This is a genomic window from Lelliottia sp. RD5, from assembly GCF_056032945.1.
Map to the genome: position 1 here is coordinate 681,003 of NZ_JBVYHQ010000001.1, position 57,671 is coordinate 738,673.

Annotated in this window: 48 protein-coding genes and 4 pseudogenes (1 of these 52 only partly in view); 21 read left to right on the forward strand and 31 right to left on the reverse strand. The window is 50.1% G+C overall.

Going from position 1 to position 57,671, the window contains the following annotated elements:
- Window positions 1-163: 163 nt before the first annotated feature.
- From AC0LWE_RS03425 to AC0LWE_RS03460, 8 genes are all read right to left on the reverse strand, one after another.
- Window positions 164-1,525, reverse strand: a complete 1,362-nt coding sequence (locus AC0LWE_RS03425; RefSeq protein WP_202666837.1) for a YncE family protein — start codon at window positions 1,523-1,525, stop codon at window positions 164-166.
- Window positions 1,526-2,085: 560 nt separating this feature from the next.
- Complete coding sequence (locus AC0LWE_RS03430; protein ID WP_219346630.1) at window positions 2,086-2,553, reverse strand: GNAT family N-acetyltransferase; 468 nt, start codon at window positions 2,551-2,553, stop codon at window positions 2,086-2,088.
- Between the two features lie 247 nt (window positions 2,554-2,800).
- The gene (locus tag AC0LWE_RS03435; RefSeq protein ID WP_234593200.1) at window positions 2,801-4,357 is read right to left on the reverse strand and encodes an EAL domain-containing protein; all 1,557 of its coding nucleotides are present in this window, start codon (window positions 4,355-4,357) and stop codon (window positions 2,801-2,803) included.
- A 368-nt stretch (window positions 4,358-4,725) separates the two neighbouring features.
- Window positions 4,726-5,280 (reverse strand): hypothetical protein, encoded by a 555-nt coding sequence (locus tag AC0LWE_RS03440; protein ID WP_202666840.1) that lies wholly within the window; start codon window positions 5,278-5,280, stop codon window positions 4,726-4,728.
- Window positions 5,281-5,404: 124 nt separating this feature from the next.
- A complete protein-coding gene (locus AC0LWE_RS03445) occupies window positions 5,405-6,007 on the reverse strand; it encodes a LysE family translocator (RefSeq protein ID WP_219346632.1) in 603 nt (200 codons plus the stop codon).
- Between the two features lie 298 nt (window positions 6,008-6,305).
- Entirely contained in the window at window positions 6,306-9,395 is a 3,090-nt protein-coding gene (locus AC0LWE_RS03450; protein WP_219346633.1) for an efflux RND transporter permease subunit, read from the reverse strand.
- On the reverse strand, window positions 9,392-10,501 hold the full coding sequence (locus AC0LWE_RS03455; protein WP_202666843.1) for an efflux RND transporter periplasmic adaptor subunit: 1,110 nt from the start codon (window positions 10,499-10,501) through the stop codon (window positions 9,392-9,394). Before AC0LWE_RS03455 ends, AC0LWE_RS03450 begins: the two co-directional genes overlap by 4 nt.
- 73 nt (window positions 10,502-10,574) lie before the next feature.
- Window positions 10,575-11,189, reverse strand: a complete 615-nt coding sequence (locus tag AC0LWE_RS03460; protein WP_202666844.1) for a TetR/AcrR family transcriptional regulator — start codon at window positions 11,187-11,189, stop codon at window positions 10,575-10,577.
- Window positions 11,190-11,648: 459 nt separating this feature from the next.
- Here AC0LWE_RS03460 and AC0LWE_RS03465 point away from each other — a divergent pair, with 459 nt between their 5' ends.
- Window positions 11,649-11,936, forward strand: coding sequence for a putative quinol monooxygenase (locus tag AC0LWE_RS03465; protein WP_202666845.1), 288 nt, complete (start codon window positions 11,649-11,651; stop codon window positions 11,934-11,936).
- Between the two features lie 87 nt (window positions 11,937-12,023).
- Here AC0LWE_RS03465 and AC0LWE_RS03470 read toward each other — a convergent pair whose 3' ends face one another.
- On the reverse strand, window positions 12,024-12,881 hold the full coding sequence (locus AC0LWE_RS03470) for a hypothetical protein (RefSeq protein WP_131487482.1): 858 nt from the start codon (window positions 12,879-12,881) through the stop codon (window positions 12,024-12,026).
- Window positions 12,882-13,859: 978 nt separating this feature from the next.
- On the opposite strand from AC0LWE_RS03470, the gene AC0LWE_RS03475 reads away from it, so the two are divergent.
- From AC0LWE_RS03475 to AC0LWE_RS03485, 3 genes are all read left to right on the forward strand, one after another.
- Window positions 13,860-14,069, forward strand: a complete 210-nt coding sequence (locus AC0LWE_RS03475) for a hypothetical protein (RefSeq protein WP_219346634.1) — start codon at window positions 13,860-13,862, stop codon at window positions 14,067-14,069.
- Between the two features lie 70 nt (window positions 14,070-14,139).
- The gene (locus tag AC0LWE_RS03480; protein WP_219346635.1) at window positions 14,140-15,402 is read left to right on the forward strand and encodes a YadA-like family protein; all 1,263 of its coding nucleotides are present in this window, start codon (window positions 14,140-14,142) and stop codon (window positions 15,400-15,402) included.
- Window positions 15,403-15,525: 123 nt separating this feature from the next.
- Window positions 15,526-15,960 (forward strand): hypothetical protein, encoded by a 435-nt coding sequence (locus tag AC0LWE_RS03485; protein WP_219346636.1) that lies wholly within the window; start codon window positions 15,526-15,528, stop codon window positions 15,958-15,960.
- 161 nt (window positions 15,961-16,121) lie between these two features.
- On the opposite strand, the gene AC0LWE_RS03490 is transcribed toward AC0LWE_RS03485, so the two are convergent.
- From AC0LWE_RS03490 to AC0LWE_RS03505, 4 genes and pseudogenes are all read right to left on the reverse strand, one after another.
- A complete protein-coding gene (locus AC0LWE_RS03490; RefSeq protein WP_219346637.1) occupies window positions 16,122-16,409 on the reverse strand; it encodes a hypothetical protein in 288 nt (95 codons plus the stop codon).
- The gene (locus AC0LWE_RS03495) at window positions 16,406-17,524 is read right to left on the reverse strand and encodes a hypothetical protein (RefSeq protein ID WP_219346638.1); all 1,119 of its coding nucleotides are present in this window, start codon (window positions 17,522-17,524) and stop codon (window positions 16,406-16,408) included. Before AC0LWE_RS03495 ends, AC0LWE_RS03490 begins: the two co-directional genes overlap by 4 nt.
- A gap of 303 nt (window positions 17,525-17,827) precedes the next feature.
- Window positions 17,828-18,049 (reverse strand): DNA-binding transcriptional regulator, encoded by a 222-nt coding sequence (locus tag AC0LWE_RS03500; RefSeq protein WP_219346639.1) that lies wholly within the window; start codon window positions 18,047-18,049, stop codon window positions 17,828-17,830.
- Window positions 18,050-18,101: 52 nt separating this feature from the next.
- Window positions 18,102-18,452: pseudogene (locus tag AC0LWE_RS03505) on the reverse strand (phage late control D family protein); the annotation flags it as partial.
- Here AC0LWE_RS03505 and AC0LWE_RS03510 point away from each other — a divergent pair.
- Window positions 18,449-19,231, forward strand: a pseudogene (locus AC0LWE_RS03510) (phage portal protein); the annotation flags it as partial. The pseudogenes AC0LWE_RS03505 and AC0LWE_RS03510 sit on opposite strands and share 4 nt — an antisense overlap.
- 456 nt (window positions 19,232-19,687) lie before the next feature.
- Here the strand turns inward: AC0LWE_RS03510 and AC0LWE_RS03515 are convergent.
- The 6 genes and pseudogenes from AC0LWE_RS03515 to AC0LWE_RS03540 form a co-directional block, all read right to left on the reverse strand.
- Window positions 19,688-20,926: a type II restriction endonuclease gene (locus AC0LWE_RS03515; protein ID WP_219346640.1), complete on the reverse strand. Its 1,239-nt coding sequence runs from the start codon at window positions 20,924-20,926 to the stop codon at window positions 19,688-19,690.
- 96 nt (window positions 20,927-21,022) lie between these two features.
- Complete coding sequence (locus AC0LWE_RS03520; RefSeq protein ID WP_219346641.1) at window positions 21,023-22,462, reverse strand: DNA cytosine methyltransferase; 1,440 nt, start codon at window positions 22,460-22,462, stop codon at window positions 21,023-21,025.
- 272 nt (window positions 22,463-22,734) lie between these two features.
- Window positions 22,735-24,034: pseudogene (locus AC0LWE_RS03525) on the reverse strand (replication endonuclease); the annotation flags it as partial.
- A gap of 59 nt (window positions 24,035-24,093) precedes the next feature.
- Complete coding sequence (locus AC0LWE_RS03530) at window positions 24,094-24,531, reverse strand: hypothetical protein (RefSeq protein ID WP_219346642.1); 438 nt, start codon at window positions 24,529-24,531, stop codon at window positions 24,094-24,096.
- 48 nt (window positions 24,532-24,579) lie between these two features.
- Window positions 24,580-25,968 carry a sensor histidine kinase gene (locus AC0LWE_RS03535; RefSeq protein ID WP_219346643.1) on the reverse strand — a complete coding sequence of 463 codons (1,389 nt, stop codon included), beginning with the start codon at window positions 25,966-25,968 and terminating at the stop codon, window positions 24,580-24,582.
- Window positions 25,968-26,645, reverse strand: coding sequence for a response regulator (locus AC0LWE_RS03540; protein WP_202693520.1), 678 nt, complete (start codon window positions 26,643-26,645; stop codon window positions 25,968-25,970). The genes AC0LWE_RS03535 and AC0LWE_RS03540 overlap by 1 nt, the downstream gene beginning before the upstream one ends.
- 205 nt (window positions 26,646-26,850) lie before the next feature.
- Between AC0LWE_RS03540 and AC0LWE_RS03545 the strand changes: the two genes are divergently transcribed.
- Entirely contained in the window at window positions 26,851-27,687 is an 837-nt protein-coding gene (locus AC0LWE_RS03545) for a MipA/OmpV family protein (RefSeq protein WP_202666856.1), read from the forward strand.
- Between the two features lie 421 nt (window positions 27,688-28,108).
- Here AC0LWE_RS03545 and AC0LWE_RS03550 read toward each other — a convergent pair whose 3' ends face one another.
- Window positions 28,109-29,002 (reverse strand): aldo/keto reductase family oxidoreductase, encoded by an 894-nt coding sequence (locus AC0LWE_RS03550; RefSeq protein ID WP_216981451.1) that lies wholly within the window; start codon window positions 29,000-29,002, stop codon window positions 28,109-28,111.
- Window positions 29,003-29,174: 172 nt separating this feature from the next.
- Between AC0LWE_RS03550 and tcp the strand changes: the two genes are divergently transcribed.
- Window positions 29,175-30,833 (forward strand): methyl-accepting chemotaxis citrate transducer, encoded by a 1,659-nt coding sequence (gene tcp / locus AC0LWE_RS03555; RefSeq protein ID WP_474264821.1) that lies wholly within the window; start codon window positions 29,175-29,177, stop codon window positions 30,831-30,833.
- Window positions 30,834-30,901: 68 nt separating this feature from the next.
- Here tcp and smrA read toward each other — a convergent pair whose 3' ends face one another.
- Together smrA and AC0LWE_RS03565 are read right to left on the reverse strand one after the other, a co-directional pair.
- On the reverse strand, window positions 30,902-31,465 hold the full coding sequence (gene smrA, locus AC0LWE_RS03560) for a DNA endonuclease SmrA (RefSeq protein WP_202693524.1): 564 nt from the start codon (window positions 31,463-31,465) through the stop codon (window positions 30,902-30,904).
- 356 nt (window positions 31,466-31,821) lie between these two features.
- Window positions 31,822-32,742: a LysR family transcriptional regulator gene (locus AC0LWE_RS03565; protein ID WP_131487477.1), complete on the reverse strand. Its 921-nt coding sequence runs from the start codon at window positions 32,740-32,742 to the stop codon at window positions 31,822-31,824.
- Window positions 32,743-32,917: 175 nt separating this feature from the next.
- Here AC0LWE_RS03565 and AC0LWE_RS03570 point away from each other — a divergent pair, with 175 nt between their 5' ends.
- From AC0LWE_RS03570 to fnr, 5 genes are all read left to right on the forward strand, one after another.
- Entirely contained in the window at window positions 32,918-34,228 is a 1,311-nt protein-coding gene (locus AC0LWE_RS03570) for a M20 family metallo-hydrolase (RefSeq protein WP_219346644.1), read from the forward strand.
- Entirely contained in the window at window positions 34,228-35,673 is a 1,446-nt protein-coding gene (locus AC0LWE_RS03575) for a M20 family metallopeptidase (RefSeq protein WP_219346645.1), read from the forward strand. Before AC0LWE_RS03570 ends, AC0LWE_RS03575 begins: the two co-directional genes overlap by 1 nt.
- 44 nt (window positions 35,674-35,717) lie before the next feature.
- Window positions 35,718-37,244: a p-aminobenzoyl-glutamate transporter gene (gene abgT, locus AC0LWE_RS03580; RefSeq protein WP_202693527.1), complete on the forward strand. Its 1,527-nt coding sequence runs from the start codon at window positions 35,718-35,720 to the stop codon at window positions 37,242-37,244.
- Window positions 37,245-37,254: 10 nt separating this feature from the next.
- Window positions 37,255-37,767: a methylated-DNA--[protein]-cysteine S-methyltransferase gene (gene ogt / locus AC0LWE_RS03585; RefSeq protein ID WP_059178061.1), complete on the forward strand. Its 513-nt coding sequence runs from the start codon at window positions 37,255-37,257 to the stop codon at window positions 37,765-37,767.
- Between the two features lie 183 nt (window positions 37,768-37,950).
- Complete coding sequence (gene fnr, locus AC0LWE_RS03590; RefSeq protein ID WP_012017246.1) at window positions 37,951-38,703, forward strand: fumarate/nitrate reduction transcriptional regulator Fnr; 753 nt, start codon at window positions 37,951-37,953, stop codon at window positions 38,701-38,703.
- Between the two features lie 135 nt (window positions 38,704-38,838).
- On the opposite strand, the gene AC0LWE_RS03595 is transcribed toward fnr, so the two are convergent.
- Together AC0LWE_RS03595 and AC0LWE_RS03600 are read right to left on the reverse strand one after the other, a co-directional pair.
- Window positions 38,839-39,141, reverse strand: coding sequence for a hypothetical protein (locus AC0LWE_RS03595; protein ID WP_202693529.1), 303 nt, complete (start codon window positions 39,139-39,141; stop codon window positions 38,839-38,841).
- A gap of 213 nt (window positions 39,142-39,354) precedes the next feature.
- Window positions 39,355-39,552 carry a hypothetical protein gene (locus AC0LWE_RS03600; RefSeq protein WP_059178063.1) on the reverse strand — a complete coding sequence of 66 codons (198 nt, stop codon included), beginning with the start codon at window positions 39,550-39,552 and terminating at the stop codon, window positions 39,355-39,357.
- A gap of 312 nt (window positions 39,553-39,864) precedes the next feature.
- Here AC0LWE_RS03600 and uspE point away from each other — a divergent pair, with 312 nt between their 5' ends.
- Window positions 39,865-40,815, forward strand: a complete 951-nt coding sequence (gene uspE / locus AC0LWE_RS03605) for a universal stress protein UspE (RefSeq protein ID WP_059178064.1) — start codon at window positions 39,865-39,867, stop codon at window positions 40,813-40,815.
- 62 nt (window positions 40,816-40,877) lie between these two features.
- On the opposite strand, the gene pntB is transcribed toward uspE, so the two are convergent.
- Both pntB and pntA read right to left on the reverse strand, forming a co-directional pair.
- A complete protein-coding gene (gene pntB / locus AC0LWE_RS03610) occupies window positions 40,878-42,266 on the reverse strand; it encodes a Re/Si-specific NAD(P)(+) transhydrogenase subunit beta (protein WP_059178065.1) in 1,389 nt (462 codons plus the stop codon).
- 10 nt (window positions 42,267-42,276) lie between these two features.
- The gene (gene pntA, locus AC0LWE_RS03615) at window positions 42,277-43,806 is read right to left on the reverse strand and encodes a Re/Si-specific NAD(P)(+) transhydrogenase subunit alpha (RefSeq protein ID WP_219346646.1); all 1,530 of its coding nucleotides are present in this window, start codon (window positions 43,804-43,806) and stop codon (window positions 42,277-42,279) included.
- 534 nt (window positions 43,807-44,340) lie between these two features.
- On the opposite strand from pntA, the gene ydgH reads away from it, so the two are divergent.
- From ydgH to folM, 3 genes are all read left to right on the forward strand, one after another.
- Window positions 44,341-45,285, forward strand: coding sequence for a DUF1471 family protein YdgH (gene ydgH, locus AC0LWE_RS03620; RefSeq protein WP_219346647.1), 945 nt, complete (start codon window positions 44,341-44,343; stop codon window positions 45,283-45,285).
- Between the two features lie 187 nt (window positions 45,286-45,472).
- On the forward strand, window positions 45,473-46,855 hold the full coding sequence (locus tag AC0LWE_RS03625) for an amino acid permease (RefSeq protein ID WP_012017240.1): 1,383 nt from the start codon (window positions 45,473-45,475) through the stop codon (window positions 46,853-46,855).
- 40 nt (window positions 46,856-46,895) lie between these two features.
- Entirely contained in the window at window positions 46,896-47,618 is a 723-nt protein-coding gene (gene folM, locus AC0LWE_RS03630) for a dihydromonapterin reductase (RefSeq protein WP_059178069.1), read from the forward strand.
- On the opposite strand, the gene AC0LWE_RS03635 is transcribed toward folM, so the two are convergent.
- Complete coding sequence (locus AC0LWE_RS03635) at window positions 47,615-47,950, reverse strand: GlpM family protein (protein WP_202666867.1); 336 nt, start codon at window positions 47,948-47,950, stop codon at window positions 47,615-47,617. The genes folM and AC0LWE_RS03635 overlap by 4 nt on opposite strands.
- 126 nt (window positions 47,951-48,076) lie before the next feature.
- Here AC0LWE_RS03635 and rstA point away from each other — a divergent pair, with 126 nt between their 5' ends.
- Complete coding sequence (rstA, locus tag AC0LWE_RS03640; RefSeq protein WP_131487469.1) at window positions 48,077-48,793, forward strand: two-component system response regulator RstA; 717 nt, start codon at window positions 48,077-48,079, stop codon at window positions 48,791-48,793.
- Window positions 48,794-48,980: 187 nt separating this feature from the next.
- Here rstA and chrA read toward each other — a convergent pair whose 3' ends face one another.
- The 3 genes from chrA to AC0LWE_RS03655 form a co-directional block, all read right to left on the reverse strand.
- On the reverse strand, window positions 48,981-50,186 hold the full coding sequence (gene chrA / locus AC0LWE_RS03645) for a chromate efflux transporter (RefSeq protein ID WP_219346648.1): 1,206 nt from the start codon (window positions 50,184-50,186) through the stop codon (window positions 48,981-48,983).
- A 448-nt stretch (window positions 50,187-50,634) separates the two neighbouring features.
- Window positions 50,635-52,155, reverse strand: a complete 1,521-nt coding sequence (locus AC0LWE_RS03650) for a carboxylesterase/lipase family protein (protein WP_219346649.1) — start codon at window positions 52,153-52,155, stop codon at window positions 50,635-50,637.
- Window positions 52,156-52,404: 249 nt separating this feature from the next.
- Complete coding sequence (locus AC0LWE_RS03655) at window positions 52,405-53,064, reverse strand: DsbA family protein (protein WP_202666870.1); 660 nt, start codon at window positions 53,062-53,064, stop codon at window positions 52,405-52,407.
- Between the two features lie 97 nt (window positions 53,065-53,161).
- On the opposite strand from AC0LWE_RS03655, the gene AC0LWE_RS03660 reads away from it, so the two are divergent.
- Entirely contained in the window at window positions 53,162-54,046 is an 885-nt protein-coding gene (locus AC0LWE_RS03660; protein WP_059178075.1) for a LysR family transcriptional regulator, read from the forward strand.
- Between the two features lie 649 nt (window positions 54,047-54,695).
- Window positions 54,696-55,130, forward strand: a complete 435-nt coding sequence (uspF, locus tag AC0LWE_RS03665) for a universal stress protein UspF (protein ID WP_059178076.1) — start codon at window positions 54,696-54,698, stop codon at window positions 55,128-55,130.
- Between the two features lie 300 nt (window positions 55,131-55,430).
- Here uspF and AC0LWE_RS03670 read toward each other — a convergent pair.
- Window positions 55,431-55,973 (reverse strand): annotated as a pseudogene (locus AC0LWE_RS03670) (cytochrome b).
- Between the two features lie 170 nt (window positions 55,974-56,143).
- Between AC0LWE_RS03670 and AC0LWE_RS03675 the strand changes: the two are divergent.
- Complete coding sequence (locus AC0LWE_RS03675; RefSeq protein ID WP_245004253.1) at window positions 56,144-56,791, forward strand: thermostable hemolysin; 648 nt, start codon at window positions 56,144-56,146, stop codon at window positions 56,789-56,791.
- A gap of 166 nt (window positions 56,792-56,957) precedes the next feature.
- Window positions 56,958-57,671: the 5' portion of an AMP-binding protein gene (locus AC0LWE_RS03680; protein WP_474265158.1), read on the forward strand. Its footprint extends 543 nt past the window's final position; 714 of the gene's 1,257 nt are visible here — the first part of the coding sequence; the start codon lies at window positions 56,958-56,960; its stop codon lies beyond the right edge, outside the window.

Here is a 57,671-nt window from a genome sequence, read left to right on the forward strand (position 1 = left end):
TGAAAATGGGTGCTGATTGATCGCTATGGACGTCAGGCTGTTTCGAGTAGGAGGATGTGAATACCGGTCAGATATGCCGAGAATATACCCCCATCCCATAGGCGGCTGGGGGTTAAGAATGCCGGGCAGACCTGCCCGCGAATAACGTAGCGGACTCAATCCGTTATTTTTTCGGGGTGATTTTCGTCACTGAACCTGTTTGCGTTTTATCCCCGGTAGTTCCATACATAGACACGAGATAAACGGCACCATCAGGCGCAGCGGTCAGGTGGTTTGGCGTATCATCCATCGGGATATTCGCGACCAGTTTACCGTCCTTGTTCAGAACAGCAACAGTTCCGCCTGCACGCGTGGCGGCGAAAACCTGCGACGTCACAGGATCCCAAACGACAGATACCCCCCCGGCACCAATGTAAGTATCCGCGAGAACCTTGCCGTCCGCATCAAGAACCACAACATTGTTTGTCTCCTGGGAAACGACGTAAAGACGGCCGGTCTTCGGATCGCGTGCGATGTCGGTTGCGCCTTGCGCCTGAGGTATTTTCACCGTTGTACTCTTGCCCGTTTTGAGATCAATCCAGCCCACCCAAGGCGTATCGCGGCTGACGCCGTAGAGTTTCCCACCGGCGCTATCCAGGGCAAGATCTGTGCTGTAAAACGGGTCGCGGCCACGGTTCGTCACGAATTCCATCTGACCGATATGTTCCAGCGTTTTGGTATCATATACCTCGATAAAACCGGTCAGCGCTGCGCTGACATAAGCCCGATTGTGGGCTTCATCAATAATCACATCGCGCGGATGTACGACCGACCCCTCCGGGAAAACTTTTACAACGGAAAGGTTTTTTGCATCATAAACAGTCACTGTTTCAGCAAGCGTGTTGGTCGTCCAGACTTGATGATGGACATTATCAACACCGATGCCGAAGACGCCAATCTGCTCACCCTTTTTGTCTTTAGGCAGCATAGCCTCCGCTTCGACAGCCAGCGTTCCGGCGTTGAGTCTCATCAGACGGCTACCATCCTTCGGGCCGCGTGCAGAGGTCACGAACAGCTTCCCGTCCGCCGAAACTGCCGACTGGTAAGCCCGCTCACCGACGGGAAGGGTTTGCAGCCTGAAAGCCTCAGTGTTTTTCGGGGGAATAATTTGGGACAATTTCAACATGACCTGCGAAACGCTCGCGGGATTTTGCGTAATAACGGTGAGGGGATGAAGGCCTGTAGCGGCATCGGCCGGAACGGTTAGCGGAATAGTGAGGTTTCCCTTCTCGTCGGCGGTCAGTGGTTTCGGTGTCAGGACTTCAGCACCATTCAGCATAGTGACGGTTGCGCCCGTCTGCAGGCTCTTAATGGTTATAACCGTTTTATCGCCAGGCTTAACAGGAATGTCCCGTGACCCGGCACGGATACTGCCAGGGAACGTCGTGGTAGCAGCTTCCCATTGGCTATCGGCGTATGCCGTTGTAGCGGTTGACATCACAATGGTGGAGGCCAACAGCACTGAACGGACTGAAATTCTTCTCATCTTATCTCCATAAATTGTATTGATTCTGCATCTCAACGCAGCCACAGGATATTTCCACGCGCTAACTCTTATCTTCCGCCCTGAGAAATATCTCCTGCGATAAGCGCATTCAACATACCACATCAATGTAAATAATTATCATTACTGTTTTGAGTGGTATCTTAAAATGCTGCGCTTTCGATGTATAGCGGGTGAGCGAGCTGGCGATTTTCCGGTAAGGAGGGAGCATTGTGCCTGGAGCGGAGGTTGGTGATAGGTGGTTGTATTCATCAAATCGGGGGTTAAGGCGATAGGCAAAAACTGTGGCGATGTAGACGTCAGTCCCAAACAACCAAGAGATTCAAAATGGCATGACAACTTACACAACGCGTAAAAGCGATCGCGGATATTGTCCTCGCACTTGAATTTACCAACGAGATGTTTATCAATCCTGATGTCGCTGTAGAAATGCAAGAGAGCATAGCTACCCGAGTTCTATCCAACGGGCGGATTGGTGGCAGGAACGGACACTGTAAACTCAGGAGTAAACTGGCCCGCCTGGAGATGAATATGAGCGTAGGTCAGCGGGAATTTTTTCCATTGGTATAAATATCAGGCCGCGTGATACTCCATGCATAGTTTTCCCGATTAACGGGTTCGTACCCAAATTTTTGATAGAGCCAGGGCGCAGTTGTTGTAAACAACATGATTCTGCGAAGCTGCTCAAAGACGGGATGATGATGTATGCATTGCATCACCCATCTCCCCAGTCCCTCCCCCTGATATTCCTCAAGAATATAAACATCACAAAGATAAGCGAATGTAGCGTAATCTGTTATCAAACGCGCGAAACCTATCTGGGTTTCATCATGGTAAACGCCGAAATTAAGACTGTTTTCTATTGATGCACCTACAGTGGACAGATCAATCCCTTTAGCCCAAGTCGACCTCGTCAGATAGCGATGGATAGCCTGTACATCCAGTTTTTCCCTGTCTGTACTCACCAGGTAGTTATCCTTATACCACTCATGCTTCTCTGAAATGCTCACAGACTTACCTGCTCATCAGGTTATGGGAAACCTGACCTTATCACTTGATGTAAAATCGTGCTATCAGTGCTGCTTCGCAACAGCTAAAGTTTGCTGCTGGTATCAATGAGGCATTACGTCCGCTTGTCACTGTGAGTTCAACTCAGTTTCCCATCCTGTTCACGGAGCAGACGTCTAATGGTTCTAAAATATTCTCATTGTAGAGAGAGATTGTATCGACCACTTCACCATGATAATCACTCCCTTTTTACGACATGAGCAGAGAGCTAATCTCTTCAGATTTCAAGGGTTTTGAAAAATACCAGCCTTGCGCATAGCAGTCAGGGATATTGTCCAGAAGAAAACGATACTGTGTTTCCGTTTCAACTCCTTCAAAAACAACTAATTTCGGCATTTTATTTAACATTCCGATTAGGCCTGACAGGACGGGGTTAACTGAAGGTTCAGTACCAATACAATCAATCAAGGATTTATCAATTTTAATTTCTTCCACATCAAGTAATGAAAGCCAGTTAAGATTTGAGTAGCCGGTTCCGAAGTCGTCTAGGGCGAACCGGATACCAGAGTCTTTGTAAGAGAGCATTGCCTTTTTTATCTCCTCGATACTGGCATTTTGTCTTTCAGTAATCTCAAGCATAATTAGGTTGCCCGGGATCTTTTCCCGCTCAAGGGTGGTGAAAAGTTTGGCCCGAAAGGTGTCATCACAGATATCCGAACAGTTAACATTGATACTCAGAATAATATTGTATCGATGCAATATGGGTGCAAACTCAGCGAGAGCATGTTCTACAACATAAAGACTTATTTTATTGATCAACCCATTTTTTTCGGCGAGCGGAATAAAAATATCAGGCCCTATACTTCCCATGTGACTATCATTCCAGCGTATCAGAGCTTCTACCCCTGTAACACGATGTGTTTCAATATTATAAATAGGTTGATAAACGAAATTGAAATCCTTGTTGAGAATGGCACTTTCAAATCGAGAAAGTAAAGACTGATTTTTCCCTGTGATACTTATATAGAGTGCAGAATTTAAAAAACCTATAATAATCGATATGGAAATAAGAAAGGCTAAGATATAAGGGTTGTTATTGAAGAGAATGGGGAACTCTGTGCCAGTAATAACGCAAACATCTTCAAACATGCTACAAGAGCGAGTGGTCATGTAATTAAATAGATATGTTTTGTGATGTTCAATCGCCTCCAATAAATCTGTCTTGTTCCCGATTTTAAAAAAATGATTTTTATGATTAAAATCACCTACAATAGCGCTAAAATTCATTTGTTCTGCTTCTTGCCAGAATCGCTGAAAAGCAAAAGGGGAAACGGTAATGGCAAAGTTATTTGTATAAAGTACATCTGCGATAATATTTTCTTCAATCTGCGCATCAAAAACCCAGACATAACTTCCGCGGTTCACTTTATTTCTGTATAAATTCAAGGAAAGTGGAGTGCTAAGCGTCCCCCAGAGCGCAGAGCAGACAACGTGCTGATCGCTGACATAGGCAATATCTTTGATGAGGGGATATGGCCAGAGACGTTTTCTTAGTTGATGGAGATACTGTTCACTGCAAGGGGGATAGACTGAGAATTCATCACGTAAACCATCAATCAGCTGAACCTGCTTAATCAAACTGTCACTTCTTGAAAGGATTGAATCAGCATAATTTTCAATTTTTTCATGAAGATAATAGTAATATATGCCCGAGCCTAGTCCGTAACACAGGACAATAGTTAACATCACCGATACAAGATACACCCCGGGGCGGTTAATTGCTAAATGCAGAATTCTTAATTTCATTCTGACAGTATCACCTTGTTATTATCTTTGTCTGAATGCCGCCGATACTACATGTTTAATATACATTTATCCCATCCGTAGAATGCTCATCGTGCGCCACTTTTAGCAAGTATCGGCTAAAAGCATAAATACTTTAGTACATAAGAGCAGATACTTTAATAAACTATTTAGTTTTTATTAAAAATGTGTCCCCTCTCAAAAATAGGTAGGTTTTTTTTGAATCGACGAAGAATTTTATCCATTATCACCTTCGAATCAGGTATATCACGTAATGTGACAGGACAACCTTGAAAAGTGATGGAGAGAAAATAATACGTATACGTTTTAAGCTATCGCTTTGACATTCCTGCCCGAACTCCCGGTAGTTATCATGGTTTCAACCCAAAAATGAGAATGGGAATCAATGGTATAAGAGCTATTTCCTCAATAGTGGATAGATAAAGAGTTTCATTGATTGATACATTAACTGGTCTGTCCAATGGTTCACTATCTTCCAGATAATCGTTATGAGACAGAGACCATTTTCCTTTAGCGTGGAACCTGACTCCCATATGATCACTATCAACTTGATTCGCACGATACTCATTAACCAACTCAGAATACTGTTGTGAACTTAGTCTATGCTTATCAAAAATGACTAAATACGTTGCTTTCACATTATCTCTTTCAATATCGAAGTTAATCTTCATGCCAGTCACAACCGGTTTAAACTGTTCATAAAACGCGAGATACTCTTTATTTTCCTCAGGAGTTCTGGAAAATTTATAGCTATATCTAGCAGAGTTAACGATAAATCCATTCTCAATAAATTTAACAGATACGATGGTGTCGGTTGTCGGCAGTTCAGGTGAGTTGACGCATCCGGTCAACATAATAACCGCAAGTAACCATAAAGACTTAACGCATCCTAATAAGTGACTCATTTCCCACTCCATTTACCATAACATTCGTTCGGAGCACCGCTTAAAGGGGGTGGAAGCATTGCGACTCTTGTACAAGAACGTCCGCAGCGCGCCAAGAGCAGACGTTGTCGCTATAGGTGATGAATTACGGGATCAGGCTGTGCAGAGAAAAAGCCATTAGCAACATCCCGCCCGCAATGTTGACGTATTTTTTGAGCATTAATGGGTTGTTTTTTTTTACTGAAAAGATCAATGTTTGGCTAACAGCGTAAAGCCAAACGCTCATAACGACTACATGTACTGATGCCAGTGTCAGATAGTTCCAAACACCTCCCTGCCCCCCTGCGAACTGCGAAACGACTGTCAGATAGAAAATGATGGCTTTAGGATTCAATACATTCGCTATCCAGGCCTCTCTTAAAGTCACCGAATGCTTCGTATCAGCAAACCCTTCTGGGTTTGCCCTTATGCCGTTGCGTATAAGCATCGCTCCTAACCAGAGCAGATAGGCAGTTCCGAAAAATTTCAACACAGCAAAAGTTGCTGGAGACGATATGAGCACAGCGGTAATACCAAACCCTATGAGAACTGCGTGGGTATAAATGCCCAAAGCTGTTCCGGCAAGAGTCCTGAACAGTCCTTTGTGACCGCCTGCCAGAGCACCGCTCATAACAAGAGTGAAGCTTGCTCCGGGGGACAGTGCAACAGGGAGTAGTACTGGCATAAACCCAAGAAGGTTTAGATCCATAGATTTTTGATAGTCATTGATGCTCTAATGTATTGCCAGTCAAGGCGCTTCGAGAATGTTGTATTGAACACAATGAAAACATATAGCCACCATGAATGAAAGGTCGGCTCTTCGCTCAAAGCTGCCAGCCAGATACGACTGTATCGGTGAACTCAGCAGGCAAAGTAACAGGTATCCAGACGGGTGCCTCTGCGAACGTCCTGTTCAGCGAAATAATCCAATCTGGAATGACTTAACAAACCGATCTTAAAGGGCGTGAATTCCCTCCTGGGTCATCACGCCCGCACTGACGTTACTGCTATGCCGTGGATTTCACGTCTTCAGGCGTTGGTTGCTCGGGGCGAATGTTGAACCAGATGGCGTACATCGCAGGCAGGAACACCAGCGTAATGATAGTGCCGCCTAACGTCCCGCCAATCAGGGTGTAAGCCAGCGTTCCCCAAAACACCGAGTGCGTCAGCGGGATAAACGCCAGAATAGCCGCCATCGCCGTGAGTAATACCGGTCGTGCGCGCTGCACCGTCGCCTCCACGACCGCGTGGGATGGCGCCATCCCTTCTCGCTCGTTATGATGAATCTGTCCGGTTAAAATCAGAGTGTTACGCATCAGGATCCCCGACAGCGCAATCAGTCCCACCAGCGCATTGATACCAAACGGCTGGTTGAAGAGCAGCAGCGTGGGCACCACCCCAATCAGCCCCAGTGGCGCTGTGAGGAATACCATCACCATCGCCGACATCGACCGCACCTGCAGGATAATGATCAACAGCGTCATGGCAATCATAATCGGGAACAGCGGTGCCATCGCCTGGGTAGCTTTCCCGGATTCCTCAATAGACCCCGCCTGCTCGATGCGGTATCCGGCAGGAAGCGTATCAATGATGGGCTGCAACGCCTTCATGATGGCTGTAGAGACATCCGGCGGCTGCAGATTTTCGGCAATGTCTCCCCGCACGGTCATCGTCGGGGTACGATCGCGACGACGCAGAACAGGATCTTCCATACGCACTTCAACCTCCCCTATCTGCGACAGCGGAATGCGCTGGCCGGAAGAACCGACAAGAGTAAAACCGGCGATTTTTTCTGGGTCGAGTCGAATATTCCCGGCCGCGCGCCCCATCACCTGCACCGAACGGATATCTTCACGCACTGAGGTGATCGGAACGCCTGACAGCAGGAACTGGAGCTGCTGCGCCACCGCATTCGATGTCAACCCCACCGCCTGAAGACGGTCCTGATTCAGCGTGAAATGCAGCGCCGGTACTCGCGTCCCCCAGTCAGTATTGACGGTTCTCATCATCGGGCTGGACTGCATCACTTTTTCTACCTGGTCTGCAATTCCGCGCAGTTGAGCCGCATCCGGCCCCGCGACACGGTAGGCCACCGGGTAAGGCGAATACGGACCAAACACCAGCTGAGTCACACGCACGCGCGCCTCAGACGCCAGGCCCGCGGCAACGGCTTCACGGAGACGGAACTTCAGCGCCTCACGTGCTTCCGGGTTATCCGTCAGCACCACGATTTTCGCAAAAGAAGGGTCGGGCAGTTCCGGCGCCATAGCCAGAAAGAAACGGGGTGAACCTTGCCCAATATAAGACGTCACGATTTTTGTCTCTTTCTGCTTTTTCAGCCAGGCTTCAACCTTCGCGGTTGCCGCACTGGTTTGCTCAATGGACGTTCCATAGGGCATCTGCACTTCGACAAGCACTTCAGGACGATCGGAAGTCGGGAAAAATTGTTTTTTCACCAGCCCCATGCCGAGTATCGCGACCGTAAAAACGGCAATCACCGTACCCGCCACCAGCCACTTACGGGCGATAACGCGCGTGAGCACCTGGCGAAAACGATTGTAGTGACGGGTGTTGTAGATAGCCGCGTGTCCGCCCTCAACCTTTTTGATATCGGGCAGCATTTTCACGCCAAGATAAGGTGTAAATACCACCGCCACGACCCAGGAGGCAATTAGGGCGATCCCCACAATCCAGAACATGTTGCTGGTGTATTCACCAGCGGTGGATTGGGCAAACCCGTTGGGCATAAAACCGACGGCTGTGACCAGCGTGCCGGCCAGCATCGGCGCCGCCGTGTGGCTCCAGGCATAGGCCGAGGCTTTGATCCGGTCATAGCCCTCTTCCATCTTCACCACCATCATTTCGATAGCGATGATAGCGTCATCAACCAGCAAACCCAGCGCCAGAATCAAAGAGCCCAGGGTTATACGGTCAAAGTTTTTACCGGAGGCCTCCATCACCACGAAGACAATTGCCAGCGTTAGCGGCACGGCGGCCGCAACCACGATACCCACTCGCCATCCCATACTGACGAAGCAGACAACCATCACCACCAGCAGCGCGACAAAGAATTTGATCATGAACTCATCAACGGAGCCGCTAATGTTGACGGACTGATCGGTGACCTTCGTAAACGTCATACCCAGCGGCATGCTCTCATTGATGTTGGCCGTTTCCGCATCCAGTGCCTTACCCAAATCGAGACCGTTCCAGCCGTCCCGCATAACAATGCCCAGCAGCAGCGCCGGTTCACCCTGATTGCGGATCAGGAAGGTCGCCGGATCTTCGTAGCCTCGTTCAACGGTCGCCACGTCAGAAAGCTGCAGGGTTCTGCCCTGTACGACGAGGGGCGTTTCACGGATTTTCTCCAGTTTGTCGAAGGCACCATCAAGGCGGATAAAGACCTGCGGCCCTGAAGTGTCAATCGACCCAGCGGGCGTGAGTACGTTCTGGCTGTTAAGAGCGGAGAAAATATCCTGAGGCGAAATACCGAGCGTGGCCAGACGGTCATGTGAGAACGAGACAAAAATGCGTTCAGCCTGTTCACCGATGATATTGACCTTCTTAACCCCCGGCACATGCAAAATTCGCTGGCGTAATGATTCCGCATCGCGTACCAGCAGCCGCTGCGGCTCCCCTTTCGCCTTCAGCGCAAAGAGCGCAAACGTCACGTCGGAGAATTCATCATTGACCATCGGCCCGATAACCCCAGCAGGAAGGTTTTTGGTTTCATCACCGAGCTTCTTGCGCGCCTGATAGAACTCTTCCCGCACCTGCGAAGGCGGTGTGCTGTCCTTCAGTGACAGCATGGTGAAAGCCAGGCCGGGGCGCGTGTAGGTCTCGCTGCGATCGTACCACTTGAGTTCCTGCATACGCTTTTCAAGCGGTTCGGCCACCTGATCCTGCATTTCCTGGGCGGTGGCGCCAGGCCACGCAGAAATAATCGTCATCTGCTTGACGGTAAAAGGAGGATCTTCAGCCCGCCCCAATTCGAAAAACGAGAGAATACCGGCCACGGTGATCAGGATAATAAGAAACAGTGTGATTGAGCGCTCACGAACGGCCAGCGCGGAAAGATTGAATCGCCCCCCGCTCATGGCTGACTCCCGGCAGTGCTGGTACCGCTCAGTGCAGCCATGCGTACGGCCTCTCCGTCATGCAGCAGATGCGCCCCGAGAGCGACCACCTGCTCACCAGGTTTAAGGCTACCGGTTATCCTGGCCGCATCATCCCCTAATCCCAGCACCTGCACGGGCCGCCATGACACTTTGGCGGGCGTGCCTGAAATACGCCAGACACCCGGGCCTTTTCCAGGATCATAGAGTGCGGCTAAAGGAACTTGCATCACCTGGTTGGCGGCTTGATGGTCTGCAATATGGAGCGTAACGGTCGATCCCAGCGGCGCACTTGCCAGCGTCCCTTCAAGCACATATCTCGCTTCAAAGGTGCGCGTCACAGGGTCAGCGGCTTCGGAAAGCAGGCGCAGTTTTGCAGTAGATGATTGTTTTCCGGTACCGTACAGGGTTGCCTCGGCCGCGCTTCCGGGGGCCGGACGTAACGTCTCGGGTAGCTGTACGATGGCCTCGCGCTGCCCTGCTCTGGCCAGACGAACCACGGGCTGACCCGCGCTGACAACCTGCCCCGGTTCCGCCAGCGTCTCCACAACCACGCCATCGGCATCGGCCAGCAGCACGGCGTAGCCCGTCGCATTTTGCGCCACATTCGCCTGTGCCTGAGCCGCACTCAGCTCAGCTTTGGCCGTATTGGCCGCAGCCTTAATCTGATCGTAAGCCGATGCCGACACAGCACCAGTTGAGATCAGTCCACGGTAACGCCCCTCGTCAGCAATCGCTTGTTTTGCACGCGCCCGTGCGGCAGCCACAGCCTGCTGCTGCGCCTGCGCCTGCAGGCCGAGATCGGCGGAATCCAGACGCATCAATGGTTGACCGCGTTTAACGCTCTGGCCGGTATCAACCATACGTTCAATGATTTTGCCCTGCACCCTAAAACCGAGATCGCTTTGGATCCGGGCGACCACAACGCCGGTGAAGGCGCGGGAGGAATCGACAGCGCTCACAACGGTTGCAGACCTCACCAGTGGAGGCTGCGTACGGGGATCGTCGGTGCTGGAGGCGTCGCCGCAGGCCGCGAGGGCAAGCGGCAACAGCCAGACAGCAAAAGTGGCGGGTTTGAGCCGGAGCATGGGGTTCCTTAATCATTTAACAGGACAATACCCGCATACTCTTTCAAGTGACCAATTAAGTCAATAGTCACAACTACGGTGATAAACTTCTCAGTATCAGTGACGACAGCAGGACGGCGGCTGCAGGTGCAGAATCAAGATTGTATTGCAGCTGTAACGGGCAAATGTAGGGACGCATGACCAGATAAATGGCCTCAGCAGCCTCATCAAGCGGGGTTTTGCGTTCAAACTCCCCGGCCTGTCGGCCCTCCTGGATGATGTCCTGTATCAGCTGGCGAAGACGTGCCTGATGCGCCACGGCAGAAGGCCAGTTATCCCGGGAAGCGACGGCGGCAATGTCATACAGCATGCGGTCGTGAAAAAACAGATCCGTTCCGGCTTCTGTCAGCGTCCTCAACAAACGCCGCAGCTTTTCAGATGCGGTCGGCGCATCGGTGAGCGCGTTGTTAACGATTTCAGCAATTTGTGACAACCTGTTGGCGCAGATCACTTCGCCAATAGCCTGCTTGGAATCGAAAAATTTATAAATATACGCTTTGGAAAAGCCTATCGCTTTTGCCAAATCTGAAACGGTCGTTTTTTCGTAGCCAAAATGCCCGAAATGAGCGGTGGCAGCCTCCACGACCTGGTCACGGACACTGTGGTCAGAAGGTCCCCGCGTAAGAAGATCATTTGTCTGTTTAGTCATTTTTTCAGCTTAGCTCAATGAGCCACGATTGACAACGAGTGACCATTTTGTAATTAAGTCACATTTTAAAAGTTAACTTAAAGGATATCAATGTTACTCCTACCCACTCTCACAGTTAACTGCCGGGTTGTGGCGTCGGACCGGATTATAGTCGTTACGGCAATCACGATGAAACCGATCTGAACGCAACCTGGGAAATGGGTGTTTTCGCCGGGTTGTGGCACACTCCCTGCAGGCTTAGAGAGCCGCACGACAAGTCTCTTCTTAATGGTGTTGAGGGCGCGCCAAAAAGATGACTCATCATTGCTTACCCGCCAATAACTGTATATAAATACAGTTATGTGATTTTACCGAACAGATCGTGCCGATGGCGATTCGATAGAATCAATTCGTTGAAGTCACAATGATTTTAAATGAGCAACGTCCCGCCCAATCTGCCGGGGCTGTTAAGGAAATAACATGCTAAAAGTGATTGCCGAAGATTTTATGCAGCCGGAGGCCGTTGAGATCGTCCTTCCGCTTTATCGCGAACTGGTCGAGGCGACAAGGCGAGAACCGCTGTGCATCGCGTATGACTTGTATGTGGATGAGAACGATGCCGGGCATTTCATTTTCATTGAAGAGTGGCCTGACCGCGCGGCGCTGGATGCACATTGTGCGAGTGAACACTTCCAACGCCTTGTCCCTCAGATAAATCAGTACGAGCGCAAGAAAGCGACTTTTATTTTCATGAACAGCGTTGAGTAAACCGTTGAACGTCGTCTGGCGCGAGCATAATCAATCCTGATATTACAGCAACGGCACGCAGCATTTTGGCTGCGTGCCTTTGCTGAATCAGGCGGGGAATTTCACGTTAAAATCAGTGATGAATTGTTCACCGGCCTCAGCGATCGCTTTCGACAGAAACTGGTAATAGCGCTCAACACCGTAGGACTCAATTTGCTGGACCCGCTGGCGAACAGGCGCACAGAAAAGTGCCGAATTCCCTGCCCCGACTCTTTTACTGTTTGGCGGCAGTTCAGACGAGATAGCTTTAAACCAGGTGCGTGCAGCGTTCTTAAGCGTGGCAGGCACTTTAGCAACATCATCAATGCCGGTTAAAACCTGCACGGTCGGGAAGATATCGGCTTCAACGGCATTTTTAAGACGTGCAAAAAACTGGCTGAACAGCTCATACGATCCCAAATCCACGATCTTCGGTTTAGTGCTATTGCGGGTTTTATTGCCCTGTTTGCCGGTCGTTAAAAGCGTTTTACTCCGCGAATTAACGTCAGTCAGCTGCAGGTTAAACAGGATATTACAATGCTCGCGACGCTTCTTCACATCCGGGAACATCTCGATAAAGGTGGAGATAAATTGCGGTGTGGCCAGGTCGTGGAGTTCATGATTAACCAACCACTGCGATCGTGCGAACGCTCCCGGCGTGATAAACCAGTCTGGCTGTTCTGTGTAGGTCTTAGACTTTCCTTTACTGTCAAACTCAACAAACTCAGCGCCGCCATCAAAGGCGAAACGACAGTTTTTGAGGCTGGTAATCGTCTGGTTCATGATAAGCGCATCTTTGATAAAGCGCGCGACAACAGCGCTCATGACGAAGGCCGTCTGTTTTTCATCACGGATAACATACTTCAGGTCTTCTACTGACTTCACGCCAGGTTCAAGATCGGTAAATTCTAAGAAAATGTGATGCATGTAATTCACTTCCCGCAAGCTGCAACCGGGTAATGATAACACAAGAAACTACATGGATAATGACCGCATACACTTTAGCATCACTACTCGAAAACGAACTTATTCACTTCTGAAATAAATAACGCACATCTGTCATAGTGGCTTTTACTCCAAAAAGAAAAACTATTAACATATTCTGGATTTTTATAAGAACTGCCATTTTCCACTCACTCTTTCCACGTAGCAGAACACTTCATAAGTGTGATTAGCGCCCTCATCTCCACCAGTCCTTCTGCTGCCCCGGCAAGACCCGCACTAAGGTTTACTCACCACGCCATCTACAACAGACAACCTGCTTGAACTCTGGCTTGTTTCATGGCTACAGATGACAGAAAACCAATCACTAAATAAACACTAACTAGTTACTTATAAATCATTTTTAAAAACATAAACGCATACATTAAAAACACTGCAAACCTATTTAACGGTCACTTAAAAACTGACAAAAATCAAACTAAATGAACATTTCATGATTATTTTGACGTTAGTTTTATCACTCTATTTTGCATAAATGTTACGGATAAAACAGAAAATGAACAGGACGGTCGCGACTCAATTACGCGTTAAATTTGCAATAAAGTGCATAAACAATCAATTATTTGCATAATTTATTTTGTTTCACACTTATTTCCGCACTGTTTTAAAAATCGTAATTCATTGTAGAGACGAAAGATTCGTAGAGGAGAGTGAAACGTCGGTTCAAAACAGCTGTGAAATCGGTTACACGCTATGCAAAACAAAATGATTATTGCTGTTCATTTTTGTACTTTTCCGTATTCAAGCCCTTCTCCTTTCACACGAAGTATCGCCCCAGAAAAGTGCGCTTTTTTAACTAATTAGATACAAATTCACCACGTTTTAGCCAACGTTGACTTGTTTTCTTTGCACTCGCATATTTCACAGCACGAATTAACAAGACATCTTTTGGAGAATGTTTTTATGCCATCTCGTGATTATCCAGACAAAAGATTCCCGCGGGGAACTGCAAAAGATGCAGACCTGAAAATGTTAAGCGCAAGGATTGAATCCAGCCTCGTCGAATACGTGAGAGAGACCGCTTTTGAGACGCGGCAAAGCAAGCAGGAAATTATTGCAGAAGCCTTAACGCTTCATAAAAAAAGCCGCCAGACAGAGCCAGCGGCTGAATAAAAACGTTAACCCATCCGCGACCAAACGAACCGGGTTAGCACCTTTACACGTTAATGATACAGGTTTTCATATGAAAAAAACGATACTTTCTGGGGTCATTCTTGCAACCTTCGCCGGAACCTCCGCCCTCGCAACGCCCTTTATGCCGATGATGAATCCAGAGCCAGCGGGAAGTTTTGTGCCATCAATCCAAAGCCCTCAGGGTGTGACGGGCACGTTCAATTTTTATGATGGAACGGATGATTCCCATTTCCGCATGGGCTTTACGCAAAATTATCTCTACGATCTCAACGCTATTGTCTCTAACGTGGAGACAAATCAGGCTGACATGGCAACCAAAGTGGATCAGACCGCTTACCAGCAGGGTCAAGCTCGTCAGGACAAAGCACTTACCCGCAAGGTCGATATTCTCGACTACACCCGCGATCGTGCAGCAGTTGATCAACACATTTCTGACGTCGGCACTGTCGTGAGTATTAACCACCAGGATATTCAGACCAATCATACTGCGATCGTCGCACAGACCACTGCGCTGAATACCAAAGTGGATAGGACCGACTACGACCAGAATAAACAGAACACAGAGGCCAAACTGGCCAATCTGACACAGACCAACGATCTGCAAAATGCATCAATGACATCCAACAAAACCGCGATCGTCCAGAACTCGACAGATATCAAAACCAACACGGCCGCGCTGGCGACCAAAGTGGATCAGACCTTTTATTCTGCTGACCAGACGCGCCAGGATAATGAAATGGCAGGTAAAGCCAACGCGATTGATTTGCACGCAGATGAGCAACAAATCACGAGCAACAGAACCGCTATCCAGAAAAACGCCGCCCAGGAACGAAAGGACTTTCAGGGGCTTCAGGCCGGGATCGCGCACGCTGAAGACACTGGCACATATGCTCAATCACGCGCTGATGCAGCTTATGCGAATACTGAAAAAAACCGTAAAGCACTGGACGCAACAAACACGCGTGTTGCGGCTAACACCACAAAACTGCAAAACCATGAAAGCCGAATTCAGGATCTGGAAGCTGACCGCGGTTACGGTAGCAAATTCAACGAGCTGAAAAATACTGTCGATAACAACCGTAAACATGCTTCCGCAGGCATAGCAGGTGTCGCCGCAATGGCGAATATTCCGCAGGTCTCTCAGGGCGCAACGTTCTCAATGGGCGCGGGCGCCGGGACGTATGACAGCGAACAAGGTCTGGCCGTCGGCGCATCAGCCCGTATTGGGCAGCAGGTCGTCACCAAATTGACCGTCTCTGCGACCACGGAAAATGATTTCGTGGCCGGCATGGGTGCCGCTTACGAGTGGTAATACTGGCTTACCTTTCCGCTGTATCCTTCATTAAAGAAGGTTTAGGCCATGCAAAATCATGTGCGTAAACCCGCAAAACAATGCTCGTCGCGATCGCAACGAGCAAAATAAAAGAGGCTACACATGAAAAAAAGACTCATCGCACTCATGAGCCTGGCAGCCATTATCGCCGCTCCAGCACATGCCATTGACGCCAAATACCGCGCAAAACTGGAACGCTCAGGTTGTACCCAGTTAACCGAAGCCGATGGCACCTGTGACATCCATAAAACCAAAGCCCAGAACCAGGCCGCACACCCGCAGAGCCAGATGGATGTGACGCCCTACATTGGGACGTGGCAAATGTTCGACGCTAACGGGCAGCGCTTACTGAAACTGGTGGTACGCGAAAAGGGTTACTTGTTTGATGGTAAACCGATTGAAACCGCTAACGTGCCGTTCATCACCGATAAGGGCGAATTATACCTCGTATTCAGAACGCGCAGCATCGCTCTCAAACCAGATGGCAAAGGCGAATGGCACAGCCCCAAGGGTCAAGGATATTTGACGCGTCAGTAACAAAGGCTCCCGCAGGAGCTTTTGAAAAAGTTTCAACACAATGAAATAAAAGGATTTATTTCAGGTCATGTCCACATGTTGACCACATCGATACAAGAAGCCCTGCGAATGCAGGGCTTTTTTAAATTGATGTACAGATAATGGGATTGGATGTTACTAAGTTAGGTATTGAAGAACTCAATGGCCTTTGTTAATGAGTATATTGTCTTTAAATCACCTGCAGTTACTGCTTTGTGTAGCAACCCAGATAGAATTGCACTGCGTGTTGATGCAGGTATGACGCAAGGACTCAAAATCCCTCTCGATTGAGGATATGTACCCCAATGAACACCAAGCTCTTTGTCTCCACCATTATATTGATTTTTGTGATCATAATATCCAATAATTAAAACAAAACCATCATCATCATATATATCTACAGTATTTTTCCAGTAGGAAATCATTTTCATCTTGCCATACCGAATTCAGATATAATTGATTCCCTCTGCGCATCCTCACATTTGTAACAGGCGAAGTATTTAATTTCTTCCATGTCTCCTGTCACATACTCATCACAATGCGGGCAATTTATTGCAGACCATCCTCGGTCAAAACATGAAACACAACTCCATTGACCATCAATATAAAAAACTGAATTTGGAGTGTGTTTGCATTCGTGGCAACCTGCAATGTAATCACCTCCTTTTTCCCACCACTCATCTCCACTTTTGTATTTTTTCTTGCAAAGTTTAATTAAAATGTTGGTGTTTATTTCATGATTACATGAGGGGCATGATTTCAATTCTGAATTAAAGAATTCAAATGGTTTATCACAAAAAGGACAATCTAGCATATCATTAACTTTCCTTAATGCAACATCATGAGACTCACATACAAGGCACTCATACTCATCACCCCATTTTTTCGTCTCTTTTACTTCACCAGCGTCAAAACCACACTGATTACAAGCAACAACTGTAACACCTCTTTTTTTCAAAATCTCAATTCGTTCGGACAATTCAGCAAAGCGTGCATCAAGAAAATTCTTTTGAGCAAGCATTTTTTTATGAATACGCTCAAAGTCTTTCTGGTATTTTACAAAATCACTCTTCCATTCTACTGATAACAAATTGTTCAGATGGTGCCATGAGGACCACTGCTGAGCTACTACGCCAGCTTTGTTTGCCTGTAAACTTGAATATTCCGTATGTGCAAAATGTACAATCTGGTTCCTGTGTTCACCCAATGCCTTAAAATTTGATATGACCTTATCACCTAGTTTAATATCGAGAATAGTTCTAAGCCTTTTAACAGCACCATCAAGATATACAGACTTAAAATCTCCAACACTAAAATTTTGTATATGTGCATTGCCAGGTTCTTCAAGTATAAGAGACCAATGCTCCAACATAAGACGAGCTTTTAAAAAAAGCTCTATGGCAGTATAAAAATCAACGATGGAATTTTTAGGTCGCTTATCTAAATTATCAATGGAAGCATCTAAAAAATCGACGGCATTCAGCACTAAAGAATCAAAGAGCTGTTCATTAGTTTGAGGTTTCTGCTGAACATATGTACGAGCCATTTTATCTCCTGAAGTATTATAATTATCTATACAATGAAACTGTTTTCGACCAAATATTGACTACTTTAAAACCTTATCCATTTCCACATTGTATATCTTTGGCATTTGAAAGTTTTGCTATTTTAAAGTACACATTGTTAATGTGTAGCAATGAATACGTTTGAAAGCCATTTTTACCTGTATAGATATGATTAAAGGTTTTTTTGTGTATACATTTATAGTGCCATGTTAGGATCATTGTGACTTTACAAATTATCAGATAAAAAAAAGCCCCGCAATATATTGCGGGACCTTATCGCTCTATTACATCCAGTGAATCTGCTGCTGGCCTGACGTTGTCGGATGCGGCGGCGCGGGCACTACCTCACCCGGCGAAACGATAAAACGTGAAAGGGTCTCGGTCGTGACAAAGGTGCAACTGCAGTTGATATTTGTACACTGATGATAACGCTCCTTCGTGGTATCAGAGAAATATCGACTTGCGCGCGCGTGGGCAGCGTGATGGCATTTTGGACAGTGAAACATGGTGAGCACCTATTAACGATTCCGATGCGTTAATTTTACCCACTTTATACATTTAAAACAAATAGATACACTCAACTCTCCATTCAGTTTCTTCACTCTCATACTCCACATCTGACACCTTCACCTCAAGCTCTACGCCTGTCGTGTAGCCGTTCCCATTGAGGGAATGCACCACCCGGCTGATTATCCACGCCTGTTCGTCTATAACGCGCTTAAAGCCTTTCACCGTAACCGGCGTTTCAGGAAATAAATCTGCACGGCCAATGGCAAGAGAAATTGAAAACTCCGCCACGCCGCGCTGTATTTTGTCCCACTTCGCCTGAGCGGCGCGCATCGCCTGCGTTTTTGTCGCGTAGATGGTTGTAAGCTCCAGCACGTTGTCAGCCTCACCGGCCATATATTCTGGCGAGCACCTACATCCCACACCCGTTATTGTCGCGTCAGGATTTCAGCCGCCTTGTGCTTGATTATCTGGTCTTTGCCAACGGCTACCTTGAAAAGCGCATGAGCGTCACCGGCCAGCTAATGAAGCTGGAAACCTCCCCGGCCAAATACACCCGCCGTGGCGTCGAGGAGGGTGTTTACTGGTACGTATCGAGCTTTACGCACCCGCACGAATTTGCGCCCGGCTCGGTGTTCCACCTGCTAGAGCCCGATATTAATCAGGAGCTTTACGGGATGCCGGAATACCTGAGCGCACTCAATTCCGCCTGGCTGAATGAGTCGGCTACGCTGTTTCGTCGCAAGTATTACCAGAACGGCGCGCACGCGGGTTACATCATGTACGTGACCGACGCAGCGCAAAGCAGTACCGACGTTGAGTCGCTGCGCTCCGCAATGCGCGATTCGAAAGGGCTCGGGAATTTTAAAAACCTGTTTTTCTATGCACCCAACGGAAAACCGGACGGCATTAAGATAGTGCCACTGAGTGAAGTCGCCACGAAGGATGATTTTTTCAATATCAAAAAGGTGAGTGCAGCTGACCTGCTCGATGCGCACCGCGTTCCGTTCCAGCTGATGGGCGGCAAGCCCGAGAATATCGGTTCAATGGGGGATGTTGAAAAGGTGGCAAAGGTGTTTGTGCGTAACGAGCTGTCGCCACTGCAGGAGCGTTTTAAAGAGATTAACGACTGGCTCGGAATGGAGGTGATCCGCTTTAAAGATTACAGCCTCGCAGAATAACCCCCGCCAAAAATGCCGCCTCCGGGCGGCATCATCACAGACCGCCTCAGACGCGCCACACGCAACGCATTTATCAGTCAACCCCGTCCGCAGGCCAGCGACGCGGCAGCGCCGTCAGGAGGCTCGCAGGCGTACACAATTAAATGCTGACACATCATCTGGCGCGCAATGCTTTCCCCGCCACGCCTGCCCGCTTGATGGGTCGCTTTTAATGCAGGTGCATCTGCAGTCCCGAGGCATGCTTGCAGTGGCACGGTCGCAAGAAAAGGCGTTTAGGATTAGATGCAAGCTCACGCACTGAATGCATGCATTACCAAAAAAGGGAAAATAGCACCAATTTTTTACCTTTTCGCCATAATCACAGTTCTGGAGCCTTCATTTAAAATTCGACTTACCCGCTCAGAATATGTGGCACACTGATAAAGAGCTTTGAGTGAAAAGCGGGTAAAGTCAGTTTTAAACTTGTGTGCGCCTCACATAATTAATAAATGATTGAAGAGTTATCAAATCTCCCCGCACTTCCGGGGGATAAACATTGATTAGCGGCTCGGGTACAACTAATTGTAGATTGTGGTACTTCATTTCTTGTATCTGATTAACACTGACACCCGGCTGGAGCGTGACAAGGTATTTTTCTTTCAGACGTTCAGCTTCTGCCAAAACCTGCCTCCAGCGATCCTTACAGGTGGTTTTTGCTGCAAGCATAAACAGCGAATTTACAGGGTATGATGTGTCATGGTAGGCCCGAAAGTGGGGAAATAAAAAATCGGGTTTGGAATTATTTTCGGTTACGTTAAACTTTCCACCTTTCTCATAACGAAGTCCATTTTCAACAAATACAACCTCAAGATGATTTTCAAAAGCATGTCCGACCCGACTCTTGCGTCGATTATGAACACTGAGCGAGTAACTGATAAATTCATCAACATCATCGAAATTCAGCCCAAACCCCTCCTTGAGCCGCTTCTTTACAATATGACGCTCAAGCACGCGGAAGAGCATTTCCTCTTGTGCTAACCATTCCATCAATACTTGGTCAGAATTATCTAATGAAGATCTTGCAACTCTCTCCCTCGCCAAATTAGAAAATACACGGGAAGCAGGGAATCCATTTGGTGATATTTCGAGGAGTTGCTCAAGTATCAACTGATCCTCATCACCTTCCTGCGCAAAAATGATGCCCATTTCCTCAAGACACATCTGTACAGTTACCAACAGCGTGCGAGAATTAAGCTCCGACGAGTGAAATTTTGAATCTCCGGTTTTATTCAGGCCAAACAAATCACGTAGTTGCCATTCAACCGGGCTTCCCTGGGGGCAAAAACATATCACTAAATCTTTATTTGGTCTGAGCGCAACAAGCATGAAGTCACCTTCATTTAAGCATTCAGTAACTGCATTATCGCGATAGTAAAGACGATACTCAGGTCCCCGTTTCTCATTTCCGGCACGGGTATTGTACCAAGTAACTTGGGTATCAACACAGGTAGGGGGTTCCTCACTATCTGTGAGTCGAAACATTTTGCATTGTAGTTCTGTCTTTTTCTCTTCAGCTATGGGACCTAAAGCCCTACCCAAACCTGCTTCAACTAATCCGCCTATCTCGTGCTGGTTAGACCGTGCAGGCAGAGCATCTACCGCCCGTAAGGTCTTGGCTGCAGCAAATTCAAAATGTTCTTTGAGCCTGATATCCATATCTTAGTCCTGTTGAAGTGTGACAACAGTAATTTACATAGATAGGTCGTAATGTGGAATAAAAAAAAGCGCCATCCGGCGCTTCATTGTTAGTTTTCACACCGCTTGATTGAATGAGTCAGCTTCACGTTGCAATACAGCTTTTTCTATTCTGGATTTAAGTAGTCTGGCCACAGCAGCAAAAACTGGTACTACAACTGAATTCCCGAACTGGCGATAAGCTTGGGTGTCTGAGACGGGTATACGAAAAGTGACTTTACCGGGCTGTTCAAATCCCATGATACGAGCACATTCTCTTGGCGTTAGGCGACGCGGTCGCCGGACCATGTTCTCAGCATCAAAAAAATCACCTTCGCCTTTATTATGATCCCAACCACGGTCAATCAAAATTTCAGAACCATCCTTGTGGTATCTAGCACTTAGAGTGCGGCAAACCACCGATTTATTGTCAGGATTTACAAGGCCATACCCAAAACCGTTACCTTTTTCCTTGTGTTTTTTTGCATACTTATAGAGATAATCCCAAAGTTTTGGAGTAAGTATATATTTTTCATCCACATTCTTATCCAGCAAGTCTTTAATTGCTGGCAAACGTGGCGGATACTCCTTAACTATATCTCTTAAAGTAAATCCTTCTGCAAGGTTCAAGTCTCGTCTGAATCCGACTAATACAATACGTTCACGGTGTTGAGGAAGGAAATTCTTGCCATCTATTATCTTAGGGTCATCAGAACCCGTTGTATCAGCATCAGCTACGTCATAACCCAATTCGTCTAGCGTCTGCATGATGATGCGAAAAGTCTTTCCTTTATCGTGGCTTTTTAGATTCTTCACATTTTCCAGAACGAAAATGGATGGTTTTTTTGCCATGATAATACGTGCAACGTCGAAGAATAGGGTTCCTTGAGTGTCACACTCAAAACCATGCTTACGCCCAAGTGAGTTTTTTTTGCTCACACCCGCGAGGCTAAAAGGCTGGCAGGGAAAACCAGCAAGCAGAACATCATGGTCCGGGATATGTTTATCAATGCTGGAGTAGGCTTCTTCCTCAGTAATATCATCATGATTACTTAATGTAATATCACGTATATCTGAATTGAAAACATGCTCATTCTCGTCGCAATACCAGTTGGCTTTGTATGTTTTAACTGCAAAGTCATTCCACTCGCTGGTTAATACACATTTCCCACCAATGGCTTCGAAGCCACTGCGGATCCCCCCAATACCGGCAAAGAGATCAATAAAACGAAATTTACTTTGCTCATAATGGGCGGGTGCATTAGGCAGCATGCTTCGTAACATCTGCAGTTCAACTTCAACTAATCTTTTGCCGATTAGCTTACCATTTACCCAACGATTAATAGCCTCTCTTGACCAGTCGCTACCACTAACTGCCCGCAGCACTTCAGCCACAACTTTCTGATCATAAATCTCCAAAACTTTCTTCAAAAGATGAAGATCTTCTTCCTGCCTAAGCTTTTCTATGTCCTTGGACTTCTCTAAAAGCTCTTTGATGACCGGCTGTAACTCTTCCATTGCCACTCCATCTGGGTTGAATGTGTGATGCGATTTCACTGATACAACCCTAACACAGCCACATGGTTATGTATACAGTGATTCAGGAAAACTCATAAACACAATAAATGATTATGAATCGCCGATAACATATTGCACATATCAGTGATCTAAGTTTTTGAACGCAAAGTTTAGGCGATCTACCAAGTGAGTAAGTGAGCTATTTACTCGGGACAAATCATGTTGGGATAGACAGTGCGTGAGTCGCAGCAATCTAATTAGTTTTTAATTGGTTACTGACCATAGATTGCAAATCCCGGCCACTCATCATCACCCGCATATTTAAATTTTTTATCGCCATAAATCACCGTCGCTCCACGCGCCAGCGCATCGAGCTCCCACCGCTCAGGCGTAATACCTTCCTGTACTAAATCGAAACGAATTTTTGCAACGCGATCCTTTTCGGCTCGGGTCATCCTGGCTGGTGGCGCTTGCTCGCTCGTTTTGAGCGGAGCCGCATTTCTTTGCTGCCGATTTTTTCGAGGCGCACCCGCTTTTGACGCAGCTCTGAGCACCCTCATCACTTCGGGGTCATCCCAACCAACCACGCCTTTATCAATCAGATTTAACACCGCTACAGCATGCCCAGACGGTGTAGGTGCCATAACTGGATCGCCACCGGTGGTGAGCTTTCCATAGTTATTGACAGGACTCCGAGGCGCGGCAATGCCGCTTTTTAAAGTCAAAGGCTCAACGGCTAAAAGCTTTGGAACGATGCGCCATTCGGCTGTGCGGGTAACATGTACCAGCTCAGAGCCCAGGTGCGGGGCGTAGATGCCTACGACTCTCTCAATATCCTCTTCGTAGGCGTTGACCTCGTCAGTCACGTTACGAGCCACCCGGACGGTCTGACTATCACGTGGAACATTCGCCCTGCGCTGCGATATAAAGGTCAAATTCACCCTCATCAGCTGCAGCTCTGGCCGCTTCGACGCGCTCATCAAATTCATCAGCAATGCTCACCCCACGTGGTAATTTGCGCAGCTCGCGATATGCGCCCATCGTTGGCAGACCAATAGATTTGAATTGCGGAATGCGCCACGTCGACGCCCATGCGGTTACAGCTGCGGCAGTATCAGTGAGAGGCTTTCCGGTGTCGTGATCGACCTGACCATCAAGCGCGTAACCATCGATATTCTTCGCAACGCATTTTGCGATATAACCGGCTGCGCCACCTTGATTAAGGTGCTTCGCTTCAAAGCGCTGTGCTGCAGCTCCCCTTTCATCACCATCTTCCTTTAAGGCATAACGGCGCATGATTTCAGTGATCTGTTTGCGCTGCTCTGGTTTGCAAAAAAGCATCATGTGCCAGTGCGGCGTTCCGTCATGATGCGGCTCAACAACACGCACCCCGAAGAGCTGAAGATCGTTATCTTTAAAAGCTGTACGCATCAGGCTCCAGATACGGCACAAATACCGCTGTCCGTCCTTCGGCGTAAAGGCGGTTTCATTCCAACTGTGATTAAGTTGCACCGTCTTTTTATCGCCCTTTCCTACCTGACGCGTCGGGTGATACTTCGATGGCGTGGTTATTCAACAGGGAGAAATTCATTTATCCTTAGATGCTTTCCACGGTCGACAAGCGTGCCGTGCTAGCACGTTCTTTCACCGTCAACCCAGCGCTTAATATCACTAATATTTGGCGACCTGATACCCGTACTCAAGATGTTCTTGGTTGTGTATAGGCTGACCTTCGCTTTGTCATCATCATGGCTTTCAATTTCAATTAGCGTGTTGTTAATCAACAGCCCCTCCGCCAGCAGCTTTTGATTGATCTCACCTTCCTTGCGCTCACCGTCAAACTCGCTTAATACGATGACCGGATTTCCCAGGAGAGCTTCATATTCCAGGCACTGCCGTGCCATATACCTTAAGGTTCGATAGGTGTCGGAGGGTCCTGTCATGCTTGTAAAACTACCGTCATAAGAGGATCGGCTGCTTTTTAATTCGCTGACAGTTATCGCACACCCGCTGAGTGATACAGAAAACAACAGGGTAGCCAGGGGCAAGTATTTCACTTTCAACTCCATTGTGCTGGTAGATGCCCTCCGATGGGTATGGATGACAGTCGTGTTGTTTTAGTTGGACCTATGTGTCGGGAAATCAACAGTTACCATTAAACCACCGTCTTCAGACGTGCTCAGGCTTACGCTGCTGTTGTGTTGCTGCGCAACCGCTTTGACTATGGCCAGCCCCAGCCCACTTCCGGTTTGTATCTGATTGGGATCACGAAAAAATCTATCGAACACACGTTCCCTCAACTCAGGCAGAATGCCGGGCCCTGCATCTGAGACACGAAGCTGCGTGAATTTCTTGAGCGATCGAACAACGACCTCAACCCGCCCGCCCTCAGGGCTATACTTCACGGCATTTTCAATTACGTTATCAATGAGTGACATCAGGCGCTCCCTGACCCCGGTAATCCATATTTCATTATCAGAGTAAAACTCCAGTTCAATTCTGCGCTCACTCGCCAGCGGAGCTAACTCCGCCATTCGCTCCTGGATGAGCGTCGTCAGAGGCACAGGCTCCATGACAGTGTCAGTGCGCGCCTCGCTGTGCATTAGCAGCAGTAACTGATTGACGAGGCGAGCTGCGCGGCTGTTGCTACGAATGATCCCTGCCAGCAACTCCTGTTGGCTCTCGCTGCTTATATAGGACTGCAACGCCTCCACATTGATGCGCATTGCGGCCAGTGGAGTGCGCAGCTCGTGAGCGGCATCGGCAATGAAAATCCTTTCCCTTTCAGTGCTTTCTCGCAACCTCGTAAGGAATACGTTAATCGCGTCCACCATTTGGTGAAGCTCCCTATGTTTTAGCACTAATTTTAAGGGAGACCGATCTTCTGGCGTGCGTGAGGCAATCTCATTTACCACTTTATTCCAGGGCCGCATTGCAATGCGGATTGACAGCCACGCGGGAATCAAAAGAAAAGGAATACATACCAGTAACGGCAATATGTAGTAGCCACGCGAGTTCAGGTAGATAAAGAAGTTCCAGCCTGCGGCAGGGGTAATCAATGTTACCTCCACGTCGGAGTTCCCTGATTTTAGAGTACGGCTAGTCCAGGAGCGACCTCCGCTTTCGATAGTCTGGAGGTTCCCGTATCGTGCGTTTGTCACCCCAGTCGGCGCGCCATCAGATGAATAAATTATTTCTTTATTTTTCCGAACGATTAGGCTGATTGACAGCGCGGGATCCTCACCTCCGCCATAACCTTCCCGCAACGCCTGGCTGAATGCTTCAAGCACCTCCGTTCGTGCCTGCGGACGATCGTCCAAACGATCAACCAATTTTTGAATGGTTTCGTAAGTTTTACTGCCCGTTAGCATAGAAGGACTTCGCAAATCCTCCCACAAAATGTAGGTCAGAAAAAAACACCAAAGCAGCGTAAGCAAGAGCATTTGGGCGATGATAATTCGCCGTACGAGCGAAGGGGTTCTCAGGTGGAACCAAAAATTTCGCATTAACCCGTTCCCTTCTGAATGGGGACGGTATCGATCACATACCCGACGCCCCTCACCGTTCGCACATAGCCGTCACCAATTTTGCGACGCAAATTACCCATATGCACATCCAGAGAATTGCTCATATTCTCTTTTGCCCCAAATATCCTTTCTTCCAGAAAACGTCGGGTAATCACGCGATCGGTACGCAACAGTAAAGTCTCAAGCAGCGCGTATTCACTCGCCGTCAACTCAACATTCCGCGCGCTCACTGTTACGCGACGAGTCGGAACGTGGAGAGATAATCCGCGAATTTCTATCATCTCATTTTCGAAACCGTAACTGCGCCGCGCAAGGGCTCTCACTCTGGCCAACAACTCGGCTAGCACAAAAGGCTTGACGAGATAGTCATCAGCGCCGGCATCGAGCCCGCAAAGGCGATCCTGCAGAGTGCCGCGTGCGGTCAGAATGATGACGGGGATCCCCTTCAGCTGTTGGCGCAGGTATGCCATCACGCTCATGCCATCGCCGTCAGGCAGTCCCAGGTCGAGCAACACCAGTTCTGGCACGCAAGCATCAAGTTGATGCAGCGCATCCTCTTTGCGGCGAACCCATATGACGTCTAATCCTTGATCTGCAAGGGCAATACGTACGCCGTTGCCAAGATCCAGGTCGTCTTCGATTAGGAGAATTTTCACGATAGTTACGGTATCAACAGTGAATGAAGAAAGTCTGAAGAAAAAAACGGTATCAGGAAATCTATCAGGTTTGCATCCCCGGTATGTACTTCAGTATTTCTTCATTTTGGGCTCATGAGAACTTTAGGGTGTGTATTCAAACTGAGCGTTCTGGCGTTTTAAACCGCTTGTATCGTAATCAGTTGAATCCCTAAGGACTTCTTTAATGAGACACTTCGAACTGCGTCATCAGTTCCTCCCTTCACTTTCGGGACGCACCCTGAAACAAATATTGCCGGGCGCGCTGCTGGCATTACTGGTTTCCCCAATACTTGCCGCAGAACCCCAGCAAGTTACAGGCTTATCGTTGGGAGGAGGCGTAAATGTTACGCCACGCTATTCTGGTTCGGATGAAAACCGTGTCATGACGGCGCTTGTGCTTGATTACTCGATGCGTAATGGGTTCTTCGTGAGTACCACGCAGGGTATCGGTTACGGCAATAGCATCGGTGACCTGAATTACAGTACTGCGCTGAGCTATCGCGCAGGCCGTAAGGATCACGATGTTGACAGCGATTCATTGAACGACGGCAGTGACGATCTGCGCGGTATGGGCAATATCAAAGGGTCGGCTCTCGGTATAGTGGGTCTGGAGTATAAGGTGACCGACTGGCTCCATTTGCAATTACAGGCTGAGGTGCCGTTTACTGAGAGAGACAATGGCGCAGCCCTGCATTTCGGCATTATTAGCCCACTTTATAGCGCATCGAAAGATACCTTAACAATGACGCTGACAAGCAGTTGGGGGACGAGTGACTATATGCAGACTTACTACGGAGTAAATTCATCACAGTCTGCCGCATCGGGGTTTGCTCCCTATGATGTCGGAGCGGGGATTTATGCCTGGTCAATGAATTTGGGCTGGACGCACAAATTCAACCAGGACTGGAGCGTGGTTGCCGCAACCGGTTTTACGCAGTTGGTGGGGGATGCAGGCAACAGCCCGATTGTTCAACGAAAAGCATCCCCCACAGGGAGCTTGAACGTGATATACAGTTTCTGATTGTTGTTGACGTTTGCTTCCCGACAGATTGTAGCAATGAGTAGCAGTGCATACACATTCGATCCGCCCCGATTCGTATTATGGGGCGGTATTCGACTTGCAGAATAACTCAGCGCCTCTGCCCCCTATCAGAGTTCTCATAACAATCAGGCCCCCTGAGGAATTTATTCTTTGATCGGAAGTATTGGTCAGCGCGCTTGAGGTCTTTGACCGACTCCGGCGTTTCAGGTAATTAACCCGTCTCGCTAATGGCAAGCAAAATTGAAAACGCCGCAACGTCGCGCAAAATTTTGCCCCACCAGGTCTGAGGGCGCGTATGGCCTGAGCCTGAGTCATGCAGAAGATTTTAAGTTCCAGCATGTTCTTTGCCTTACAGGCCATCTCTTTCCCCTCGCACGCTCCTTGTTTTGCATTTAATCGCTTAATGCTGTGCCGTATTACTCTCTTCAGAAGACGCCAGAGCATTGAGCGTCTCCATCACCTCATCGGACAGCACAAGCTCTGCGGCGGCAAGATTTTCATGCAGATGTACAACCGACGAGGTGCCGGGAATCAGCAGAATATTAGGCGAGCGTTTCAACAGCCATGCCAGAGCTACCTGCATCGGCGTTGCCTTAACTTCATCCGCTACGGCCTGGAGCCCGGACGACTGCAAGGGCGTAAACCCGCCGAGCGGGAAAAACGGCACATACGCAATGCCCTGCTCCGCCAGAGAATCGATCAGCGCATCGTCACCACGGTTAACAATGTTGTAAAGGTTTTGCACGCAAACTATCGAGGCGATGCTCTGCGCTTCGGCGACTTGCGCGGCGGTTACATTGCTCAAACCAATATGTCGCACCAGTCCCTGACGCTGCAATTCGACAAGCGTGGTTAACGGCTCTGCAATGGAACCCTCAGCGGGTCCGTGAGCGCTAAACATAATGCGTAAATTCACGACATCCAGCGCATCCAGTTGCAGATTTCGTAAATTATCATGCACCGCCTGCGTCAGTTCCTGCGCAGAAAATGCAGGGAGCCACGACGCATCATCTCCACGTCGTGCACCGATTTTGGTCACAATCGTCAGGTCGTCCAGATACGGATGCAACGCCTCACGTATCAGTTGGTTGGTGACGTGTGGGCCATAGAAATCACTGGTATCAATATGATTAACCCCAGCCGCCACCGCCTCTCGCAACACATCCAGCGCCGCGTCACGGTTTTTAGGTGGACCAAACACGCCTGGCCCGGCGAGCTGCATCGCACCATAACCCACTCTTTTCACGCTACGTGTGCCTAAGGTAAACGTGCCGCTTTTTTCGATATTGATCATATTTTGATTCCTGTTCGGCGAACTGAAAGAAAATTTAATTTGATGAATAGTATTCACGGGAACAATAAGTTACGCGAGGCAAAAATTAGTTTAGCAACTGTTAAGTTAAAGTTTAGGGATACTACGTCGATAGTAATGATGCAACTTCTGCACAACAATCGGGCGTCTTTTTATGCTGAAAAATCTGCACGTAATTACTGGGATCATTTTTGCACTTATGCTGTTCTGCCTGCTGCAGGTCGTCACGGGGGGCTTGTTCTACTCCGCAGTCAGCAACGATCGTCAAAACTTCCAAAATTCAGGAAATCTCAATGCGCAACAGGAAAGCCTGAGCGACAGCGTGAATACGCTGGTTAAGACGCGCGTTACCGTCACTCGCGTTGCGATCCGTTACCTTAAAAATCAGCGCGACCCCGCTTCTCTGGCGGCGATCAACAAGCTGCTCGGTAACGCCAGCACGTCGCTTGGCAAAGCTGAGTCCTATTACAGCGCATGGCATGAGATGCCACCGGTGAACGGGCAGAGCCAGGAATTAAACGCCGAGATGCAGAAAGCATACACCCAGATGCACGAAGTCATGCGACTGTCGATCGAATATCTGAGCGCTGATAACTATCAGGCGTACGGCGATTTAGATGCACAAGAGGCCCAGGACAACATGGAAGCCGTCTACACGCGCTGGCGTGCAGAAAATAATACCTTGCTCAAAGCTGCAGCTCTGGAAAACCAGAACAGCTTTACCAGCATGCAGTGGACGCTCGGCACCATTTTCCTGGTGGTCATCGGCGTACTGATTGTGTTCTGGATGGGTTTACAGCATCTCCTGCTGAAGCCACTGCGTAGCGTGATGAACCATATTCGCACGATCGCCAGCGGCGATCTGACCCACACCATTTCTATCGACAGTCGTAATGAAATGGGTCAACTGGCTGCGGGTCTGCATGAGATGCAGCAATCGCTGGTGACAACCGTCAGCGCGGTACGTGGTAGCACCGACTCGATCTACACCGGCGCGGGCGAAATCGCGACGGGCAGTAACGATTTGTCCGCGCGTACTGAGCAGCAGGCCTCTTCTCTGGAAGAGACAGCCGCAAGCATGGAAGAGTTGACCGCCACAGTTAAACAGAACTCCGACAACGCTCGTCAGGCCACCTTGCTGGCAAAAAATGCCTCCGAAACCGCCGATCGGGGTGGACGGGTGGTCGATAACGTCATTCATACCATGACCGAAATTGCCGACAGTTCGCAGCAAATTGCCCACATCACCAGCGTTATCGACAGCATCGCTTTCCAGACCAATATTCTGGCGCTAAACGCCGCAGTGGAAGCAGCGCGCGCAGGTGAACAAGGCCGTGGATTTGCCGTCGTTGCCGGTGAAGTCCGCACGCTGGCAAGCCGCAGTGCCCAGGCCGCGAAAGAGATCAAAGCGTTGATTGAAAACTCCGTCAGCCGCGTGAATACCGGCTCCGGACAGGTCAGCGAAGCAGGCAAAACCATGAAAGAGATTGTTGCAGCCGTGACGCGCGTGACCGATATCATGGGCGAAATCGCGTCGGCATCCGATGAACAGAGCCGCGGTATTGAGCAGGTCAGTCTGGCCGTTTCGCAGATGGACAGCGTGACGCAGCAGAACGCCGCGCTGGTACAGGAATCCGCCACGGCGGCGGCGGCGCTGGAAGATCAGGCCGAGCAGTTGCGCCAGGCGGTTGCTGCATTCCGTTTGAATGCACAAACGCAAAACAGTGCGCCGCGACCGACGAATCTCAAAACACCGCAGGTATTGCGCCCGGCTGCGGCGTCGGCCTCAGACGGAAACTGGGAAACATTCTGACAGTTGTCTTTTTACATGCGGGCGAATTATCGCCCGCAGTGTTGTCCTGGACCGAAAGCAAAACCTGTTTAACGACTCCGTTTTGCGTGTCGCTCCCAGTTTTCCCGTTTGGCTGCTTCCGATTTTTGCAGCGCAACATAGCACGCGCCATCACCGCCATGATGTGGCAGCGCGACGCAGAAGGCCTGCACTTCATCAAGCTCCGGTAACCAGCGAGCCAGATAACTGCGCACAATATTCGGGTGCGACTTATCTTCCCGCCCTTTGCCGTGAATGATGATGAGATTGCGCAAACCATCGTGATGCGCCTGTTTAATAAAGCTAAACAGCATCTGGCGACACTGTTCAATTGGCTGACGCAGTACATTCAGACTGGCCTGGCGGGGATATTTGCCGTGACGTAATTTTTCAATCACGCCCTGCTGCACACCGTCGCGTTGGAACGCCAACGGTTCAGTGAGGGGCAACACGTCAAGAAACCCCAGCGTCAAAATGTTATCAAGCTGAGTGGTGTCGACAATCTGGCGTACGCGCGCGTTACGATTCGGCTGCCAGTTAACATCCGCGGCACGTTTCAGGGGCTGGACATCTTCCATGGCGTCAAGAAAAAGTGATTTGTCGTCAGGCTTCATGGAAATTCTCCGGCTACATCTGAAGGGGTATTATATCCGCGCCGGACGGGGGCCTCAATGCTCAAAGCCAGTCAGATGAGCAGGCGTCGCGACACAATCAAAAGTAATAACCTTATGAAAAGAATTAACGCGGCTAATATGAATGATTAAATCAACCTTAACCACAATTTCACTGTTAATTAAATTAATAACTTAAGTTAAAAATATGTGAATTTGAGTTGCCATCACTTTATTTTTAAGTGAAACCTGTTATAACTAAATAAACCTGCAGAATGGAATAATGAAGCGGGGTTTGCAATAGGATGAACTGCTGTGTGTACTGTAGGGTCTGTCCGATGTCGGCAGACTCTATTTTTTTAATGTTCGTTGCTGCTTAATATGCCGCGGGCATGTCTTCTGAATTGCGTTATTAACGACGAGGTCAACGGCGTTTGTCGAGAATCACGTCTTTGTATTAAATAATAGGCGGCTTTAGGCAATGGTTCTTCGATCGGCAACATCACCAGACGGTGCGCCAGGAGCGGATCGCAGCCCAATTCTTGCGGTAAAATACTTAAGAAATCACTCTGCGCAACAAGGCTGATACAGGATGAGAATGTTTCGCATACGACGTCAATACGCGGTATTTGTGAGCGATATTTAAACACGTCTTCCAGCTGCTTATAATAACTCCCACGAGGCGTCGGCATGGTCCAGTTATAATGCAGAAGCTGACTGATGGATTTAGCCCCTACCGCCGGATGCCCTTCCCGACAAAATATCGCAAAAGGTTTTTCGAAGAGCTTTTCAAAGGTAAATTCGTGGTCGAAGGGACCCTGGTAATAGGTATTTATCGTAAAATCAAGTTCGCCCTGACGTAATTCATTAATCATCGATACCAGTTGCCCCTCCATAATTCGCACTTTCACCAGCGGGTGCTGCTCATGAAAGCGTGTAATCACCGCCGGCATTAACGTACGGGCGATACTGGCCCCCATGCCAATATTAATTTGACCGCCCTGCAGCCCTTGACGCTGGCGGATATCGTCCTGCGCCGCGCGCAGTTCTTCAAGGATCAGATTAGCATGTTGATAAAAGCTCTCGCCGCACTCGGTGAGCGCAACGCCTTTGCTGCGCCGCACAAACAGTTGCGCCGCCATGCCCTCCTCCAGCTCTTTTATCGACTTCGTCAGCGCAGGCTGCGAGAGATTCATTACCCGACTGGCCCCGCGAATACTCCCCTGACGCGCGACTTCGACAAACGCCCGAATTTGGTGAAATTTTATCTGAAATGTCATAACCCAACCGATAACCGTTGTTTATCAGAGTAAAGAAACTGTCATCTACTTTAATGGAAATGGATGTGCGAGGGTAATTCCTGAACGGTTAAAACGGTGAAAAACAGGTTAGTGATAAGTAAAAACTATCACAGCGTGAAGCAGTTCACACATTTTAATAATGACAGGAAGAGATATGGATTCAGTGACACACACCCTTCAAACATTAGCGCCGCAACTGGCCGCCTGGCGCCGTGATTTTCATCAGTATGCCGAATCCGGCTGGGTGGAATTTCGCACGGCGGCAAAGGTGGCAGAAATTCTTGATGCGCTCGGTTTTGAGCTGGCGATGGGCCGCGACGTCGTCGATGCCGAGAGCCGGATGGGGCTTCCCGACGAACAAACGCTGGCGCGGGAATTTGCGCGCGCGCGTCAGCAAGGGGCGCCGGAAAAATGGCTAAGCGCGTTTGAAGGCGGCTTTACGGGAATCATCGCCACGCTCAATACCGGACGGCCAGGGCCAACACTTGCGTTTCGCGTAGATATGGACGCCCTGGATCTCAGTGAAGCCCTCGATGAGAGCCATCGTCCTTTCCGCGACGGTTTTGCCTCGTGTAACCCAGGTATGATGCACGCCTGCGGGCATGACGGTCATACCACTATTGGTCTCGGGCTGGCGCACATTCTCAAACAGAATGCATCACAGCTCAACGGCACGATTAAACTCATCTTTCAGCCCGCCGAAGAAGGCACGCGCGGCGCTCGCGCCATGGTGGCGGCAGGTGCGCTGGAGGGCATTGACTACTTCACCGCGATCCATATCGGTACAGGCGTTCAGACCGGTACGGTCATTTGCGGCAGTGATAACTTTATGGCCACGACCAAGTTTGACGTGCGTTTTACCGGCGTGGCCGCCCACGCAGGCGGTAAACCAGAAGACGGACGTAACGCCCTGCTGGCCGCGGCGCAAGCCTGTCTTGCTCTGCACAGTATCGCGCCCCACAGCGAAGGCGCTTCCCGCGTGAACGTCGGCGTGATGCAGGCCGGGAGTGGACGTAACGTCGTGCCCGCCAGCGCGCTGTTAAAAGTCGAAACGCGCGGCGAAAGCGAAGCGATAAATCAGTACGTATTTGAACGCGCGCAATCCGTCATTGAAGGTGCTGCGGCACTGTATGGTGTCAACGCTGACCTACGACTGATGGGTGCTGCGACCTCCAGCGCACCGTCACCCGCGTGGGTCAACTACCTGCGCGAGCAGGCAAGCCAGGTTCCAGGCATTGAACACGCAATTGATAAAGTCAAAGCGCCGGCGGGCTCCGAAGACGCAACGCTGATGATGGCCCGCGTTCAACAAAACGGCGGGCTTGCGTCCTATATGGTATTCGGCACCGATTTGAGCGCCGGACATCACAACGAAAAATTCGATTTTGACGAGAAAATAATGAGCGTGGCGATTGAAACCCTGGCGCGTACGGCACTCAATTTTCCGTGGGCGAGAGGTGTGTAATGCAGGACATCTACCGTTTTATTGAGGACGCGATCGAAACACGATCCCAGACGTATGCCGATATTGCCGATGAAATCTGGGATCATCCTGAAACGCGTTTTGAAGAGTTTTGGTCTTCCGCGCGTCTGGCTCGCGAACTGGAAGCCGAAGGATTTACACTCACACGGGAAGCAGGCGGCATTCCGAATGCATTTATCGCAAGCTTTGGCAGCGGTAAACCCGTCGTCGCGCTGTTGGGCGAATTCGATGCGCTGGCAGGGTTGAGTCAGAAAGCGCATTGCGCCACGCAGCAATCGGAAAGCCCCGGCGCCAATGGCCACGGCTGCGGGCATAATCTCCTCGGCACCGCCGCGCTGGCAGGTGCCGTCGCGGTCAAAGGCTGGCTGGAGCAAAACGGCGGGAGCGGAACCGTGCGTTTTTACGGCTGCCCCGGCGAAGAAGGCGGTTCCGGTAAAACCTTTATGGTGCGCGAGGGATTGTTCGACGACGTTGACGCCGCTGTGACCTGGCATCCGGAAGCGTTTGCCGGGATGTTTAACGTCAGTACGCTCGCGAATATTCAGGCCGCATGGCGCTTTCGCGGCACCGCAGCGCATGCCGCCAATTCACCTCATCTGGGACGTAGTGCACTCGACGCGGTGACGCTGATGACCACCGGCACCAATTTTCTCAATGAGCACATTATTGAAAAAGCACGCGTGCATTACGCCATCACCGACACGGGCGGTATTTCACCTAACGTGGTGCAGGCGCAGGCTGAGGTGTTGTATTTGATTCGCGCCCCGGAAATGGCGGATGCGCAGCAGATTTACGATCGTATCGAAAAGATCGCCCAGGGCGCGGCGCTGATGACGGAAACGACGGTTGAACGTCGGTTTGACAAAGCCTGTTCAAGCTACCTGCCGAACCGCACGCTTGAAGCGGCGATGTACAGCGCGCTGAAGCATTTCGGGATACCTGCCTGGACGGAAGACGAGTACGATTTCGCCCGGGAAATCCGCGCCACGCTCACTGCCAACGACCTGCAAAATAGCCTGAAAAACATCGCCGCAACGGGCGCGGAAGAAGGAAAAACCTTTGCCCGTCACCATCAGGAAACGCTTCTGGTAAATGAAGTGGCACCTTACGCCATCACCGACAACGTGCTCGCAGGATCCACTGACGTGGGGGATGTGAGCTGGAAAATGCCGGTCGCGCAATGTTTTAGCCCGTGTTTTACCGTGGGTACACCGCTGCATACCTGGCAGCTCGTGGCACAAGGCCGAACCTCTATTGCACACAAAGGCATGCTGCTGGCTGGAAAAGTGATGGGTGCCACGGCAGCGAATGTGTTCCAGGATGCGTCGCTATTACAGGCTTGCCGGAACGAGTTTGAACAACAGATAACAGAACGACCGTACGCGTGTCCGATCCCACATAACGTGACACCGTCACCTTTAAAATAATAAAACACACAAACACAACAACACACTAGTCGCGAGGAACGCCCATGAGTATGTCGTCCATACCGTCGCATTCCCCATCCGGTAAGCTCTATGGCTGGGTCGAAAGGATCGGTAATAAAGTGCCACACCCTTTCCTGCTCTTTATCTATTTGATTGTGATTTTAATGATTGCCACCGCCGCGCTATCGGCTTTTGACGTCAGCGTGCGAAGTCCGGCGGACGGCAGCATGGTGGCGGTGAAAAACCTGTTAAGCATCGAAGGATTGCACTGGTTTTTACCGAACGTGATTAAAAACTTCAGCGGTTTTGCGCCGCTCGGCGCGATCCTGGCGCTGGTGTTAGGGGCCGGTCTTGCCGAACGCGTCGGATTGTTACCCGCGCTAATGGTCAAAATGGCATCGATCGTGAGCGCGCGTTATGCCAGCTATATGGTGCTGTTTATCGCTTTTTTCAGCCACATCTCTTCTGACGCAGCATTAGTCATTATGCCGCCAATGGGGGCGCTGATTTTCCTGGCCGTGGGTCGTCATCCGGTCGCCGGTTTGCTGGCCGCGATTGCAGGTGTAGGCTGCGGCTTTACCGCCAATCTGCTGATCGTAACGACCGATGTACTGCTCTCCGGCATCAGCACCGAAGCGGCAAAAACCATTGATGCGGCCATGCACGTAAGCGTGATCGACAACTGGTATTTTATGGCCAGCTCAGTGGTGGTCCTGACGATTGTCGGCGGTTTGATTACCGATAAGCTTATCGAGCCGCGCCTCGGGAAATGGGAAGGCAAGAGCGATGAGAAGCTGGACACAATCAGCCAGGAGCAAAAGTTTGGCCTGCGCGTCGCGGGCGTCGTCTCCCTGCTGTTTATCGCGGTCATCGCGCTGATGGTGGTACCGGAAAACGGGATTTTGCGCGATCCGGTAAAACACACTGTGCTGCCCTCGCCGTTTATCCAGGGCATCGTGCCGCTGATTATCCTGTTCTTCTTTATCGTCTCGCTGGCCTATGGAATGGCGACGGGAAAAATCCGCCGCCAGGCCGATCTGCCGCAATTGATGATCGAACCTATGAAGGAGATGGCCGGGTTTATCGTCATGGTGTTCCCGCTGGCGCAGTTTGTGGCGATGTTTAACTGGAGCAATATGGGCAAATTTATGGCCGTTGGCCTGACAGATGCCCTTGAAAGCGCCGGATTAAGCGGTATTCCAGCCTTTGTCGGCCTCGCACTGCTCTCATCACTGCTGTGTATGTTTATCGCCAGCGGCTCGGCCATCTGGTCGATTCTGGCACCGATTTTTGTGCCGATGTTTATGCTGCTGGGGTTCCATCCGGCGTTTGCGCAGATCTTATTCCGCGTCGCCGATTCGTCAGTTATCCCACTCGCCCCCGTTTCACCGTTCGTTCCCCTGTTTTTGGGCTTCCTCCAGCGCTATAAACCGGAGGCCAAACTGGGTACCTACTATTCGCTGGTCTTACCGTATCCGCTTATCTTTTTAGGGGTATGGCTGGTGATGTTAGTGGCGTGGTATCTTGTCGGACTGCCAATTGGACCGGGGATTTACCCACGGCTGAATTAAGGGAAAAAGGATGCTGAGATTACTCGAAGATAAGATTGCCACACCGCTGGGGCCCCTCTGGGTGATCGCCGACGAGCAATTCAACCTGCGTGCGGTAGAGTGGGAAGAATACAGCAATCGCATGGTTGAATTGCTGAACATTCATTACCGCACCGGTTATGAACGCATCGGTGCCACCAATCCGGGCGGTCTGAGCGAGAAGCTGGCAAACTACTTTGAAGGCGATCTCAGCATTATTGATACCCTGCCCACCGCAACAGCGGGCACGCCCTTCCAGCGCGAAGTGTGGCAGGCCTTACGCGCCATTCCCTGCGGGCAGGTGATGCATTACGGGCAGCTTGCCGAACAGCTTGGACGCGCCGGCGCGGCTCGCGCAGTCGGTGCGGCGAACGGCTCCAATCCGGTGAGTATTGTGGTGCCCTGCCATCGCGTGATTGGTCGCAACGGAACGATGACGGGTTACGCGGGCGGCGTACAGCGAAAAGAGTGGCTCCTGCGTCATGAAGGCTATTTGTTGCTGTAGAAACCAGGCTTTTAGTGCTTAATTTTCTGCCAGTTAACGCCAAATCCCACAGCCAAGCTGTGGAATTTCAAGAAGATGGCGACACATTGTCGCCTCTTGTCCTTATTGGTGGTTTACCAGGCTTACGTCTCTCCTAAAAAGATGTTAAAATTGACCAATATCAATTAAAGCTTGAGCAGACCTATGATCCCGGAAAAGCGAATTATACGACGCATTCAGTCTGGCGGTTGTGCTATCCATTGTCAGGATTGCAGCATTAGCCAGCTCTGTATCCCGTTTACCCTGAACGAGCATGAACTTGATCAGCTTGATAACATCATCGAGCGCAAGAAGCCTATTCAGAAAGGGCAGACGCTGTTCAAAGCGGGAGACGAACTGAAATCGCTCTATGCAATCCGTTCTGGCACCATCAAGAGTTACACCATCACCGAGCAAGGCGACGAGCAGATTACTGGCTTCCACCTTGCAGGCGATTTGGTCGGTTTTGACGCCATCGGGACAGCTCATCACCCGAGCTTTGCTCAGGCGCTTGAAACCTCAATGGTGTGCGAAATCCCATTCGAAACCCTGGACGATCTGTCAGGCAAAATGCCAAATCTGCGTCAGCAGATGATGCGTCTGATGAGCGGTGAGATCAAAGGCGATCAGGACATGATCCTGCTGCTTTCCAAAAAGAATGCTGAAGAGCGTCTGGCAGCCTTTATCTACAATCTGTCACGTCGTTTTGCTGAACGGGGCTTCTCTCCTCGCGAATTCCGTCTGACCATGACGCGCGGTGATATCGGTAATTACCTGGGTCTGACCGTTGAAACCATCAGCCGTCTGCTGGGTCGTTTCCAGAAAAGCGGCATGCTGGCGGTAAAAGGCAAATACATCACTATCGAGAATGGTGAAGCGCTGGCGGTGCTTGCGGGTCACTCACGCAACGTCGCGTAACACGCATTCCTCTTTGCCGGGTCAACGATTTATTGGCCCGGTTTTCAAACTCCCGCGTCTTTAGCTCGGTAAATACGAATCCTACGCTTAGGTCGGCTTGTGTGTGACGCCAGCCTGTTAATTATTTAAAAAGTATTATTTAAAAAGTAATGAGGAAAGACCTACAAACATAACGATGCCCATGATCACCTGAATCAAAGCAACAAAAAAAGCAAGCACACCAAGTACGGTGATTTTTCTACGAAGAATGAACGTTATACCGGACAGTACAGCGCTAAAGAGAATTGTTTTAACGATGTAACTCAGCGGCACCAGCATCGCATAACCAGTATGTATGCCCGCTAGCCCCATCAGACCAATGAATAGTCCACCGCAAAAACCCCATCCCCAAAACGTCATCGGCAAACTCAATTGCCCTGTCACTAATTTTTTTAACACCGTCGTTCTCCTTTTATTCTTTAATTATCCATGGCTGCCAGTGAACAATAAAGTTAGCATTATCAAATGTCGGCCGAATGCCTATGAATTACACCTGTCAAAATGATAGGGTCGTGCGCATGTCTGCCGTCGATGGCCAATATCAAATAAACCATTAACGTTTTAGAACTGACTGCGTGATATATGCCGTTGGCCTGGTCACCGTATCGATTTTCATACGCCTTTGCGCACAAGCGCTGCGGCCTGTTGAAAAACCTCGTCCTCCACACCATCACCCTTCTGCCTTCCGAGTCTGACCAGCTCACCGACAACGCTGTCCCGATTAATGGGTTTCTGCGCGGAGACCAGGCTAATCACTGCCGCGCCGATCGCCAGCCCCACTAATCCCGTCTGTTCATCTTTATTCTTCATCGCTTCGCTCCATTAAACCCTCAGAAAGAGTAGCACCGCCAGGCAAACACTCAAGATGTTCCCCTCGGCAGGGATAAAATGGGCTGGGATCACGTCGCCACGCTTCACCGCCAAATGCTGAAAGGTAGCGTCCCGTGATGGTCAAAAGGGCTGTGCCCCCTGAAAGGGGCGCTTAGCATCAGCAAACATAAGCGTTCATCAATAAATTCTCACGATTTATTGATCTGGCAAAAACTTCTCCCCTGTTTCATTCAACATATATAGGTTACTCTTTTAATTACAGACTGTGGTGACAGTAGTAAGGAGACCTGTATGGCAAAGTATCAAAACATGCTGGTGGCCATCGATCCTAATCAGGACGATCAACCCGCATTACGTCGAGCTGTCTATTTACATCAACGGATTGGTGGCAAAATCAAAGCGTTTTTGCCGATCTATGACTTCTCATACGAAATGACCACCCTTCTGTCGCCTGACGAACGCACGGCGATGCGTCAGGGAGTGATCAGCCAGCGTACCGCGTGGATCCGCGAGCAGGCAAAATATTACATCGATGCGGGTATCCCCATTGATATCAAAGTGGTGTGGCATAACCGTCCTTTTGAGGCCATCATCCAGGAGGTGGTTGCCGAGAAACACGACCTGCTACTCAAAATGGCCCATCAGCACGACAAACTGGAGTCGGTGATTTTCACCCCTACCGACTGGCACTTGCTGCGCAAATGTCCGTGCCCGGTGTGGATGGTCAAAGACCAGCCATGGCCAGAAGGCGGTAAAGCGCTGGTCGCCGTGAACCTCGCCAGTGAAGAGGATTATCATAATTCTCTGAATGAAAAACTGGTCAAAGAGACGATTCATCTCGCCGAGCAGGTCAATCATACCGAAGTGCATTTAATCGGGGCCTATCCGGTCACGCCGATTAATATCGCTATCGAACTGCCTGAATTTGATCCAAGCGTGTATAACGATGCGATTCGCGGTCAGCATCTGCTGGCGATGAAAGCCCTCCGCCAGAAATTTGGCATCGACGAGAAAATGACGCACGTCGAAAAAGGTCTGCCTGAAGAGGTGATTCCCGATCTATCGGAGCATTTGCAGGCCGGTATTGTGGTGCTGGGCACCGTCGGGCGAACCGGTATTTCCGCTGCCTTCCTGGGGAATACGGCTGAACAGGTCATTGACCATTTACGCTGCGACCTGCTGGTAATTAAACCGGATCAGTATCAAACGCCTGTTGAACTGGACGACGAAGACGACGATTAAAAACCGGCTTCAGCGCCATAAAAAAAGCCGCCCTCTCAGGCGGCTTTTTCATATATGACGTTTTAAAGCGCTTTCAGAATCGCATCCACGCTGGCTTTCGCATCGCCAAACAGCATGTGGGTGTTCTCTTTGAAGAACAGCGGGTTCTGTACGCCGGCATAGCCGGTGTTCATTGAACGTTTGAAGACGATAACGTTCTGCGCCTTCCACACTTCCAGAACAGGCATACCGGCAATTGGGCTCCCCGGATCGTCCTGCGCGGCAGGGTTAACCGTGTCGTTCGCGCCGATGACCAGAACCGTGTCGGTGTCAGTGAAATCATCGTTGATCTCATCCATCTCCAGCACGATATCGTATGGCACTTTCGCTTCTGCCAGCAGAACGTTCATATGACCCGGCAGACGGCCCGCAACAGGGTGAATACCAAAGCGTACCTTGATGCCGCGCGCACGCAGTCTCTCGGTAATTTCCGCCACCGGATACTGCGCCTGCGCTACCGCCATGCCATAGCCTGGGGTGATGATCACCGTATGCGAGTTTTTCAGCATATCAGCGGTATCTTCGGCCGTAATTTCACGGTGCTCACCGACTTCTTCATCGCCCGTGGACGTAGCACCATCGGTACCAAATCCACCTGCAATCACGCTGAAGAAGGAGCGGTTCATCGCCTTACACATAATGTAAGACAGGATCGCACCTGAAGAACCCACCAGCGCACCGGTGACGATCAGCAGGTCGTTGCTGAGCATAAAGCCCGCCGCCGCCGCCGCCCAGCCTGAATACGAGTTCAGCATCGACACCACCACCGGCATATCCGCACCGCCGATAGACGCCACCAGATGCCAGCCGAAGGCCAGCGCGATAATGGTCATCACCAGCAGCGCCAGCACCTGCATGCCCACGCTTTCGGTACGCACAAACACGACCAGCAGCAGGAAAGAGACCACCAGCGCCGCAAGGTTCATCTTGTGACGGTTTGGCAACATCAGCGGCTTCGAGGAGATCTTGCCGCGCAGTTTGCCAAACGCAACGATAGAACCGGTGAATGTCACCGCACCAATGAAGATACCAAGGAAGACTTCGGTCAGATGAATATTGACCAAAATCGGCTCCATACCCGGTTCGTGATACAGGTAGCTGTTAAAGCCAACCAGCACCGCCGCCAGACCCACAAAGCTGTGCAGAATCGCCACCAGCTCTGGCATTTCGGTCATTTCGACGCGTTTTGCCAGACGAATACCAATCGCGCCGCCGATGATCATCGCCACCAGAATCCACGCCACGTTGCCCGTATCCGGCCCGAAAATCGTTGCGATCAGCGCGATCGCCATCCCGGCGATACCAAAGTTGTTACCCCGTTGCGACGTTTCGTGTTTGGAAAGTCCCGCCAGACTGCAAATAAACAGGATCGCAGCAACAATGTATGCAGCTGTAACTAATCCTCCAGACATATGCTACCCCTTAGCCTTTACGAAACATTTTCAGCATGCGCTGAGTCACGGTGAAACCACCGAAAATATTGATACTGGCAATAAGCACCGCGATAAAGCTCAGGAAGCTGATCCAGCCGCCATGACCAATTTGCAGCAACGCCCCGACCACGATGATCCCGGAAATAGCGTTTGTCACCGACATCAGCGGCGTATGCAGTGCGTGAGAAACGTTCCACACCACGTAATAACCGACGACGCAGGAGAGCGCAAAGACGGTGAAGTGACCGAGGAACTCTTTCGGCGCGACGTCTGCCAGCCAACCGAACAGAATAATCACCAGCGCCATCAGCGCATATTTACGCCAAGGGGAAACCGGTTCAGCCGGTTCTTTCGGCGCAGGAGCCGCTTTTGGCGCGGCCTTAGGCTGGGCAGAAACCTGAATTGGCGGAGCGGGCCAGGTGACTTCACCATCGCGAACCACGGTCACACCGCGCACGACGACATCGTCAAAATCTACGGTTACGTTGCCGTCTTTTTCCTTGCACAGCAGCTTAAGCAAGTTGACGAGGTTTGTGCCGTACAGCTGGGAGGACTGCGTCGGCAGACGTCCCGGCAGGTCGGTATAACCAATGATCTTCACACCGTTCGCCGTGGTAAAGACTTCATTCGGAACGGTGTACTCGCAGTTACCGCCGTTTTGTGAAGCCAGATCGACAATCACGCTACCCGCTTTCATGGAATCAACCATCTCGCGCGTAATTAGTTTCGGTGCTGGTTTGCCTGGAATCAGCGCGGTGGTCACGATGATATCCACGTCTTTTGCCTGCGCGGCAAAGAGCGCCATCTCGGCCTTAATAAACGCCTCAGACATCACTTTTGCGTAGCCGTCGCCACTACCGGCTTCTTCTTCGAAATCCAGCTCAAGGAACTCGGCGCCCATACTCTGCACCTGTTCTTTCACTTCCGGACGGGTATCAAACGCGCGAACAATCGCGCCGAGGCTGTTCGCCGCGCCGATCGCTGCCAGACCCGCAACACCCGCGCCGATCACCATCACCTTCGCCGGGGGCACTTTACCTGCAGCAGTAATCTGCCCGGTAAAGAAACGTCCAAATTCATGCGCTGCTTCAACGATGGCACGATAGCCCGCAATGTTGGCCATTGAGCTCAACGCATCCAGCGACTGCGCGCGAGAAATACGTGGCACAGAATCCATTGCCATTACGGTGACACCGCGTGCAGCCAGCTTCTCAATCAGTTCTGGATTTTGAGCCGGCCAAATGAAGCTCACCAGCGTCGTGCCTGGATTCAGTAACGCAATTTCGGTCTCTTCTGGTGCGTTCACCTTCAGAATCACAGGTGATTGCCAAATCTCAGCGCCGTCGACGATTTCGGCGCCAGCCTGAATAAATGCCTCGTCATCGAAGCTCGCCAGTTTGCCCGCGCCGCTTTCGACCGCGACGGTAAAACCCAGTTTAAGCAGCTGCTCGACCGTTTTCGGCGTTGCGGCTACGCGGGTTTCATTGGCAAACCGTTCTTTTGGTACCCCAATACGCATAGTTTTCCCTTCCATCGGTTCTTGATGATGGTTTGTCGATAAATGACCGCGGTTCGCATTTGCCGTCGCCCGATCGCGACCCGACGAATGTATAACCACGGAAAATAAAACAGTAACAAACTTTCTATAACCTACTGAAAATAACGCTTGTGATCCACCGCAAGAAAACACTATTTCTGACTTTATCTGTGAAAAATAAGTGATCGCGGTCTCTGACCGACATATTTACCTTATTTTCAGCGCCAGGCCCGATAAATAGGTCAAGCGAAGCGGCAAAAACATGATATAGCGCCACATTAGAACAACCCATTAACATTAAATTAACTCGTGAAAGTCATATGCCTAATCAGTTTTACTGTTCAAACGCCTGTTTATTCAACATATCACTAAATGTTATCGAACTTAATCCTGACCTCAGCACAGGCTGCAAAAAATGGCGCAGACAGCGACGGGTTTTAAATGCCATAATCGGCGACGATTTCAAATTAACAACAACACCAGCACCTGGTTTGCGCATGGCGAAGGATTATTTTTATGAAGCTTAAGAACACTCTCCTGGCGTCCGTACTTCTTTCTGTGACCGCCTTGTCTGCTAACGCTGCAACAGAGTTAACGCCGGAGCAAGCGGCCGCGTTAAAACCTTTCGATCAGACCGTTATCGTGGGTCGCTATAACACCATCAGCGAAGCCGTAGCAGCCGCATCAAAACTGGCCGATAAAGTCGGCGCAGCCTCATTCTACGTGGTTGATAGCTCCGACCATGGTAACAGCGGTAACCAACGCGTTACGGTTGCGCTTTATAAACAAGATGCCCCGAAAGCTGACGCGCCAAAAAATCGCGTAATTAACGGCGTAACGGAACTGCCAAAAGACCAGGCTATTGCACTTGAGCCTTTCGACACCGTGACTGTTCAGGGTTTCTATCGCAGCCAGCCAGAAGTTAACGACGCCATCACCAAAGCCGCGAAAGCGAAAGGGGCTGCCTCTTTCTATATCGTGCGCCAGGTGGATGCTAACCAGGGCGGCAATCAGCGTATCACTGCTTATATCTATAAAGCTGATGCGAAAAAACGTGTTCTGCAGAGCCCGGATGCGATTCCAGCGGATTCAGAAGCTGGACGTGCGGCGCTGGCGACCGGCGGTGTAGCGGCTAAGGCCGTTGAGATTCCAGGCGTGGCAACCTCTGCTGCACCAAGTTCTGATGTGGGCCGTTTCTTCGAAACGCAATCCTCTAAAGGGGGTCGCTATACCGTGACCCTGCCGGACGGCACGAAAATTGAAGAGCTGAACAAAGCTGCCGCAGCGCAGATGGTTCCGTTCGACAGCGTGAAGTTCACCGGCAACTACGGCAACATGACGGAAATTTCGTACCAGGTTGCCAAACGCGCGCAGAAGAAAGGGGCTAAGTATTATCACATCACCCGCCAGTGGCAGGAACGTGGTAATAACATCACCATCAGCGCCGACCTGTACAAGTAACAGCACCACGGATCTGAAAAGGCGGCGCAATGCCGCCTTTTTTCTTAATTTGATCGAAATTCTGCCTCACATCATTGCATGCCAGCAAGACACTCCGTAAAATCCCGCGCCTTAGTGTGATCCACCATTTTTATGCGCCTGTGCGAAATAATTATTCTGGATTTGGACCTTTCATAACAGGAAGCCAATGGAAAAGAAACTTGGCCTGAGCGCATTAACTGCGCTTGTTTTAAGCTCCATGCTGGGCGCAGGCGTCTTCAGTTTGCCGCAGAATATGGCCGAAGTCGCAAGCCCTGCGGCGTTGCTCATCGGTTGGGCCATCACCGGCGTGGGGATCCTACTGCTGGCGTTTGCCATGTTATTGCTGACGCGTATCCGCCCGGATTTAGATGGCGGAATATTCACTTACGCGCGGGCTGGATTTGGCGAGTTAATCGGCTTTTGTTCCGCCTGGGGCTACTGGTTGTGCGCCGTCATCGCCAACGTCTCCTATCTGGTGATTGTTTTCTCTGCCCTGAGTTTCTTTACCGATACCCCTGAACTGCGTTTCTTTGGCGATGGCAACACCTGGCAATCTATTGTCGGTGCGTCAGTTCTGCTGTGGCTTGTCCATTTTCTGGTCCTGCGTGGCGTGCAGACGGCGGCGAGCATTAATCTTGTCGCGACGCTGGCGAAACTGGTTCCGCTGGGCCTGTTTATCGTCCTGGCGTTTGTCGCGTTCCGTCTCGACGTTTTCACCCTTGATTTCAGCGGAGTGGCGCTGGGCGTCCCGGTCTGGGAACAAGTCAAAAACACCATGCTCATCACGCTGTGGGTGTTTATTGGGGTAGAAGGCGCGGTGGTGGTTTCGGCAAGGGCGCGCAATAAACGCGATGTCGGGCGCGCCACGCTGCTGGCGGTTTTGGCTGCGTTAAGCGTCTATCTGCTGGTCACGTTGCTGTCTATTGGTGTTGTTGCCCGTCCCGAACTGGCGCAAATGCGTAATCCTTCCATGGCAGGCCTGATGGTCAAAATGATGGGGTCCTGGGGCGATGTGGTGATAGCTGCAGGGCTGATTGTTTCGGTGTGCGGCGCGTACCTGAGTTGGACGATTATGGCAGCAGAAGTGCCTTTTCTTGCCGCCACGCACAAAGCTTTCCCGCGCTTGTTTGCGCGTCAGAACCAGAACAGCGCGCCTTCAGCGTCTCTGTGGCTGACCAACATCAGCGTCCAGGTCTGTCTGGTGCTGATCTGGCTCACAGGTTCGGACTATAACACCCTGCTGACCATTGCCTCCGAGATGATTCTGGTACCCTATTTCCTTGTTGGCGCCTATTTGCTAAAAATAGCCACCCGTCCCGTGCATTACGTGGTGGGTGTCGGTGCTTGTCTCTATGGGTTATGGTTACTGTATGCTTCCGGGCCAATGCATCTGCTGCTTTCAGTGGTGCTTTACGCGCCAGGTTTGCTGGTATTTATTTATGCCCGCCGCACGCATCAGCTCAGCCACGCGCTGAAACGACGCGAACTGGCATTGATTGGTCTGTTACTGGTTGCATCCGTACCGGCAACGTGGATGTTAATGGGATAAGCGCACTCTTTCCCATTGTCGAACTGAAAAGGAGAACACGATGGGAAAAGCGCCACAACGCCCCATTCTGATTACCGGTGGAGGCCGACGTATCGGCCTCGCCCTTGCCCACCACTTTCTCACGCTTCACCAGCCGGTTATCGTGAGCTATCGCAACGAATATCCCTCGATAGAAGGATTACGCCAGGCAGGAGCCACCTGCATTCAGGCCGATTTTTCTACAGACGAAGGGATTCTGAGATTTGCCGAAACGGTGAAGTCCACCACCCGCGGATTGCGCGCCATTATTCATAATGCCAGCGCATGGCAGGCTGAAACCCCCAGCACACCGCTCAGCGAAACGCTCGCTTGCATGCTGCAGATCCACGTTCACGCGCCTTATCTGTTGAATCATGCGCTCGAAGAATTACTACGCGGTCAGGGCCACGCCGCCAGCGACATTATTCATTTCACCGATTATGTTGTCGAGCGCGGCAGCGATAAGCATATTGCCTATGCGGCAAGCAAAGCCGCGCTGGATAACATGACCCGCTCGTTCGCCCGCAAACTGGCGCCGGAGGTAAAGGTCAACGCTATCGCACCTTCGTTAATTCTGTTTAACGAAGAAGACGACGCGGAATACCGTCAGAAAGCGCTGAATAAATCGCTGATGAAAATTGTGCCGGGCGAAAAAGAAGTGATCGACCTGATCGATTATCTGCTGACCAGCTGCTATGTCACTGGGCGTTCGTTTGGTGTCGACGGCGGTCGTCCGTTGAATTAGTGAAAACGGCTCCAGAAGAAAATTAACACCCAGGCGCTGAGGCTCCAGCACACCACGGCCCCGCCCAGCGCCAGGGGTAAACGCATCATCGCCGTGAAATACCACAGCGACAGCAGATAAATAAAATAGGGAATAATGGACCACATGCCAAACACGATGGTCGTGCGCAACGCGTCAATCCCACGCTCCGACGCCACAATATAGTGGGCGATCAGCGCAAACGTCGGAAATAACGGAATCAGGCCAGCAATATAATAATTTTTCGTTTTCGCCAATAGACCTATCAATACCACCACCAGCGCACCCAGCGCCGCCTTAAACAAAAGCGCCATCTTTTTCCCTTAACAATCAAATAACAATAACGGCCACAATAGCGGAACTGAGGATAATTATGAAAGATTAATGGAAGGTTGAGGTGACGCGGTGTATGTTGACATTTTTCGCGATACAGACGTTTTATGAATAAGATCGTTTTTGTTGAGGATGAACCCGAAGTTGGCCAGCTTATCGCCGCCTACCTCGGAAAACACGATATGGATGTCATCGTTGAGCCACGCGGTGACCGCGCAGAAGAGGTTGTGCTGCGTGAAAAACCCGATCTGGTCCTGCTGGATATCATGCTGCCCGGAAAAGACGGTATGACCGTGTGTCGCGATTTGCGCGCGCAATGGGATGGCCCTATCGTTTTGCTCACCTCGCTTGATAGCGACATGAACCACATTCTGTCACTGGAAATGGGGGCGAACGATTACATTCTTAAAACCACGCCGCCTGCTGTTCTGCTCGCGCGCCTGCGTCTTCATTTACGCCAGCGTGTCGCCGCAGAAAATCAAATGCCGTCTCCGGCGCTTACACCGTACAAAGCCATGCGCTTCGGCACGCTATCTATTGACCCTGTGAATCGTCAGGTTCTGCTGTCGGGCACGGATGTCGCCCTTTCGACTGCCGATTTCGACCTGCTGTGGGAGCTTGCCACGCATGCCGGTCAGATTATGGATCGCGACGCGCTGCTGAAAAACTTGCGCGGGGTGAGTTACGATGGGATGGATCGCAGCGTTGACGTCGCGATTTCGCGCCTGAGAAAAAAATTGCTGGATAACGCGACCGAACCCTACCGCATCAAAACCGTGCGTAACAAAGGCTATCTGTTCGCTCCGCACGCCTGGGAAACCTGATTACGTTGTCATCCGGATGCGTTTATGAAAACGCTGATTGTTCCATTTTATTAGTGCCAAATCTTTCAACCTACTGTGATTACTTAAATATTATTTAATTTCAGTAGGTTGAATGTTTCCCGCAACAAAAATATAGGGCCAAAAGCAGACTTCAACATGCACCCTTTGCCCCAATACGTCCCTAAACTCACAGGGCTACACTGAACAACCAGCCCGCAATAGCACTGCTCACCACAACCAGCCACGGCGGTAACTTCCAGAACAATAGAGCAACCAGTGCCAAAAGCGCCAGGATGAAGTCTTGCGGTGTGTGAATCGCGCTCGTCCACACTGGTTGATAGAGGGCTGCTACCAACAGGCCAACCACGGCCGCATTAACACCTAATAATGCCGCTTGAGCACGGGTGTTGCGGCGAAAATGCTCCCAGAAAGGTAAGGCACCCACGATCAACAGGAATGATGGCGCGAAGATCGCCAGCAGACAGATCAGGCCGCCGAACCAGCCGGAGGGTCCATGATTTAGTGAAGCGCCGAGAAACGCCGCAAAGGTGAACAAGGGGCCAGGAACGGCCTGGGTAGCACCGTAGCCGGCCAGAAATGTATCTTTGCTTACCCAGCCGGTAGGCACCACTTCAGCTTGCAGCAACGGTAGTACGACATGCCCACCCCCAAATACCAGTGAACCGGCCCGGTAGAAGACACTCACCAGTGATAAAGTCTGATTTGGAAACATCGCCGTCAGCAATGGCAACCCTGTCAGTAGCACAAAGAACAATGTGAGCCACAACAATCCGACACGACGCCGTATGGCGATCGGCAGCGGGTCATGTATTGACCTCTTCTGGGGTTTAAACAGCAATAGACCAATGACAGCAGCAATGACGATAGCCCCCACCTGCCCCCATGCAGACGGCACAAGAAGCACAAAGCAGGTCACTGCCGCCATGATGGCGATACGCGGTGTATCCGGGCAGAGATTACGAGCCATACCCCATACAGCTTGTGCAACCACCGCTACGGCCACCACCTTTAACCCTTGCAGCACCCCCAACGGCATCACATTCCCGTCGCTGGCCATCCCCAGCGCAAAGAGGATCAGCGCCACTGCTGATGGCAACGTGAAGCCAGCCCATGCAGCTAACGCCCCGGTATAACCACATCGGAACAACCCGATCGCCATGCCGACCTGGCTGCTTGCAGGCCCTGGCAGGAACTGGCAGAGAGCGACCAGGTCCGCATAGCTGCGCTCGGTCAGCCACTTCCGCCGCGTCACAAACTCATCGTGAAAGTAGCCCAAATGGGCAATCGGGCCGCCAAAGGAGGTCAGACCCAGTCGAAGAAAGATCAGAAAAAGAGCCCAAGGATTGTGGTCAGGCCTGGCAATATCGCTCATGGTCGCATCCCGATTTCTGGTTTCGTTAGATTATATTAATCGAGACCCGATAACGAAATGCGATAAAAATAAGCCCTGATACTTTGATCGTTGGCTTATGCCTTATCCTTATGAGACGTCTGCTTTTGTAACATGGCTGACGTGGACGAGAGTAAGAACGGACTCCAGAAGCCGAACGCCGTGGTTGCAGACCAACACCCAAGGCGTAACGCAGCGTCCGATATGATTGAAATGTTTGCCTGGTGGCTTTTAAAGGCACAGCTCATGGGAACTCTCATAACAAAGCCATAACTAAAAAATAATCATTATTTCAGTACGTTGTAATTAAACGACACGGCAGGCAGAAAGGGTTTACCATCATGGTTACAAGCCGGACAGTGAAACCAGAACGAAAACCCTTTCTTGCCGAACACGCCTTACAGCCATTAAGGCCACAGTAAATGGATAGTCAGTATTGGAATTTATCCCACAGTGCCGAAATTTGAGGATCCTTGAGAGTTTCTATCCGGCTTGTGGTATCAAACACCATCGTCTTATTGTCGTTGTTTGAATAATGCGGCCACCCCGGATTGCCATATTTAGCAAAGGCGGCCCAGGCATTATTAATACTGTCAGACAAAGACTGGGGCGGGTTCACGCCGACAAAGTTTTCCGCTTCTTTTGTGTGAATCGTTCCGAACGTAAAGGGCACATCCACAAAATGGGCGGCGCCCAGACGGCCATTGTAGGCTGTTGACCGCCAGGAAAAGTCATAAAACCACGTGTTTTGATTACGGCTCAACAGACGGGCTATGTTCAGCGCCGGCATCCTGAACGTATAGTCCGACATGATCTGGGCGTAAATGTCGCCCGGACTTTCCGCACTGATACTGTTTTTTGTATAAGCCTGCAGAGCACTAGCAGGGAGACCCAGCTCATCAATCACCGTGTTCACATCCTTAATAGTGATTTTTTGTATGCCGTCACCGGGGAGCAAATAGAGTCTGAACTCGCTGTCGGTGCTGCCCACAATCACAGGAACGCGATTGCTGTCCGTCATCGCCAGATCTTCCATGGGGCTTTTGATGATGATTTTACCGTCCGCAACCGGCAAAAATGCCGTGCCGCCAAGAGAAAGCCTTCCCCATTGGGCTGTATCTTTGATTTGCTCTCCGACTTTCAGGACGTTCTGAACCAGATCCTCAAAAGGCACCCTGGCGACGGCTTCGGGGTCGGCAGGAATCCCCAGATTGTCGGTAAATTGCCGGGTGATTCGGCTTGCATCGGCCGGGCTAATCCATTGCATCGGAGGGCTTTGCAAAATAGCCTGCTGGTAAAGCCCTTTGGTCTCTGGATTGCCTAAATGGATGGCGACGCTTCCCGCTCCTGCGGATTGCCCGAAGAGTGTCACTCTGCCCGGATCGCCTCCGAAGTTTGCAATATTCCGTTGAACCCATTTAAGCGCAGCAATCTGGTCTGCAATGCCGCGGTTGTCTGGACGTTGAGCAAAATGCATAAAGCCATCCACGCCCACCCTATAGTTTACCGTGACAACCATGACGCCTTTTTTAGCAAACACGCTTCCGTCATAAACAGACTCTGTGGCATCTTCCCTGATCCAGGCTCCTCCGGGGATCCACACCATGACGGGCAATTTCCCTTCAATATTGTCAGGCCGCCATATGTTGAGGGTCAGGTCGCCGGCATGACCGACCAGCCGTTGCGCTGAGCTTCTTCCCGGTTGCGGCACGGGCGAGTCAGAGAGGGTTGCTTTTATACCCTGCCAGGGCTGCACGGACTGAGGGTTCTGAAACCGTCGTTCCGGGGTAAAGGGGTTGGCCGCATAGGGGATCCCTTTATAAATGAAGATGCCCTCTTCCGTACGGTATCCCTGAACCTTACCCGCCTCGGTGTCGACAACAGGAGCAGGCGCACCAGCAAAAGATAATGAACTCGCGACAATCAATGCACTGCCCAGTAAATATTTCATTCGTATTCCTTCTGAAATTTGCCCCGTGCAATTCCGGCTCCTGCCTGGCCTACAGGTCAAATCTGCCACCAGATAGTCCGGCGTTATCATCGATACGCAGAGCGGTGATGTAGGCCCCTACTACCCTTTACGCGTCCTGCTTAATGGCCTCTGCCTGCTACGGCAGTATGTCCTTAACCCGTGAACAATACGATTGCGACGTTTGCCATTTCAGTCACCACCGTGTGAAAATTCGTTTTGCGTTTTGCGTTATGCCAGTGCGGCCAGCGCTGCGCTGATGCTTTCTTCCCCTCTGTAAAGATCGTAACCGCTGATGATATGTTCTTTCCCATACGCCGTCGCAATCAACAGGGGCACGCCTCCCACGCCTTTTTCGTGCATGAGTCGCTTTACGCGGGCGATGCGCTGTTCAGTCTGGTTGCGCAGCGCGGCATCATCTTCAAACTGGCTGGTCAGATCATCCGCATCACCCTCAGCACCGTGTTCCTGCGCCCAGGTGGCGCTGATATCCGCCACCACATCGCATCGAGAGGTGTCGCGACCCTCAACGTAGCGGGCGTGCTGAAGAACGTGGAGCAGGCCCGCCTCTGCGGCTGCACCGGCGTGCTGAAAAGCGGTCAGCGCGCGGTTCATGTAGGTCGAATCAAAACGGGTACCGGACAGCAGAAGTTGGTGATAGCTCTCGCTGAACGGCTGTCCGGTCAGCGATGTAATGCGCTGATCGTTGGCCCATGCGTGTTCAGCCCACTGGGCCGTAATCTGCCGAGCCCCCTCATCACTGAACAGGCCACTGGGCATCAGCTCAAGCCGGTCGCCGTGGTGTCGGGCCAGATAATGCAGGGCTGGCGCGCTGGCATAGCACCAGCCGCAAAGCGGGTCAAAAATGTACTGCAGCTTTTCGATGTGCATAGTGCACCCTCCTTTAATCAGTTGTGTTGATCATAATTAGATTACGCAATATGAAAAACAGGCATACAGTAGACACATTGTTGCATGAGGTGAACGAATGGACAGAGTTACGGCGATGGAAGTGTTTTCGGAAACGGTCAAACGCGGCAGCATCTCAGCGGCGGCGGAACATCTGGGCTTATCGCGGGCTATGGCCTCACGCTACATAGCCCTGATGGAAGAGTGGACAGGATCGCGCCTGCTTCACCGGACAACGCGCAGACTCAGCCTGACAGTAGCCGGTGAACAGGCCCTTTTGCTGTGTCAGGACATTCGGACTCTGACGGATGGGCTTGCAGCCATGGGACCCGGCAGTGTTCCTGTGCCCAAGGGCAAACTTAAGATCACCTCCAATTCCATCTTTGCGGAATTTTGCCTTACGGAGCTGCTGGTTGACTTCCTTATTGCCTATCCGGAAATACAGGTTGATCTGCAAATCATGGACAGAACCGTTGACCTGGCCGAGGAAGGTATCGATCTGGCTATCCGCACGTCAAGCACACTTGCTCCCAACCTTTATGCCCGCAACCTCGGGTACTGCTCTTCCGTTTTATGCGCCAGCCACGCGTACCTGGACAAACACGGCACACCAGCCAGCCTGAGCGACCTGAAACATCACAACTGTCTTACCTATACCTACTTTGGCCAGAGCGCGTGGCGGTTCCATAAAGAGAGCGACATTGTCAACCTGCCGGTAACGGGCAGCATCAGTACCAACGAGGCTGCGATCCTTTTTAAGGCGACGAAGTTGGGGGCGGGTGTAGCCATGCTGCCTCTGTATGCCGTAGAGCAGGAGCTCGCGGCGGGGAGACTGGTTGCGCTGCTGCCGGAGTATGAGCTCGACAGGTTGTCTGTAAGCGCGGTTTATCTTTCACATAAAAAAATGCCTCAGGCCCAGCGTGTATTAATTGATTATTTGGTTGAGCATCTCAGACTCCCCTGATGCGCAGAGATGAAAGGCAAAAAACATAACCGGGAGGTTACGCGAGTATATGACGGGTCCCAGCGCATTGAATACTGCCAGGTACGTCGATTGCAGCCGATTGGGATGGACTGATCTTATCGGGCATCGTTAACGTCCAGAATCAGGCCTGCCCGGCTGATGTCCCATAAGCAATACCCGTGGATAGTTTGTCGATGCGTGACAGGCTCTCACCGCACCAGGCTGCGGATGTGGGGTAGAAAAAAGAGCGTATTGTGACGATCCAAAGCGAGAATTTTAAATACCTCTTCATTGCGTGTCGTTCGATTATTCTACTCAATAGATATTTTGGTAACGTATTCAATACTTAATAAAAACACCTCAGAAATATCTCTGCCAAAAATGTGAATATTTTCCGCATTTTAAAATTTAATTATTTGATAATAATTATCGTTAACACATGATGATATATTCATTCAAAACGCTCTTAATTCAATTAACTATTTCATAGTTGAGAGATTTTAACCCCTGACGATAACACCTGTGTAAATCCAGGTTTGACAATACAAATATTGGCAGAATAAACTTTTCCCCATTATGGCATCCAGCTCTCTGTTTTCCAGGAATTATGAGCCTAACCTTAATGGGGCAAAACACGTAGGAGGATCAAATGTACAACACAATTTTGGTTCCAATTGACATTTCCGAGGATGACCTGACACACATGGTCATTCCTTATGTTCAGGCGCATACAGCTCTTAACACGGCAAAAGTCCATTTTCTTACTGTTATTCCTTCGCAACCTTATTATTCATCTTTAGGTTTAGCCTACTCAGTAGAAATGCCGAAGATGAAAGAATTCCAGCATGCGGCCTTATCAAAACTGGATGAAATTGTGAAGCAATTCAAAATCCCTGCAGACAAAATACAGACTCATGCCGTAACGGGTTCACCGAAGGATCAAATTCTTAAACTCGCTGAAATGGTAAGTGCTGATTTAATTATAATTGCATCCCATAAACCTGATATATCAACGTATCTGTTAGGTTCAAATGCTGCCGCAGTTGTACGACATGCCAAATGTCCTGTACTGGTCGTTAGATAAAATTAAGTAGCCTGCATGTCGCAGGCTACTTTTTTTGTCATCGCTCATGGGGTAGCTAAATGAAAAATGACCTGCGCCTTAATTCCTGAATCCATCGCCTGTCTGGTCAGTGTCTGTCTGTTCATTGCTGCAATCGATATGATGAAATCGGGTCTTTTTCTTCTCCACCACACCGCAAAGCTTGCAGCAACGTACTATTTTTATTTGTTAATTGAGGGTGTTATTGATAATAACGCAAGTGTTCGGCATGGCGTTCATTTTTCAAGTAAAAACACGTTCACAGTAAAGAGTTCTTAATTTTCATTTCTGTCGATTTAACAGCGGTAACATTCTCTCAAGCGTGTTGTCGCGCACAATGTAATGATGGAACAACGCTGCAAGAGCATGAAACCCGATAAGAAAATATCCGGCATTGGCGATAAGTTCATGCAACTCTTTAAGATTATACTGTGTAGCTGTATTCAGGCTGCTGGCTATGGGCATCGTTATTCCAAAGAATGATCACTCTACCTGACCAAAGTAAAGTGACGCGACCCCAAGAAACGGCAAAATGAGAAACATCAAATACAAGCATCCATGAACTGCTTTTGAAGCCACAATTTGCCAGCGCGGCGGCGCGGGTATAATTTCGGGGTCACGACGTGTGACCTTCAGTACAACTCTGACAACCATCAGCGCCAGCACGCTGAAGCCAGCTGTATAGTGAACTATCGCCATTGTCGCACGAGTCGAACTGCCCTTCGGCGCGAAACCTTTTAATTCCATCGCGGCATAGGCTATGACAATAGCTATTAATACCAGCCAGTGAAAAGCTATCTGACTGTTGGCGTAATTTCTTTTCATTCTTGGAACCCTTTTTTTGATGTATGCGTGAGTTTTAGCGGTTTATTATTAAGAATACCTTAATTCAACAAAGCCTCGGCCTCATCAAATAAATAACCTCTCTTAAGGTTGTCATAATAATAATCACTCATATTGATAATATTGATATGAGAGGTTTGATGATGCGAATAATGCCCCCTTACACACTTAAATGGCTTCATGGCGAATACGAACAGAATGAAATTTCAGCACTGATTCGCGAAAATTATCATCAGGTTTATCGTGCGTCAATTTCACGTTGTTTGCCATGGCTCTTGGGTCTTTATGATGCAAACGGTGAACTCCAGGCGGCCAGTGGCGTACAGATTGCCTCTCATGGAGCACTCTATCTTGAAAATTATCTCGATAATCCTATTGAGACGTTACTCACTGCACGCCTGATGCAGCCTGTCTCTCGCAATACGATCGTCGAAATTGGTAATTTCGCAGCCCGAGACGGAGCCAGCGCACGCATTATGTTTGCCGCACTTTGCCAGGTGCTCACGCACTACCATTTTTCATGGATTGTCTTTACCGGTACGAAAAAAATCCGTAACACCTTTCATCGCCTGAACCTGCACCCCCTCCTCCTGATGCCTGCTGACCCAGCGCGACTGGGTAGCGCAGCATCAGAATGGGGAAAATATTATCAATATGATCCTCAAATTATGGCCGGTGAGCTTTCTGGCGGACACTCGGCGCTTAACCATGGCAGCCTGCTGCTGAGGCTGTTGACCGATCTGCCGGAAGCCCCATGGACTCATGCGTCGGGAGAGAAAAATGTTTCTGAACGTACTTGAGCAGCAGGCTAATGATCGTCCCGAGCTAACGGCCCTGCAGGGTGAGTCCGGCATATGGAGCTGGCAGAGATACCATGAGGATGTAATAACGACAGCTACACGACTTCGGTCTCTCAATATTAAGCGACTGGCGCTTGAACTCGACAATGGGCCTGAGTGAGCCATTATCGATCTTGCCTGCCTGTCCGCTGGGATTGTGATTGTACCCCTACCTTCTTTTTTCTCTGAAACACAAAAAGAGTGGGTACGATCTTCAGCATCCATTGACGCACAAATTGGTGGCAAATCCCTGAAGGGATGGCTTAGCCATGAATTCCCGTTTGGCAGGCTGCAAATCAGAAAGCTAACTGCCCAGACCGCCTTACCGCCGGGCACGGCCAAGATTACCTTTACCTCTGGCACGACCGGTGAACCAAAAGGGGTATGCCTGAGCCAGAGCGGTATGTTCTGGACAGCACAAACGCTGGCTGATGCTCTGAATGCGATCAGACCGGAAAGGCATCTTGTCAGCCTTCCACTCAGCATCCTGCTGGAAAATTTGTGCGGTATCTATATCCCGTTACTGCTGGGTGCACAGACGGTGATATTGTCCTCCGCCAGTACAGGTTTTGAAGGTTCCAGCCAGTTTAACCCCGGAAATTTTTTACAGGCTTTGATGAGATGGCGTCCACAAAGTCTCGTTCTGGTACCAGAAATATTGCGGGTGTTACTCCATCTGCACCAGACGGTTCCAGACAGCACCCGTTCCCTGAGCTTTGTCGCTGTTGGTGGAGGAAAGGTCCCTGCGCCATTAATGGAAATGGCAACACATACAGGTTTACCCGTTTTTGAAGGTTATGGGTTATCAGAATGTGGTTCTGTTGTCGCTCTGAATCTTCCG

Coding starts and splice junctions, on each gene's coding strand:
- AC0LWE_RS03425 (WP_202666837.1), bottom strand. CDS start 1,525: ATGAGAAGAATTTCAGTCCGTTCAGTGCTGTTGGCCTCCACCATTGTG.
- AC0LWE_RS03435 (WP_234593200.1), bottom strand. CDS start 4,357: ATGAAATTAAGAATTCTGCATTTAGCAATTAACCGCCCCGGGGTGTAT.
- AC0LWE_RS03440 (WP_202666840.1), bottom strand. CDS start 5,280: ATGAGTCACTTATTAGGATGCGTTAAGTCTTTATGGTTACTTGCGGTT.
- AC0LWE_RS03445 (WP_219346632.1), bottom strand. CDS start 6,007: ATGGATCTAAACCTTCTTGGGTTTATGCCAGTACTACTCCCTGTTGCA.
- AC0LWE_RS03450 (WP_219346633.1), bottom strand. CDS start 9,395: ATGAGCGGGGGGCGATTCAATCTTTCCGCGCTGGCCGTTCGTGAGCGC.
- AC0LWE_RS03455 (WP_202666843.1), bottom strand. CDS start 10,501: ATGCTCCGGCTCAAACCCGCCACTTTTGCTGTCTGGCTGTTGCCGCTT.
- AC0LWE_RS03460 (WP_202666844.1), bottom strand. CDS start 11,189: ATGACTAAACAGACAAATGATCTTCTTACGCGGGGACCTTCTGACCAC.
- AC0LWE_RS03465 (WP_202666845.1), top strand. CDS start 11,649: ATGCTAAAAGTGATTGCCGAAGATTTTATGCAGCCGGAGGCCGTTGAG.
- AC0LWE_RS03470 (WP_131487482.1), bottom strand. CDS start 12,881: ATGCATCACATTTTCTTAGAATTTACCGATCTTGAACCTGGCGTGAAG.
- AC0LWE_RS03475 (WP_219346634.1), top strand. CDS start 13,860: ATGCCATCTCGTGATTATCCAGACAAAAGATTCCCGCGGGGAACTGCA.
- AC0LWE_RS03480 (WP_219346635.1), top strand. CDS start 14,140: ATGAAAAAAACGATACTTTCTGGGGTCATTCTTGCAACCTTCGCCGGA.
- AC0LWE_RS03485 (WP_219346636.1), top strand. CDS start 15,526: ATGAAAAAAAGACTCATCGCACTCATGAGCCTGGCAGCCATTATCGCC.
- AC0LWE_RS03490 (WP_219346637.1), bottom strand. CDS start 16,409: ATGAAAATGATTTCCTACTGGAAAAATACTGTAGATATATATGATGAT.
- AC0LWE_RS03495 (WP_219346638.1), bottom strand. CDS start 17,524: ATGGCTCGTACATATGTTCAGCAGAAACCTCAAACTAATGAACAGCTC.
- AC0LWE_RS03500 (WP_219346639.1), bottom strand. CDS start 18,049: ATGTTTCACTGTCCAAAATGCCATCACGCTGCCCACGCGCGCGCAAGT.
- AC0LWE_RS03515 (WP_219346640.1), bottom strand. CDS start 20,926: ATGGATATCAGGCTCAAAGAACATTTTGAATTTGCTGCAGCCAAGACC.
- AC0LWE_RS03520 (WP_219346641.1), bottom strand. CDS start 22,462: ATGGAAGAGTTACAGCCGGTCATCAAAGAGCTTTTAGAGAAGTCCAAG.
- AC0LWE_RS03530 (WP_219346642.1), bottom strand. CDS start 24,531: ATGGAGTTGAAAGTGAAATACTTGCCCCTGGCTACCCTGTTGTTTTCT.
- AC0LWE_RS03535 (WP_219346643.1), bottom strand. CDS start 25,968: ATGCGAAATTTTTGGTTCCACCTGAGAACCCCTTCGCTCGTACGGCGA.
- AC0LWE_RS03545 (WP_202666856.1), top strand. CDS start 26,851: ATGAGACACTTCGAACTGCGTCATCAGTTCCTCCCTTCACTTTCGGGA.
- AC0LWE_RS03550 (WP_216981451.1), bottom strand. CDS start 29,002: ATGATCAATATCGAAAAAAGCGGCACGTTTACCTTAGGCACACGTAGC.
- tcp (WP_474264821.1), top strand. CDS start 29,175: ATGCTGAAAAATCTGCACGTAATTACTGGGATCATTTTTGCACTTATG.
- smrA (WP_202693524.1), bottom strand. CDS start 31,465: ATGAAGCCTGACGACAAATCACTTTTTCTTGACGCCATGGAAGATGTC.
- AC0LWE_RS03565 (WP_131487477.1), bottom strand. CDS start 32,742: ATGACATTTCAGATAAAATTTCACCAAATTCGGGCGTTTGTCGAAGTC.
- AC0LWE_RS03570 (WP_219346644.1), top strand. CDS start 32,918: ATGGATTCAGTGACACACACCCTTCAAACATTAGCGCCGCAACTGGCC.
- AC0LWE_RS03575 (WP_219346645.1), top strand. CDS start 34,228: ATGCAGGACATCTACCGTTTTATTGAGGACGCGATCGAAACACGATCC.
- abgT (WP_202693527.1), top strand. CDS start 35,718: ATGAGTATGTCGTCCATACCGTCGCATTCCCCATCCGGTAAGCTCTAT.
- ogt (WP_059178061.1), top strand. CDS start 37,255: ATGCTGAGATTACTCGAAGATAAGATTGCCACACCGCTGGGGCCCCTC.
- fnr (WP_012017246.1), top strand. CDS start 37,951: ATGATCCCGGAAAAGCGAATTATACGACGCATTCAGTCTGGCGGTTGT.
- AC0LWE_RS03600 (WP_059178063.1), bottom strand. CDS start 39,552: ATGAAGAATAAAGATGAACAGACGGGATTAGTGGGGCTGGCGATCGGC.
- uspE (WP_059178064.1), top strand. CDS start 39,865: ATGGCAAAGTATCAAAACATGCTGGTGGCCATCGATCCTAATCAGGAC.
- pntB (WP_059178065.1), bottom strand. CDS start 42,266: ATGTCTGGAGGATTAGTTACAGCTGCATACATTGTTGCTGCGATCCTG.
- pntA (WP_219346646.1), bottom strand. CDS start 43,806: ATGCGTATTGGGGTACCAAAAGAACGGTTTGCCAATGAAACCCGCGTA.
- ydgH (WP_219346647.1), top strand. CDS start 44,341: ATGAAGCTTAAGAACACTCTCCTGGCGTCCGTACTTCTTTCTGTGACC.
- AC0LWE_RS03625 (WP_012017240.1), top strand. CDS start 45,473: ATGGAAAAGAAACTTGGCCTGAGCGCATTAACTGCGCTTGTTTTAAGC.
- folM (WP_059178069.1), top strand. CDS start 46,896: ATGGGAAAAGCGCCACAACGCCCCATTCTGATTACCGGTGGAGGCCGA.
- AC0LWE_RS03635 (WP_202666867.1), bottom strand. CDS start 47,950: ATGGCGCTTTTGTTTAAGGCGGCGCTGGGTGCGCTGGTGGTGGTATTG.
- rstA (WP_131487469.1), top strand. CDS start 48,077: ATGAATAAGATCGTTTTTGTTGAGGATGAACCCGAAGTTGGCCAGCTT.
- chrA (WP_219346648.1), bottom strand. CDS start 50,186: ATGAGCGATATTGCCAGGCCTGACCACAATCCTTGGGCTCTTTTTCTG.
- AC0LWE_RS03650 (WP_219346649.1), bottom strand. CDS start 52,155: ATGAAATATTTACTGGGCAGTGCATTGATTGTCGCGAGTTCATTATCT.
- AC0LWE_RS03655 (WP_202666870.1), bottom strand. CDS start 53,064: ATGCACATCGAAAAGCTGCAGTACATTTTTGACCCGCTTTGCGGCTGG.
- AC0LWE_RS03660 (WP_059178075.1), top strand. CDS start 53,162: ATGGACAGAGTTACGGCGATGGAAGTGTTTTCGGAAACGGTCAAACGC.
- uspF (WP_059178076.1), top strand. CDS start 54,696: ATGTACAACACAATTTTGGTTCCAATTGACATTTCCGAGGATGACCTG.
- AC0LWE_RS03675 (WP_245004253.1), top strand. CDS start 56,144: ATGCCCCCTTACACACTTAAATGGCTTCATGGCGAATACGAACAGAAT.